At 32.8% G+C, this 45,349-nt stretch carries 30 protein-coding genes and 6 pseudogenes (1 of these 36 only partly in view); all 36 read right to left on the reverse strand.

Annotated elements, in window-relative coordinates; genetic code table 11:
• A protein-coding gene (gene flgC / locus IPJ23_17105; protein MBK7632388.1) for a flagellar basal body rod protein FlgC crosses the window boundary here: on the reverse strand, positions 1-256 show its 5' portion. 242 nt of this gene lie to the left of the window's left edge; only the first 256 of its 498 coding nucleotides appear in the window; it begins with the start codon at positions 254-256; the stop codon falls past the left edge of the window.
• Positions 253-639: a flagellar basal body rod protein FlgB gene (gene flgB / locus IPJ23_17110; protein ID MBK7632389.1), complete on the reverse strand. Its 387-nt coding sequence runs from the start codon at positions 637-639 to the stop codon at positions 253-255. Before flgB ends, flgC begins: the two co-directional genes overlap by 4 nt.
• A 119-nt stretch (positions 640-758) precedes the next feature.
• Positions 759-1,004 carry a hypothetical protein gene (locus IPJ23_17115; protein MBK7632390.1) on the reverse strand — a complete coding sequence of 82 codons (246 nt, stop codon included), beginning with the start codon at positions 1,002-1,004 and terminating at the stop codon, positions 759-761.
• Positions 1,001-2,089, reverse strand: a complete 1,089-nt coding sequence (locus tag IPJ23_17120; protein ID MBK7632391.1) for a chemotaxis response regulator protein-glutamate methylesterase — start codon at positions 2,087-2,089, stop codon at positions 1,001-1,003. The genes IPJ23_17115 and IPJ23_17120 overlap by 4 nt, the downstream gene beginning before the upstream one ends.
• A 1-nt stretch (position 2,090) precedes the next feature.
• On the reverse strand, positions 2,091-3,905 hold the full coding sequence (locus tag IPJ23_17125; protein MBK7632392.1) for a chemotaxis protein CheA: 1,815 nt from the start codon (positions 3,903-3,905) through the stop codon (positions 2,091-2,093).
• A gap of 25 nt (positions 3,906-3,930) precedes the next feature.
• Positions 3,931-4,680: a hypothetical protein gene (locus tag IPJ23_17130; GenBank protein MBK7632393.1), complete on the reverse strand. Its 750-nt coding sequence runs from the start codon at positions 4,678-4,680 to the stop codon at positions 3,931-3,933.
• A complete protein-coding gene (locus IPJ23_17135) occupies positions 4,680-5,069 on the reverse strand; it encodes a response regulator (GenBank protein ID MBK7632394.1) in 390 nt (129 codons plus the stop codon). The genes IPJ23_17130 and IPJ23_17135 overlap by 1 nt, the downstream gene beginning before the upstream one ends.
• Positions 5,070-5,079: 10 nt before the next feature.
• Positions 5,080-5,445 (reverse strand): response regulator, encoded by a 366-nt coding sequence (locus IPJ23_17140; GenBank protein MBK7632395.1) that lies wholly within the window; start codon positions 5,443-5,445, stop codon positions 5,080-5,082.
• A 7-nt stretch (positions 5,446-5,452) separates the two neighbouring features.
• Positions 5,453-6,306, reverse strand: a pseudogene (locus IPJ23_17145) (protein-glutamate O-methyltransferase CheR).
• 54 nt (positions 6,307-6,360) lie between these two features.
• Complete coding sequence (locus tag IPJ23_17150) at positions 6,361-7,749, reverse strand: HEAT repeat domain-containing protein (GenBank protein MBK7632396.1); 1,389 nt, start codon at positions 7,747-7,749, stop codon at positions 6,361-6,363.
• 159 nt (positions 7,750-7,908) lie between these two features.
• Positions 7,909-10,008 (reverse strand): methyl-accepting chemotaxis protein, encoded by a 2,100-nt coding sequence (locus IPJ23_17155; GenBank protein MBK7632397.1) that lies wholly within the window; start codon positions 10,006-10,008, stop codon positions 7,909-7,911.
• A 22-nt stretch (positions 10,009-10,030) separates the two neighbouring features.
• Positions 10,031-10,429, reverse strand: coding sequence for an energy transducer TonB (locus IPJ23_17160; protein ID MBK7632398.1), 399 nt, complete (start codon positions 10,427-10,429; stop codon positions 10,031-10,033).
• Between the two features lie 341 nt (positions 10,430-10,770).
• Entirely contained in the window at positions 10,771-16,332 is a 5,562-nt protein-coding gene (locus IPJ23_17165; GenBank protein ID MBK7632399.1) for a PAS domain S-box protein, read from the reverse strand.
• A gap of 209 nt (positions 16,333-16,541) precedes the next feature.
• Entirely contained in the window at positions 16,542-16,967 is a 426-nt protein-coding gene (locus IPJ23_17170; protein MBK7632400.1) for a response regulator, read from the reverse strand.
• Positions 16,957-19,089 (reverse strand): PAS domain S-box protein, encoded by a 2,133-nt coding sequence (locus tag IPJ23_17175; protein MBK7632401.1) that lies wholly within the window; start codon positions 19,087-19,089, stop codon positions 16,957-16,959. The genes IPJ23_17170 and IPJ23_17175 overlap by 11 nt, the downstream gene beginning before the upstream one ends.
• Before the next feature lie 422 nt (positions 19,090-19,511).
• Positions 19,512-21,599, reverse strand: coding sequence for a cache domain-containing protein (locus IPJ23_17180; protein MBK7632402.1), 2,088 nt, complete (start codon positions 21,597-21,599; stop codon positions 19,512-19,514).
• Positions 21,600-21,615: 16 nt separating this feature from the next.
• Positions 21,616-22,830: a hypothetical protein gene (locus tag IPJ23_17185; protein MBK7632403.1), complete on the reverse strand. Its 1,215-nt coding sequence runs from the start codon at positions 22,828-22,830 to the stop codon at positions 21,616-21,618.
• Between the two features lie 270 nt (positions 22,831-23,100).
• Positions 23,101-23,394 (reverse strand): hypothetical protein, encoded by a 294-nt coding sequence (locus tag IPJ23_17190; protein MBK7632404.1) that lies wholly within the window; start codon positions 23,392-23,394, stop codon positions 23,101-23,103.
• 285 nt (positions 23,395-23,679) lie between these two features.
• On the reverse strand, positions 23,680-27,690 hold the full coding sequence (locus IPJ23_17195; protein MBK7632405.1) for a PAS domain S-box protein: 4,011 nt from the start codon (positions 27,688-27,690) through the stop codon (positions 23,680-23,682).
• On the reverse strand, positions 27,683-28,420 hold the full coding sequence (locus IPJ23_17200) for a hypothetical protein (protein ID MBK7632406.1): 738 nt from the start codon (positions 28,418-28,420) through the stop codon (positions 27,683-27,685). The genes IPJ23_17195 and IPJ23_17200 overlap by 8 nt, the downstream gene beginning before the upstream one ends.
• 245 nt (positions 28,421-28,665) lie before the next feature.
• Positions 28,666-30,696, reverse strand: a complete 2,031-nt coding sequence (locus IPJ23_17205; protein MBK7632407.1) for a HAMP domain-containing protein — start codon at positions 30,694-30,696, stop codon at positions 28,666-28,668.
• Between the two features lie 95 nt (positions 30,697-30,791).
• Positions 30,792-31,275: pseudogene (locus tag IPJ23_17210) on the reverse strand (purine-binding chemotaxis protein CheW).
• A gap of 294 nt (positions 31,276-31,569) precedes the next feature.
• On the reverse strand, positions 31,570-32,775 hold the full coding sequence (locus IPJ23_17215) for a HAMP domain-containing protein (protein ID MBK7632408.1): 1,206 nt from the start codon (positions 32,773-32,775) through the stop codon (positions 31,570-31,572).
• On the reverse strand, positions 32,772-33,044 hold the full coding sequence (locus IPJ23_17220; GenBank protein MBK7632409.1) for a PAS domain-containing protein: 273 nt from the start codon (positions 33,042-33,044) through the stop codon (positions 32,772-32,774). The genes IPJ23_17215 and IPJ23_17220 overlap by 4 nt, the downstream gene beginning before the upstream one ends.
• Positions 33,045-33,145: 101 nt before the next feature.
• Complete coding sequence (locus IPJ23_17225; protein MBK7632410.1) at positions 33,146-33,346, reverse strand: hypothetical protein; 201 nt, start codon at positions 33,344-33,346, stop codon at positions 33,146-33,148.
• A 414-nt stretch (positions 33,347-33,760) separates the two neighbouring features.
• Positions 33,761-34,570: a transporter gene (locus tag IPJ23_17230; protein MBK7632411.1), complete on the reverse strand. Its 810-nt coding sequence runs from the start codon at positions 34,568-34,570 to the stop codon at positions 33,761-33,763.
• Positions 34,571-34,603: 33 nt separating this feature from the next.
• Positions 34,604-35,091, reverse strand: a pseudogene (locus IPJ23_17235) (chemotaxis protein CheW).
• 276 nt (positions 35,092-35,367) lie between these two features.
• Positions 35,368-36,772: pseudogene (locus IPJ23_17240) on the reverse strand (sigma-54-dependent Fis family transcriptional regulator).
• 291 nt (positions 36,773-37,063) lie between these two features.
• Entirely contained in the window at positions 37,064-37,471 is a 408-nt protein-coding gene (locus IPJ23_17245; protein MBK7632412.1) for a hypothetical protein, read from the reverse strand.
• Between the two features lie 676 nt (positions 37,472-38,147).
• Positions 38,148-39,928: pseudogene (gene fliD / locus IPJ23_17250) on the reverse strand (flagellar filament capping protein FliD).
• 8 nt (positions 39,929-39,936) lie between these two features.
• On the reverse strand, positions 39,937-40,269 hold the full coding sequence (locus tag IPJ23_17255; protein ID MBK7632413.1) for a flagellar protein FliS: 333 nt from the start codon (positions 40,267-40,269) through the stop codon (positions 39,937-39,939).
• 78 nt (positions 40,270-40,347) lie between these two features.
• Positions 40,348-40,581: a hypothetical protein gene (locus IPJ23_17260; GenBank protein MBK7632414.1), complete on the reverse strand. Its 234-nt coding sequence runs from the start codon at positions 40,579-40,581 to the stop codon at positions 40,348-40,350.
• Positions 40,582-40,664: 83 nt separating this feature from the next.
• A complete protein-coding gene (locus IPJ23_17265) occupies positions 40,665-40,997 on the reverse strand; it encodes a hypothetical protein (GenBank protein ID MBK7632415.1) in 333 nt (110 codons plus the stop codon).
• A gap of 1,342 nt (positions 40,998-42,339) precedes the next feature.
• Positions 42,340-42,811: pseudogene (locus tag IPJ23_17270) on the reverse strand (glycosyltransferase family 2 protein).
• A gap of 736 nt (positions 42,812-43,547) precedes the next feature.
• Positions 43,548-43,718 carry a hypothetical protein gene (locus tag IPJ23_17275; GenBank protein ID MBK7632416.1) on the reverse strand — a complete coding sequence of 57 codons (171 nt, stop codon included), beginning with the start codon at positions 43,716-43,718 and terminating at the stop codon, positions 43,548-43,550.
• A partial coding sequence (locus IPJ23_17280; GenBank protein MBK7632417.1) for a glycosyltransferase occupies positions 43,702-45,349 on the reverse strand: 1,648 nt, incomplete at its 5' end. The genes IPJ23_17275 and IPJ23_17280, both read right to left, overlap by 17 nt.

The raw sequence follows: 45,349 nt of genomic DNA on the forward strand, positions 1-45,349 counted from the left end.
ATGTTGATGGTGCGGTTATATGATTTGAGTTAGTTGAAGAAAGTTTTATCGTACTTTTCATATCATTAAAAGTATCGTTGAACGGTATATCATTCTGTTTAACAGTTAAAATTTTTCTATTGATTGGTTTACCGTCTTCAGTTCTAACAGTATTTCCATTAGCAAGATTTTCAGCGATAAGATTCATCTTCTTTCGCTGGATACTTAAGCCTTTGCCGCTTATTCCAAATCCTAAAAAGTTATCACCGATTTTCAAAATTTACCTCCGCCTTTAATTACGTTTTGTAATCCTCTGTAATAATCCCCAATTTTTCTGGATGCAAATCTGAACTGAATTGAGTTTGCAGCGAGTTCAGACATTTCTCGATCGATATCAACATTATTAATTCCAGACACATTATCTAAAGAATTATCTTTTGAAATTTCAAATTTAGGTTTGCTGTTTTGATTCAGCCTTAAGTGTTTTGGATTTGTAGCTCTCATTTGTCCCATATTTTCGGAAAGGATGGATTTAAAATCCACATCTTGTCTTTTGTAATTTTCAGTTCCGATGTTTGCAATGTTTTTACTGATTACTTTGTTCTTGGTTGAACAATAATCAATAAATTTCTCTAACGATTTTATACCCGATGATTGCATATTCTTTAGCTTTTTTGAAACCGAAAAGACAAGAATAGTACCAGTGAAAAACAAGCAGAATTGAGTTTATTTGAAGAAAATTGAAAGGTAATTGGCTAAAAGTAAACAGTTGTCAGTTATTACTCAGAGTAGTCTAATGTTAACGATTTTGTTTGTCCGCAAGAACAAATAAATTTTATTTCTTTGATATTGTCTTCAGCATCTTTAGTTAATACAATTTTAATTCCTTCGGCATGATCTTCTTCAAAACAAATTTTTGAACTGCCGGAAACTTGAACATCCTCAGCCTTTATTAAGCTGGATTTTCTTGAACCATTTTTACAAGTAACTGAGTTAAATATCGCTTCTTCCATTAAATCGTTCATATTGCACAAGCCTTATTTATTGCGTTTGCTATACTTTCAAGCGGTAAAATTAAATCAGCATAACCCGCATCCACAACAGCTTTGGGCATACCGTAAACCACACAAGAATCTTCATCCTGCGCGATTGAATAACCGCCTTTCATTTTTAATTCCTTAATTGCATCAGCGCCGTCTCTTCCCATTCCGGTCATTATAACCCCGAGCGCATATTTGCTATAAACTTTAATTACAGAGTTCATCATCACATCAACCGATGGGCGATGAAGCGTATCAGATGGTGTGTCTGAAATTGAAATCATTGAATGATTATTTCCTGTTTTATCAACTGTCATATGAAATCCACCTGGAGCAATGTAAACAACACCACCTCTAACTATTTCTCTGTCTTCGGCTTCTTTAACTTCAACTTCACTAAGTCCGTTTAATCTTTCTGCAAGCGATTTAGTAAATTTTGGCGGCATGTGCTGCACAACGAACATTGGTATCGATAGTTTTTTAGAAAGATTTGGAATAACTTTTTGAAGTGACATTGGTCCGCCAGTTGAAACACCAAGAGCAATTGCACGATAACCAATTTGCGGAATTGACTTGTTTGAGTGATCCTGCTTAGATGCTGCGGTTGCTGAAGCATTACGGTTAAAGTTAAGGTTTTGTATTCTCTGTAATCTTAAACTTAAAGATCTTTGACTTACAATAGCTTTTACTTTGGCTACAAGATCTTCTTTAATTTTTATAATGTTAACATTTACAAAAGAGAGTTCTTTCGGAATAAAATCAACGGCCCCATATTCTAAAGCTTTTAAAGTATCTTTAGCACCTTCAGTAGTAAGTGAACTTACCATAAGAACAGGTGTTGGATGTTCTTTCATTATTTTTTGAAGTGCGGTAAGTCCATCCATTCTCGGCATTTCAATATCCATCGTAACAATGTCAGGCATTTTGGATTTAACCATTTCAACACCCTCAATACCATCTCTTGCGGTTGCTACTACTTCAATTTCACCGGTGCTTTCAAGCATTATGGATAATGATTTTCTCATAAAAGCAGAATCATCAACTACAACAGCCTTTATTTTTCTTGCCATTTTATTTTTCAGCTATGTGAAGTAATTCGTTAACATCAACTATCATCACAACAGAACCATCGCCCATAATTGTGGAGCCCGCTATACCCTGTACTTTGCCAAAATAATTTCCGAGAGATTTGATAACAACTTCTTTCTGTCCGATTAAACTATCAACCTTAATGCCGTATCTTTTTTCTGCAATACCAACCACTACCACATACTGCCAAATTCTATTTTCATCTTTTTCTTCAAATCCAAAAAGTACTTCTTCAACCGAAACCAATGGGAGTATACTATCGCGCATTTTAATTACAGGTTTTTGATTTACAGAATAAATGTTTTCTCTATGTACTCTCAATACTTCTAACACAGTGTTTAATGGTATTACGATTGACTGATCTTTAACTTTTACAATCATTCCAGAAATTATAGCCAGTGTAAGTGGAAGCTTTATGATAATTTTAGTTCCAACTCCAACATTTGATTCTATATTGATTATTCCCCGCAGTTTTGTAACATTAGTTTTAACAACATCCATCCCAACACCGCGTCCAGAAATATTTGTAACAACTTCAGCCGTTGAAAATCCCGGAAGGAAAATTAGATTTAAAATTTCTTGTCTTGTTAATTCTTTTGCACGATCTGCAGAAATTAATCCTTTTTGAACAACTTTAGCTTTAATTACTTCAGGATCAATTCCTTTTCCATCATCTTCAATTGTAATGATAATGTTGTTGCCTTCGTGTTCAGCAGATAGTGTTAGTGTTCCTATTGGATTTTTACCATTTGCTTTTCGTGTTTCCGGGCTTTCAATTCCATGATCCACACTATTCCTTACAAGATGCACAAGTGGATCATTAATTTCTTCAATCAAAGTTTTATCTAATTCTGTTTCTTCACCTTTTATAACAATATCAATTTGCTTTTTTGCATCTCGGGAAAGATCACGTACAAGACGAGGAAACTTGTTAAACACTTTTCCAATTCTGATCATTCGTGTTTTCATTACAACCAGCTGTAGTTCGTTTGTCATCAAATCTATTTGTTTTGTTACATCAAAAAGATCACGTGAAAATTTTGTTCCTTCATTTTCAAGAGCAAACTCAGAGTTTACCTGTGCTAACCTGTTTCTGCCAAGCACTAATTCAGAAACAATATTTAACAGCTCATCCAATCGTTCAACATCAACACGAATTGAATTTTCAATTTTCTTAGACGTGTCTTGTTTTGATTTATCCGGACTAACAGATTTGATTTCAACTTGCTGTAACTCATGGTCATCATCATCATCAGACTCTTCAACATTTTTTTCAGTATTTAGTTCATCCAATACAACTTCGGTCGCAATTTCGTTAATTCCATTTTTTAATTCAGTTTTTGCTGATTTTTTTCTTGACTTTTTTGCTGATTTTTTCTTTACATCTGCAACACCGCCATTTTCAAGAACACTAATAAGATCAGTTAATTCTTTAATCGTATCATCAACGTCAATATCCTCATTCTGAAATTCTTCAATACTGTACAGAAGAGATTTCATTTTATCATAAGCCAAAAGTAATGCATCCATTATCGTTGCGTTTAAACTTACTTCAAGCTTACGCAGTTTGTTAAGAATATCTTCGCCTTTGTGTGTAACACCTGTAAGCTTATCAAGTCCAAGAAAACTTGATGTTCCTTTTATAGTATGAAAATGTCTGAATACACAGTTTAGCAATTCATTATCATCCGGTCTTTTTTCCATTTCAACCAGATCAACATCTAATTTTTCAAGAATCTCTTTTGTTTCAATTATAAAACTCTCAACGATTTCCTTCATATCCGGATCGATGAGCATCGGGTTTTGATTTGCTTTTGCCATATTAGTTAAACAATTTATCTATTTCTGCTTGAGATGCAGTTTCCATCTCTTTGTTAAAAATTGAATCAGCTTCTTGCTGCGGCAAAACTGATTTTGAATAACGCGCATTCGGATCAAATGATGCACCTTCGGGTATATTAAGAGAATCATGATCGTTGATCTTTGTATTATCAAAATCTTCAATCAATGAACCAAGTTTATCCTGCACAGATTCTATCAAATGATTAACTGTTGCCAATTGCTGTGATGTTATATCTTGAACTTGAAGTGATAGAGCAATACTGTTCGAATCATTTTTCATTTTTCCAACTTGAAGTAAAAGCTTACCGAGTTTCTCAGAACTGCTGTTTTTCTTAAGAAAATCCTTTATGAATAAATCAGCATCTTGCCTGTTTAGCATTGGAATCAAGCTTAAAAGAAAATCTTCTTTATCTGTTTCTTTTGCTAAAATATCCACCATAGTTTTTTCTATGTCAGTTAAATCATTATTAAGTGAATCAACAAGATCTAAAATTTCTGTTGTAGCCATCTCTGTGGCGCTTGTAACATTTTGAATTTGATTTTTTACTTTTGGAATTTTGGAAGTACTATCAGCAATAGATTTGTTTATGTTTTCTAATAGAGGAACTGTTTCCTTCATAAACTCGCCAAGACTCTGAATGATTGGGATGAGTTTTTCACCATATATAAATACTTTTTTTAAATCATTAAGTTTTGAAAAAAGCTGCGTCATATTTTCTGATTTAATCATTAGTTTGCTCCTACATTACTTGCAAGTATCTGATCAATTTTTTCTCTAAGTATCGCTGGTGTAAATGGTTTTACAACGTAGTTATTTACTTTTGCTTTTAGCGCTTCAATAATATCATCTTTAACACCTCTGGTGGTTACCATTAAAACCGGAATCTTTCCCATTTTTTCATCAGAGCGTATTGCTTTAATCAATTCAAGACCAGAAAGAACGGGCATGTTCCAATCTGTAATAACAAAATTTAGGGTATCATCGGCAGCAAGTTTTAGAAGTGCATCTTTGCCATCACAAGCCTCTGCAAAATCTTCATATCCAAGATTTTTTAAAGAGTTTGCGACTATTCGACGCATTGTTTGTGAATCATCTACAATTAAAAATTTTAAGCCCATGGTTTTCTTTCTAGTTTAAAAATTTTGATACTTCGTATAAAACTCTTTTTGAATCAAATGGTTTTAACAAATATGCATCTGCACCACATTGTATCCCTTTTTCAATATCCTCATTTGCAGATAGAGAAGAAAGTATGATAATGGGTATTTCCTGATAGTCCTCATTTGAACGAATAGCTCTAATTAATTCAAATCCGTCTATGTTAGGCATATTCAAATCTGTGATAACAAGATCAACCTGCTCGGATGGTAAAACCTCTAATGCCTGCATACCATCAGCAACTTGAATTATTTCATATCCTTTAACTTTTAAAGAGATCGATACAAATTTTCTTATTGTCGGTGAATCATCCGCAACAAGAATAACTTTCTTCATTTTCTAATTACTCCTTTTTATATCCAATGGTTTTAGGAAAACTTGTTAGCTTAAATGATTTTGATAAACCATGCAATGTTTCTGAATACCCGATAAACAAGTAACCACCTTTTAACAATGAATTATATAAATGGTTTATTACTTTTATTTTAGAAGTTTGATCAAAATAGATAAGAACATTTGCACAAAAGATTACATCAAAATTTATCATCGTTCTCATCTTAAGTCATCATAAAGATTAAGCAATTTAAAGTAAGCCATATCTTTTATTTTAGGATCAAGATCAAATGAAGCGTTGTTTGTTTTAAAATATTTCTTAAGATAATAAACTGGCGTGTTTCTAACTGAGTATTCTTTATACGATGCGCGTCTTGCAGTATCAACAACCGCGTTACTGATATCAGTACCAACAATTTCAAATTCTATATTTGGATATTTAGGCCGGATTAGATCATTAATCATCATAGCGATAGAATATGCTTCTTCTCCACTTGAAGATGCCGCACTCCAAATCTTTATTTTATTTTTTCCTAATTTTTCTTTTGATGTAATGATTTCGGGCAGAATAGTAGTAACAAGAGCATCAAGTTGCGGCTGGTTACGAAAGAAAAACGTTTCGTTAATTGTTATAGCTTCGTAAAGATATTTAACCTCAGCAGTGCCGGAAGGGTTAAACTTTACATAATCAAAATATTTTTCAAACGATTCAATTCCTAAATGAGTTATACGCTTCTGTAATCGGCTTTCGAGTAAATACTTTTTATTATCCTGGAAATAAATCCCTGTACTTTCGTAAATATACTTTCGCCAGGTTTCAAAAGATTTTATTGAAAGACTAACTTTTGTAGGAGTAAGTAACATCGCTGGCTGAGCTGTTGAAAATCCCCTTTGCGTATACTCTTGCATTTTTTTCTACTAGTTTGTTAAGTATTGTTTTCTCAATGACATTTCTTTAGCTTTTTCACTAACCATCTCTTCAGGATCATTAGTCAACTTATAAAGTGCTTCACTTATTATCGGATTATCCAGATCAGATAGCAAATCTAACAGACATATGCGATTCCAGAAATTTTCATCATTTATCATCGAATCAATAAATAAAAGTGCAGTTTGATAATCAATTATAAATAAAAGTTCTGCTGCTGATATGCGAACAACTTCATCAGAGTTTGTAAGACTCTTTGAAAGTGACTCTGTTAATCTTTGTTTTTCAATTTGGGATAGGTTGTGCATTTCATTAGGTTCTGAGTTGAGAATATTTTGTAACAAATCTAGAACAGCCGATAAATACTTATTCCCATTATCTATAACGGTATGAAGTTTTGGAAGAATGATTTTTTTATTTTCCATAAACTTTTCGTAAAGCACTTCATTTAAATCCAAATCCAAACCATAAATGTTCAGACAAGCATATAGAATCTCAGGATCATCAAAAATGGTAACTAAGTGTGCGGCTATTATTTGATAATTTGGTTCTGAATTAATTATTGTATCCAAAACACATTTTTTGATTTTTTCATCAAATGGAACTTCAAGATCGAATTTTACTTTAAGCTTATAGATAGCTTCTAAAAGCGGCCAAACTAATGCACCGCTTAACAGATCAACTTGCGAAAGTAGGAAATAAAAAGTGCTTTCATCTCCAATTTCACCCATGCTTTCAATCATATTAAACTTTAAAAAGTCATCTTCCGCTTCAAATTTTTCAGTAATAAATTTTAACGATTGTAGAGTTCTTATTTTTCCAACTGATTCAATCACAACAGGCTTTAAAACATCAGCTTTATCATAAAAATTAATAATATGTTCTACGCCTTTTTCGCTATAAATATTTCCTAAAGCTTCTATGCAAGCAACTATTACATTTTCATTCTGGTTAACAGTAAGAATGTGAATAATCAAATCTTCGGGGGATTTATCACCAATCAATCCAAGTATATCAACTAAAAATTTAATGTCGTCATCTACTTTAATTTCTGGTAAGCGTTTGCAAATAACATCAATAGAATCCGTACCTTTTTTTAATAGAATTTCACCAGCAAGATTTCTTACAGAAATTTCTGACGAACTGATAAAATCAAATATTTCATATGGTATAGATGGGTTATTATTTTGAATAAGAAAATTTGAAGCAGCATTTTTTACTGACTTATCATCTTCCAGGATAAGCCTGATTACTGCTTTAACAACATTCTTATCAACTTCTTCAAAAGTTAAATTAAAAAGTGCCTCAGTTTTTAAAGAAGGATCTTCAGAGTTGAGCATTTCTAAAACGTTTTGTTCGAAATTATTTTCTGTATTCATTTTGTTTTACGATTAGTTTGTTATTATCAAATTAACTTCTGCAATTTTTTCAATAATGATGCCGTTCAAATTCTATCGTTTTCTGCATTATATACAGATAATTGCAAAATTACTGTTGAATATTAGCCAACTGATATTGGCTGTGCAGAACAATCGCATTTAGTGAAATATCTCTTCACTATTAACATATTCATCCTCAAAGGTATTTTTATGTTCAATATTTTGATAGGAAGACTTATCAACCTTAAAATGAGATATTAATTTTTGAAGATTCTCTGTTAACTGATTCAGATCTTCTGCAGCGTGAGCAATTTGTCTAACTCCAGTAGCACTTTGCTGAGTAACATTTGTAATAAGTTCGATGTTTAGAGTAATCTGCTGAGATGCACTTGATTGTTCTTCACTTGCCGCAGCAACCTGTGTAACAATATCAACAACTTTTTCTGCACCAGTTATAATTTCGCTTAAAGAATTGCCGGCTTTTTCTGCAAGAAGTTTTCCGTTTTCAACCTCTTTTGTTCCCTGCTGCATCGATTTGACAGCGCCTTCAGTGTCTTTTTGGATATGTTTTATCATAATAGCAATTTCTTGTGTTGCTTTTGAAGTTCTTTCTGCAAGTTTTCTTACTTCATCAGCAACAACCGCAAAACCTCTGCCCTGTTCACCAGCACGAGCAGCTTCAATTGCCGCATTGAGTGCAAGTAGATTTGTTTGGTCTGCAATGTCATCTATCACCTGAACAATTTCACCAATTTCATTACTGCTCTTGCCAAGGTCCTGAACAGTAGCTGCACTTTTCTTTACAACATCCGAAATCCTTATCATACCTTCCATAGTTTCTCTAACCACTTTACCGCCTTCAACAGCAACGCTGCCAGCATTTTTACTTGCTTCTGCGGCGGATGTTGTGTTTTTAGTGGTTTCAAAAATTGTTTTTGTCATTTGTTCAATTGCACTTGCAACTTCAGAAGCTTGCGCACTTTGTTCATTTGCACCTGCTGCCATTTCTTCTGTACTGGAACTAATTTCTACAGCGGCTTTTGCAGCAGCTGAAACTGCGTTCGAAACTTCGTTTATAGTTTTTCCAAGTGAATTAGATACATAATTAATTGAATTCTTAATTCTTTCATGATCACCTGCATATTCTTTTGTAATTTTAACAGTAAAATCACCTGCTGCAACTTTTTCTAAAGTTTCAATCGCTTCTCCGATGGGTTCATAAACTGCATCAAGAGTATCATTCATTCCTTCAATGATTGTTTTATATCCGCCGCTAAAAACTTTTGTATTACCGCGAGCACCACTGTTGCCTTTTATGGATGCAGTAGTTAAAAATTTAATCTCTAATACAAGTTTGTTAAGATTATCAATCATTTTTTCAAAGCTTTTCGAAAGATGATCATTTTCGGATAATGTATTAATTTTCAGCTCAAGATCACCGGAGGCTATTTTTTCTGCTGCTTCTATTTTTTCTAATTGAGAATCTCTAAGTTTGTTTAACATTGCAGCCATCTGTCCAAATTCATCATTATTTTTGCAATGCATTTTTTCTTCAAAATTTCCTAATGAAAACTGTTGCAGCAATTTTTTAAACATTGCAATCGGTTTGGTAAGGGCAGGTATTAGTTTGAAGAAAGTAAATAAGAATGCTAATGACCCAATAATCATTCCAATTACAATCATTAAGATGGTTTTAGACATAATCGAGCTTACTTCAGATTCTAACCCGGCTTTGCGATTATTAATGGTTGACATTATATCAGACATCTCATTTTCAAACTTTTTTCTTAAATCTTCCCCAGATGTTGTAGCGATATAAGAAGCCATCTCAAAATCTTTCATAGCTGCAGCACTTAAAGTTCCATCAACAACGGATCCAAAATATTCATTAAATATTTTATTAAACTTTTCTGAATGTTCCTGGAAAATATCTGCTAAAGATGAATCTTTAATTGAAGCCATAACCTCAATAATTTTGGATTTGTGTTTATCAACGGCTTCAAAGTTTTTATCGAATTCATTCTCAAAACCAGGTATAGAAAATTTGAGCAGATAAAATTGTAAGCTTTGAAATTCACTTTGAACATCTGTTAAATGCTCTCTTGATACGATAATTTTTTTATTAAGCGTTTCATTTATTCTAGAAAATTGGAAAAAATGATAAAGATCATTTACAACCATTACTGTAGAAATAGCAGCAATTACAAAAAATGCTATTTGTATTTTAGTTTTAAATGAAAAGTTTTTTAGGTTCAACATAATTTACCCGACGTTTAATTATTTACTTTATCTTAAAAAGTACTGAAACCGTAGTTTTTACTTTTACTTGCTTTCCTTCGTGCTGACCAGGTTTGAATTTTGACGCATTTAGAACGCGAACAACTTCTTCATCGCAACCCGCACCAAGACCTTTAATAATCTTTACTTTATCTACATTGCCTTTTTCATCAACATAAGCCATTGCATAAACTTTACCTTCTATATTTGTTTGTTTGGCCATAGGCGGATATTTAATTTTTTTGGATAGTTCCGCCATTCCGCCGTCTAATTCGGGCATAGTGGTTGCAAACGCAAGATATTGTTCTTCATCTGATGGAGTGCTTTGTGAAAAACTAACTTTACTTAAAAGTAAAATCAATAATAAGGTGTACAAATAGCCAAGATATTTTTTAATTTTCATGATAATCCTATTTCAGTTAATCTTTTAATTTCCTCTACTATTATCGAAAATTGTTTGTATTTGTTAAGGAATAAGTGGGATATATCTGAGATTAATACTGATAGAATGGAATGAATTGATTCAAAAATGAACTACTGATGAAATTCACTATATTTTTAAGGTATTTTCTATCTAGTATAAGAACAAATAAACAACCCCATCGGGGGTTATAATTTTTAATAATATTAAGTTATTAATTTGACTAAAAGATTGAAGTCAGAAAAATTAAAGTGTTTCTAATATTCGCAACCTAATACTATAAATATTTTTCAATATCATGTGGGAACTAAGAATTAAAGTTTTTAACCTAAAACTTTATTAAGCAGGTCTTTCAGTTCTTTGGAAGTAAATGGTTTTGAAATGTAATGTGTAAATCCTTTGGCTAAAAACTCCTCTTTATCCGATTGAGCGGCATAGGCCGTGACAGCAACAATTGGAGTTGTTTTATAAATATCTATTTGTCTTATTTTTTGCATTAGTTCAACTCCATCCATTCCTTTGCCAAGATTTATATCCAGCATCAGAATATCATATTCTGTTGAGTTAATTTGTTCTAAAGCAGCTTTGGCACTAAATGCAGTTTTAACATCGTACAATGATTTTAATACAATAGAGATATAATTCAATGCAATAGTATCATCTTCAACATAAAGTATTTTGGATTTTTTGTTTTGGGGTTTCTTAGAGCTTGGTTTTATTGTATCAGAACTTATAATAATATGCTCATTTATTTTTAGATCAACTTCATTCATTGGAAGTTTGATAGTGAAAGAAGAACCAACATTTTCATCACTTTCAAGCGATATCTTTCCACCAAGCATTTCAACATATTTTTTTGTGATAGTTAGACCAAGTCCTGATCCTTCAAATGAGCGATTCAACCCTTCACTTGCCTGGCGGAACTCATACCACACAACACTTTGCTTATCTTTTGGAATTCCGATTCCTGTATCCTCAACTTTAATTATTAGATTTTTCTGATTGTCGATTAAATCTGTGTTTGCAATAAGTTTAATTGTTCCATTCTCTGTAAACTTAACAGCATTACTCACAAGATTATTCAAAATTTCTTCCAAGAGTCTTTGATCGGATTTAACAATAAGATTTTGATCTTCAGTTACGATGGTTATAATAGTGTTTTTAAGTTTTGCAGAACTAGAGTACAGTAACCCAGTGCTTTTAAGTAATTGGGTAACATTAAACTCTTTATAAATTAAATCAATTTTATCAAACTCTAATCTTGTAACATTTAATATTTTGTTTAACGTATCGGTTAATCTTTTAGAAGATTTAAGAATTTGCTCTGCCATTTCTCTTTCTTCGTCATTTTGAAGTGATCCTGCAAGTATTTCTGAAAAGCCCATAATTCCAACAAAAGGTGTACGTAGTTCGTGGCTCATATTAGCAAAGAAAAATGCTTTTAGCCTGTTCATTTCTTCAGCTTTTTCTTTGGCATCAGTTAATTCAGTAATTAAAACTTTTCTTTTTGTAATATCACGAATGATACTAAGTAACATAACAGCTTTATCTTCAAACTCGATAAATGAGTTTGTTAATTCTACCCAGATTACTTTTCCACTTTTTAATTGAATTTCTGTTTCAAACTTTTTAAGAATCGTTCTATTTTTAAACCGTTCTTTAAACCCGCTTATCCAATTTTCTGATTCAGTTATTATATAGGAAATGTTAAAAATACTACCAATCAAATTTTCTTTTTTTAAACCAAATAAATTGCAATAAGAATCATTCACATTTATTATCACACCATTTTCGTCTACCAATCTCATTGCATCAACAGAACTCTCCCAGATTGAACGGAATTTTTGTTCTGATCCGATTATTTCTGTAAGGAGTTTTTTTCTATCAGTAATATCGCGGTCTATACCCATAGTAACTTCTTTGCCGCTTAAAGAAATTAATGAGATAGAGCTTTCAATCGGGAAAACCGTACCGTCTTTACGTTTATGAACAGATTCAATAGTTACAGACTTATGCAGTCTTAAAATTTCAATTTGGTCCTTAGATAATTCTGAATTTGCAAGCTGAACAGAAACATTTTGTGGATGAAGAATATTAATGCTTTTACCAATTAATTCTTCACGTGTGTACCCGTTCATACTACAAGCGTTAGCATTACAATCAATAATTAATAATGTTTCAGGATCGGTAATAAAAATTGCATTAGGACTGTTTTCAAATAATGAATAAAATTTTGTTTCGCTATGCTGGACCGCTTCCTCCATTTTTCTGCGTTCAGTTATATCGCGAAAGTTTATAACTATAGCATCAACACTTGGTTCATTTAGTAAATTTGTGAACGTACTTTCTATCCAAAGCCAATTACCTTTAGTATTTTTAAATCTGTATTCAATTGTTGGAACTAAAGCTGGATTTTTTATGATGGCAGATAAAGTACCTAAGACAATGGGTAAATCATCCGGATGTGTGAGTTCAGCCGGAAGTTGCTCAACTCGTTTTTCTATAGAATAACCAAAAATTCTTTTTGCGGATGGACTAACGTATTTAAACTCACCATCTTCGCTAATTTGGACTATGCCATCCGGCGCATTTTCTATTAGTTTTTGATAATGTGTTTTAGTTTTTAATGATGCTTCTTCAGCTTCTTTAAGTCCGGTTACGTCAACACTTAATGCTGAAACACCTGTAATAAATCCTTCCGAAAAGATCGGGTTAAGAAATACTTGGAAGTAGTTAAACTTATTATTCGTTTCGATAGAAAATTCAAAATCTAATTTTTTACCAGATAAAGCAGTATCGTATTTTGGTTTCCAAAAAGATTTCAATTCCGGAGTTAAAATCTCTAAGGCATTTAAACCTTTTGTAAGTTTAATATTATAAGTACGAAAATAACTTTCACTGAAGAAGTTGTTAAAGACAATATAATTATAGTCCTTATCTATAGACCAAATAGACTCTTTTCTATTATTTATAAGGGCATTTAAATTTGCTTCAGAGTTTCTAATTTTTTCTTGGATAAGTTTTCTCTCCGTGATATCCCTTGTAATACTTAGAATATGTTTTTCACCATTTAATTCTAAAATGGCGGCCGACATTAGTCCGTTTCTGACCTCGCCATTTTTTAATCTAAATCGGGCTTCAAGATTTTCAACAATTCCATTTGCCTTTAAACCTGCAACAAGTTTTTCTCTATCTGATGAATCTGCCCAAATATTTATTTCGAAAGATGATTTACCGATAACTTCTTTTTCTGTGTATCCCGTCAATTTCAAAAAGCCCGTATTAACAGAGATATACATTCCATCAGAAAGTCTGTTAATATTTATAGAATCAGGACTTGTCAAGAAAGCTTTAGTAAACTTTTCTTCTGAGGCTTTTAATTCCTCTTCAGCACGTTTACGTTGTGTAATATCTGAAAATAAAGCAACCATAAAGTTGGGCTTGGTTTGATAAGCTTTTACTTCAAATGCTCCTTCAATTTTGTCATCATTGTAAGTGATCTGTTCAGTAGCCCATAATATGCCTTTGGACGCTGCATCACGATATCTTTGCGGTACCTCAGTATTGGCAAGCGGAGGGAATGCCTGCTCAATGTTTTTACCAAGGAATAAGGAGTGATTAATTCCTAATATTTTATCGGCGGCTGGATTACTATCAATCAAAATTAAATCATTATTATCATTCAGTTCATAAAAGTGCATTCCCATAGGTGAGTTTAATGTCATCTTTCTAAATTTCTCTTCTGAAGCAGCAAATTCTATTTGGGCTTTTTTCTGTTCTGTAATATCTCTCATGAATGATTGATAAGTTCCATCCGGCATTAGTTTAGAGGTCATCTCTATAAAAATTGACTTGCCATCTTTTTTAATAACCACCCTCTCTGCCTTAACAATTTCACCAGCCAATAATTTATCATATCGCAATGGAATGGTTTCAAGGTTTTCTTTTGAGAACAAATCTTTAATATTCATTCCAATCAATTCTTCTTTTGAATAACCTGTAAGTTCAACGGCTTTGTTATTAACTGTAATAAAATTCCCATCCTTATCCCCATGGAAAAAAGCATCTGAAGCAAAATCGAGGAGCATCCTGTACTTCTCCTCGTTTGATTTTAAAGATTCTTCAAATTTTTTACGCTCACTTATATCTTTTATTGAAAGCAGCAGGTACTGTTCGTCATAAAATTCCAATATCTCGCCGGATAAAAGTGCAGTTATCTGCTTTCCATTTTTTTGATTTCCTATAGCTTCAAAATTTTTAATGTATCCGTTTTGCTTAAGCAGTTCAATCATCCTAACTCTATCACTCGAATCTGCCCACAATTTTAACTCAAATGTGGTTTTTCCAATCACTTCAGAACGACTGTATCCAAATATCTTTTCAAAACCTCCGTTAATTTCAGTTAACTTTCCGGTTGATAAATGTGTAAGGCTAATTGAATCTGATGAATGAAGAAATATCTTTGAGAATTTTTCATTGCTCTCAAATAAAGCTTTCTCTTTTTCACGTTCTTTGGTTTGATCTCTAAAAACTAAAACAACCCCAATAATTTTATTCTCATCATTTCTAATTGGTGAGCCGCTATCAGCAATCGGAATTTTCTTTCCATTCTTTGAAATAAGTATAGTATGGTTTGCAAGACCTACCACTACTCCATCTTTTAAAACTCTATCCACAGGATTTTCAACATTTTTCCCTGTTTCTTCATTAACAATATTAAATACTCTGCTTAACAATAAACCTTTAGCTTCTTTTTCACTCCATCCGGTTAGTCTCTCTGCAACAAGATTCATTTGTTTAATTGCACCCAGCGTATCAGTGGTAATAACACCATCCCCTATACTGTATAAAGCAGTCCTATATTCTTCCTGAGTTTCTGCAAGCTCTTTCTGTTTTAAGAAAAGATTTTTGTAAATGCGACTTTGCTTTTGTTTATAAATGAAAAGCGCCGTTAATGCTATAAGTAAAATACTTATGAAAACAATGATCGAAATGACTCCAGCCCTATAAAATAATTCAGAGTATAGTTCTTCTTTATCAATTTTAGAAACCATATACCATTCAGTCCCGGGAATTGGTTGCAGTTCTGCAAGCACATCTACACCACGATAATCTTTACCTTCAATAATTCCACTTTGACCTGAAACACCTTTAACCGCTACAATATCTATCCGAGATAAAGAAATTTTTAAATTTAAAGCAGAATTTTTTTTGTGCCTTAATTCATTAATATAAATAATTGAATCATTTTCAATTTTAAATAAAAGTGTTTCGGCTGTTTTACTTGTAGAAGGAAATTTTTGAACAATTGGGATAAGTGATTTGTTGGGATTAATTATTTGAATAAATGCACCAATTGGTATCCCGCTATTATCTTTGATAATAGATATTATATTTAAGCGGACATCTTTACTGTCGTTATTAAAATAAAAATTTCCGTAAGTAACGCTGTCCTTATATAAACACTTTTTAATTTCGGCCAATCGCTGGACATCAAATTGTTTTAATTCATTATCAAGCGAGAATAATTTTTTACCCGAAGTATCAGTAATTACAATACTTTCATCATATCCCTCAGCTGTAAATTGACTTAATGTTTTTGAAAAATACTCTTTTGCTTCTGAAGTATTCTTGTTTGTTTTAAGATAATCTGTGTACTTAATAAACTTACCGATTGTAGCAAAAAATTTTGCATCAGCAGTTCGTCCTTTTTTCCAAGCGCTAAGTTGCTCTAGTTTTAGATCTGTAACCGCTTTTAGAAATTCGTGTTTATCTTTTATAATCCCTTTAGTTTCAGTTTTATAGTAAAAAAAAGCAACCAGAAGTATTACTATACTGGATAATAAAACTATTAAAAAGATATTTAGTTTACTTAGCTTATTCAAAAGTAACTTTGCTTTAAGAAATAATTAAAATTATGCCATACCGCCATTTTTTTTACAAGCACAAATAAGATATTTTTTAGATGAATGAAAGACTGTTGAAAAGAACTGTAAGAGAATATTCATTTTACATTTTTCCAAAGTAAAATATTATTGAGATACGACTTTACAATTGTATTGTTTTATTAGATAATTATCAACAACAGTAAGAACTATTTTCCGAACTCAGCATGAATTTTATTTAATACGTTTATTAATTCAGGCTTTATAAACGGTTTTGATAAATAATAATTACAACCTGCTCCTAAAAATTCTTCAGCATCACCATTAAGAGCAAAAGCAGTTTCTGCAATTACGGGTAAGTCTTTAAGTTCGGGTATTTTACGAATCTCTTTTAAAACATTAAGACCGTTGCCGCCTCTTCCAAGATTTATATCAAGCAAAACAGCAAAATAATTTTTACTTTTTATAAAACTTAATGCTTGCTGTTCGGTGACAGCAATATCCACTAAATAATCATTTTTAAGATAGAACTGAATAACTTCATTAGTTATTGGATCATCTTCTACTAGGAGTATTCGTAGCTTCTCGATGGTTTGTTCACTTTTTAAAATAGAATGTTCAGCATCAGTTTGCATAAATCTTTTCCTTCTGTTTGATCGGTAATGTAATAATAAATTCCGATCCATTATTAACGGCACTAGATAATTCTATTTTTCCGTTCAGCAAATCTATATAATTTTTTGTTATAGCTAAACCAAGTCCGGTTCCTTCAAAACTTCTTGAATAGCCTTCGCTGACCTGCCTAAATTCTTCAAAAATAATATCTACACTTTCTTGTGGAATACCGATTCCTGTGTCTTTAACTTTAATTGTATAAGTTTCATTGTCTGATTGAAGTGAAACGTGTACACTACCGTAAAACGTAAACTTAATTGCATTGTGTATAAGATTGTTCATCATATCTCTAATTACACTGCTATCCGTTTGGGTAATTATTTCGGATTTAGATTCTGTAAAAAATAGGTTTAAACCTTTTGCGGCGGCATCAACTTGAAACAAGTTTACTGTTTCAGCAATTAAACTGTTAATATTAACTTCTGATATTTTTATCTCGTATTTATCTGCTTTTAATTTAGAAAGACTTAATACTTTATTTAGTGTTTCAATTAATCTTTTTCCGCTTTTGTTTATCGTTGAAGCCATGTGCTTAACCTCTTCATTATAGTCACCAGATTCCATCATTTCTGAATAACCTAAAACACCAAAGAGTGGAGTTCTAAGTTCGTGACTCATATTTGCAAAAAAAGCGGCCTGCGCCTTATTAGCTTTTTCTGCTCTTTCAATGGCTTCAATTAAGTCGTTTTCTGTTTTTTTGATTGCAGTTATATCAATACCGGAAAATAGTATTGCTCTTTTTCCGTTTAATGGATTTTTTGTAACAATACTATTTATTAAAAGTTTGCGCTCTTCACCATTGCTTGTTAATAAACTAAAAGTATAATCTGCACAACTGTCATCAGTGCCAAGGATCAGAGCCCTAAACCTTATATTACAAGCGTTTACATTAGCTTCATCATAACAAAAACTCATCCAGTTTTTACCAATTAATGTACCCTCTTCGTAACCAAGAATATCGTATCCCATTTTATTAATAAGTAAAATATCTGCGTTTTCATCAATTAAACAAATTACAGCACCAGCCATTTCTAAGTATAATTTTGCCTGATCGCGTTCAACTTGCATAAGATTATTTGCATTTAGCAATTCTGCGGTACGAGCCTCAACCAGGTTTTCTAAATTTAGCTGAATTTCTTTTAATTCTTCTTCTGTTTCGGTTCTTATTTCAATCTCAGTTTCAAGATGTTTTTTTTGGATAAAAAATCGTTCCATCATTCTTGATAAAGCACCAAACTCATTCTGTTTTCTTAACAGTGGTATTAATTTTGTTTCATCTTCAGAAGATAAGCTTTGACTTAACACTGATAATGGTTTTACTATATAAATTAACAGTAGAGTAAAAATAGAACCAAAAAACAACAATGATATTATTGCTATGACAGGAATGGAGCTTTGTGCTGATATCAAGTATTTTTCTGTTGCTTTGTCTATATGAAAAGATGTTATATAAGCAATTGTGTTTTGATTTATATCTTTGATGGGCAATTGTGTGTAAACACCAACATCGTATTTCATCAATTTTTCTTTAAACGATTCGATTGAATCAGTAAAAACGACTTTAATGTTGGAGTTTGTTGTATGTGAGATTTCCTCGAGGAATTTATCTTTATAAATTTTGCCTGCTATGAACCAGCCTTTTGGTTCAGTCTCTCGTTTCAAATCCATAGAAGGTTGAACAGGTGCGATTTGAATTTCAAAAATCTCACCATCTTTGCTGATAAAAAGATTTGAAAACCAATTTTTCTTAACAACGTTTTTCAAGTCTGATTTACTAATGAATAAACTAGATAATTTATTATTGTTTATAGCCTGATATCCATATCTCTGATTAAAATCTGAATCAAGAACCCAAACAAATGATACATCATAATTAATTGATGAAGCAACGATATTTCTACTGGCCCATATTTCATCAGGATACTTTACAAATTTTACCATTTCATCCCAATAAGTGTAATCAAAACACCACTCACCCATGTTTTTGGTATAAGATTCAACTATCGTAGAAAGTAATTTAGTTTGTCTCTGTTTTGCCGAGCTTAACAGCATTTTGGTATTTTCGTTTGTATTGGAGTTCATAAAATACAGCGAAACCAATATGAAGATGGTCAATATCAAAAATATTAAAGCTATTTTATACTGGATTTTATTCATCTTTTATTAACTTAATCTAAAATTAAAACATTGTTAAAAAGCACATGTTATTTAATCAATTCACTTTTTGTGCAAAATTAGTTCCAAGTTTATTATCGTATGGTTTTGATTTCACTTAACGCCGAAAGTTGATTTTTGTGCAATTTCAAGCACTTAATATTGGTGTTATGCAAAGAAGTATTTATCAAAAAGTTAAATTTTATAATTGTGGTTGATGCTGACCATATCTATTTATAAAAAAAGGGCTGCCGTGGCAAACCCTTTTATGTGTGTGTTAAAATTGTCCCCCAATTTTTTAATGTTATTAGAATAAAGACAGCCTCCCCTTGGCAATCTTTATCTAATTTCTAAACGTGGATTAACTTTCCGTTTGTGCGCACTGCATATTTTTCTTCTTTACCTTCCAACTTAAACTGTGCAATTAATTCTTGCAAGTTTAATGTAAGTCTGTTTAAGTCCTCAGAAGCGTGTGCTATTTGCTGTATGCCGCTAGCACTTTCTTGAGTTACACTATTTATTGATTCAATATTTTTACTAATCTGCTCTGAAGCACTTGATTGTTCTTCGCTGGCTGCAGCTACCTGGGTTACAACATCAGCAACCTTATTGTTAACCTCCCTTATTTCATTCAGCACTATACCAACTTCTTCGGTAACTTTCATTCCGATCTCAACAGAATTTTTTGCTTCCATCATAGATTTATCAGCTTCTTTTGCTTCAACCTGTATCATCTTTATCATATCAGCAATTTCTTTAGTTGCTTTTGAAGTGCGCTCCGCAAGTTTACGAACTTCATCTGCTACAACGGCAAAACCTCTTCCCTGTTCACCAGCACGAGCTGCTTCGATAGCAGCATTTAATGCAAGCAAATTTGTTTGATCTGCTATATCATTAATAACCTGTGTTATCTCGCCTATTTGGTCAGTCTTTTGTGCTAATGATGAAATAATGTCACCAGCTTTTTGTGCTGACACAACAATATCATTTATTCCCTTTTTTGTTTCTTCAACTTTTAATGTTCCTTTTTTTGCAGTATCGTTAGCAAATTTTGAACTCTCTGCTGCGATAGATGCATTTTTAGAAGTTTCAAAAATTGTCTTTGTCATTTCTTCCACCGCACTTGCAACTTCACCAGCTTGTGCAGATTGCTCCTGCGCCCCTGCTGCCATTTCTTCCGTAGATGAAGAAATTTGATTTGCCGCACTTGCCGTTGCCTGGATAGCCTCAGAAACTTTTCTTAACGCATTACTAAGTGAGTTTGCAACTGTATTAATTTTATCTTTTATTATTTGATAGTCGCCCTTGCAATCAGCATCCATTCTTGCTGTCATATCTCCTTGCGCTAAAATATTTAAAACTTTAATTGTTTCATTAAATGGACTATTGATTGCATCTAATGTGTTATTGAAACCCGCAACAACTTTTCTATACTCACCGCCATGTTTATTTTCATCAGCACGTTCACTCAATCTTCCACTAACTGCAGCTTCTGATAATGAATTTACATCTGTAACTAGATTATTAACGTTTGATACAACCTTTTTTAAACTTAATGAAAGCACATCTTTAACAGATTTAGGAATTATATTAATATTTAGATCTCCTTCAGAAATTTTTTCAGCATTTAAAGCAGATTCTTTAATATTTTCAATCATAACTGAAAAGGAATGATTAAGTTCACCAATTTCATCCGTTGAATTTGTTGTTAAATCAATATCAACTTCACCTAATGAAACTCGGTTTGCTGCATCTTTTAATACAAGCAGAGGTTTAACAATATTTTTTGCAAAAAAGTAACCAACCAATAAAATGATCGGTAAAAGAATAGCGAGTGCAATTAATATTTTAGTTTTAAATCCTGCTATTTGATCATTCACATCATCTACATAAATACCACTTCCAATTATCCAATTCCATTTTTTATCTATTTGGACGTATGAAACTTTAGGCTGTGGTTCAGTACGGCCAGGTTTTTCCCACATATAATCAACATATCCGGAACCATCTTTTTTACATACATTTACCATCTCAACAAATAAATGCAAGCCGTTTGGATCTTTAAGATCAGAAAGATCTTTTCCATCCAATGCCGGTTTTATAGGATGCATTATCATCTTTGGTTGTGTATCATTAATCCAGAAGTAATCGTCTTTATTGTATCTAATTTCTTTTATTTCAGTTAATGCTTTCTGCTGTGCTTCTTGTTTTGATAGATTGCCAGATGATTCTAATTGTTGATACTTTGCAATTAAACCGGCAGCAACCTGTACAGTTTGTTTAGTCGCGATTCTTTTCTCATTAAATAAACTATTTTCAAATGAAGGAAGAATGTAAAAAAACAAGAATAGAAGTAGTGTAGTAATTGTAAATCCTAACAAACCGATCAGTTTATAAAACAATCCCCAATCACGAAATCTTTTTATTTTCATATTCATAATGATCTAATCCTAATTAAAAGAAATAATAAGTTGCAAATAATCCCCTTACATTTGTCTGTGATTTAGTATTGGAAACTTTTAGATTGTTATCAACTTGGCCATAAGCAGCTTGTGTTACGTCTAGTTCAAAAGCAAAACGTACTTTACTAAAATTAATAACCACTCTCGGTGATACCCTTAAAATTGCATCAATGTTTGATATTCTAGCATAAACACTTCCCGTAACCGGGTCTTCTGAACCAAGATTTTTTGTAAACCCTGCAAACAAACCAAATTGAGTTTCTTTACCGTACGAAACATCTACCCATGCGGCAACTACTTTGGATTGCGTGTAGTTCTCAATTCCTGTTGAAGTATCAACTGCGGTAACTGCATATCCACCAAGCATTAAAAGATCTGTTAAATTTTGTCCGTAAGTTCCTTCTGCTATAAAAGTAAACTGATCTTGTACAAATTTTGCATACAAGATTGCCGCATAGCTTGAAACGGTTTCATCGGTTTTTATGTTTTTAGCTGTTACAATTCTTGGAGTTAAGGTTTTATAATCTACACCTGCACCTGTTAAAAAATTCTCAGATTTATATTGAAGCTGAAGATGTGCAGATGGAATAACTGAGTTTCTTAAATAAGTCGAACTAAATCCTGCCGGACCATTGCTTGTAAAATCTCTTTGAGTGAGTAGTACTGCAATTAAATTTACATTACCAAACTTTTGAGTTAATCTAATCTGCGGATTTCTAGAAAAAGGTTGGAATGGTGATCCTGTGTTGAATGAGACTACTTGCGGAAAAGCTTCAGTAACAAACATTGGATGCCAGGTTTGACCAAGTAATAAAGATGTTTTTTCCCAGTTTAATGTTACAAAAGCATGGCGCAATCTAAATCCGTTTACATCCGCATCTGATGTTCCAAAAAATTCACCTTCTAACATTCCACCTGATTTAGCGCCAAGTACTTCTGGTCCTGTAAACTTAGCTGTTACTCTGGATTGAATTGATAATGCATTAAAACTTGAATGTGCATTTATATCTTCAGCATTCGCATCAAGAGATTCATTTAGTGGATAGAGTAGAAAGTGTCCTTCTCTAAATGTTGCAACTTGCCTGGAATCAAAAAAGAAATCGCTTTTTACAAAACCAGATATTTTTACATCAGAACTATTTTCATTTGAATTTTGAGATATACCTGTCGCACAAATGAAAATCCAAAGTAATAAATACTTTTTCATTTATAACCTTTCATTGAATTAAGAGAACGATTTACGCCAGACGAGTATTAACGGCTTGTGGAAAACTCATTAATGGCTAACTTTTGCTACTTAACAAATAATCGAAGATAATTGTTATTTGTTTATAGTGGATGGAATGATTTTTTTTTAATAATTGTCCTAAAAAAGGGCCGCCTTAGCAAACCCTTTTAGTGTGTGTAAAAATTGTCCCCCAATTTTTTTTATTTTTATTATAAAGGGAGCCTCCCCTTGGCTACCTTTATTAAATTATTAAATGTGAATCAATTTTCCGTTTGTACGTACTGCATATTTTTCTTCCAACTTAAATTGTGCAATTAACTCTTGCAGATTTAATGTTAACCTGTTCAAGTCCTCTGATGCGTGCGCTATTTGTTGTATACCGCCTGCCGTTTCCTGAGTTACCTGATTAATTAATTCGATATTTTTTCCAATCTGCTCAGAAGCACTTGATTGTTCTTCGCTTGCAGCGGCAACTAACAAAATAGGATAAACGAAAAGCGCTCTATCGTGGATTCCATTTTCAGTTATTATAACTGAAAGCAAAAAGCCTAATGCACTGTAAAATAAAACATTTATTGAGAAAGTTATTATGCTATTTTTAGGCAGATATATTGAAAACAAAATAGATACAATGAAAGAGTATAACCGGTAGTTCTCAAGTGTAAACCCAAATAATAAGTTATTGATTAGAGAAAGAATACCAAGAATAAAGATTGCAAATGATATAGTCCCGAGCAGAATTATTCTTCTGCTGGTATACTGATCAGCAGGTAATGGAGAAAGAATGATCTTTTATTGTGCTAAAAATTTCTTGCATTGATATCTTTTTCAAACAATTATTTCATTCAGAAGTTTTTTCAGTTCATTTGATGAAAATGGTTTTGAGATATAATGTGTAAATCCTTTAGCTAAAAATTCTTTTTTATCCGTTTCTGAGGCATATGCTGTTACTGCTATAAAAGGTTTATTCTTATATTCTGATCGCTGTCGGATTTTCTGCATAAGTTCAACACCATCCATTCCTTTACCTAAATTAATATCAAGCATCAGGATATCGTAAATGTTTTTTTCTGCAAATTCGATAGCTAAAGCTGCATTAACCGCGGTATCAATCTGGCCTTCTGATTTTAGCACAATATTAACATATTGAAGTGAAACTAAATCATCTTCAACGTAAAGGATCTTTGGTTTGTTCTTAGAACGATGGACTTTTATTTGAGATTTTGATTCCGTAGATTTCTCTAAAATTAATTCAGTTTCATTTTCAACTTTGTTAATAGGAATTGTTATCGTAAAGGTAGTGCCAATACCCTCTTCACTTTCAAGATAAATCTCGCCGCCAAGAGTTTTAATATATTTTTTAGATATTGTCAGACCAAGTCCTGTGCCTTCAAACGAGCGACTAAAACCTTCACTTGCCTGACGAAATTCGTGCCACACAATATCCTGCTTTTCTTTAGGTATACCGATCCCAGTATCTTTTACTTTAATAATCAAATGCTTGCTATCAGACTCAGTCGACACATCAATACTCAAAGTAATTGAGCCATTTTCAGTAAACTTAATTGCATTGCTAACAAGATTATTTAAAACGTCTTCCAATATTTTTGGATCGGTATTTACAATGATCGATTGAGCACTACAAATTGCATTAATGGTTGTACTTTTTAGCTGGGCAGAAGTTGAATATAGAACAATGATACCACTTATCAGTTTACAGATATCAAAATTCTGAGTTTTTATTTCAAGATTATCAAACTCTATTCTTGTAACATTTAAAATTTTATTTAAGGTATCAGTTAATCTTTTGGATGATCTAAGAATTTGATGAGCCATTTCTTTTTCTTCAGGATTTTGAAGTGATTCAGAAAGTAATTCAGAATATCCTAAAATTCCTACAAATGGAGTGCGCAGTTCATGGCTCATATTTGCAAAGAAGTACGATTTTATTTTATTCATCTCCTCTGCTTTTTGTTTAGCCTCAATCAGATCAGATAGTAATTTTTTACGTTCAGTAATATCTTCTTTAACTGCTAGATAATTTAAAATCTTACCTTCCTCATTAATAATTGGGCTTATAAATGCGTGCTCCCAGTAAACCTCACCATTTTTCTTTTTATTTAAAAATTCTCCTCGCCATTCACGGCCTGAATTGATTGTCTTCCATAAAGTTTTATATTGTTCATCTGATGTGTGCCCTGATTTCAATATTTTGGGGTTTACACCTCTAACCTCATCAAAAGTGTAGCCGGTAATTTCAGTAAACTTAGGATTAACGTATTCAATACTGCCTTTTGTATCAGTAATTAAGATTATAGCTGGACTTTGTTCGACTGCACGCGAAAGTTTCCTCACTTCAAGTTCAGCCATTTTTCTTTCTGTTACATCAACTACTTGAGAAATAAAGAACTGTGGCTTATTGTTTGCATCTCTGACTAAAGATATTGAAATGTATCCCCAAATAACTTTGTTTTCTTTAGTAATATAACGTTTTTCAAATGATAAATTCTTTATTTTATCATCAAGCAGTTGATCCCTAATAAAATTACTTTGTCTAATATCATCTGGATGAGTAATATCCTTAAAAGTTAATTTTTTAATTTCATTCTCAGAATATTTGACCATATTTAAAAACGCATTATTTGCTTTCTGAAATTTGCCATCACGTCCCAGGATTGTTATTCCAGCAGCAGAATAGTCAAAAGCATGTCTGAATTTTTCTTCGCTTTCTTTTAGATAATCTTCAGCTATTTTTCGGTCGGTTATATTGTGTTGCACGGTAAAAAGTAAAACCGGCTGCTCTGGAATCTTCAAGTATACCATAGCCGAGTCAGAATATATAACCTTGTTGTTCCAGAATTTTAAACGATATTCTTTTCTGCCAGCAGAAGATTTTAATCTAAAATTTTCTAGATATTTAATTCTGGCATTTTCTCTATCCTCTTCCGGGAATACAACTGTAAAATTATATCCTTCAAGTTCTTCGCGTTTTTTGTTTACCAGATTACAATAAGCATTATTTACAAACAAGACTTTTCCTCTTTCATCGGTAATCCTCATCGCATCAAGAGCATTTTCCCAGATATATTTAAATCTTTGTTCTGAATTAAATAAAACGTTTTGAGCAATTTTTCTATCAGTAATATCCTGGATAGTTCCAAACATTTTAACCGGATTATCGTTTAAATCCAACTCAAGATTTCCTAAACCATAAACCCATAAAACCTTTTTATCAGATTGCCTTACAATCCGATATTCTTTCTTAAAGCTATTCTTAGACTTAATAACATACTCACTAAAATATTGGATTATATTTGTACGATCATCAGGAAAAACCAGTCCGATCCAGCCTTGATAATCGTGCGGATAGTTCCCATCTATTCCAAATAATTCATCAAGCGCCTGAGAAGCATTCCACAAACCTGATTGAATATCAAAATCATAATGACCCAGTTTAGCAACCCTTTGGGATTCTCTTAACTTTGCTTCACTTTCTTGAAGCTTATTTTCATATTTGATTCTTTCTGTAACATCCCTGGCAATAATTACAACGCCTTTAACAAACTTATTGGATAACAAGTTTACGCCTATGGATTCTAGGTAAATATAATTGCCTGATTTCTGCCGCGTTCTGAAAAGAGTTGGCTTGCCCGTATTAATTAATTTAATAACCTTCTTAAACTCCCCTGTCATCTTGGGAACATCATCGGGATGAATAAAATCAAACGCTGATTTACCAAGCAATTCATTTTCACTATATCCAAGTATTTCTAACGAAGATGGACTTATGAAGGACATTCTTCCCTTTACATCCGCAATAAAAATCATATCTCTTAAACCCTGGATAATAGAACTGAATTTTTCCTCGCTCGCCTTAACAGACTCTTCCGCCAGCCTGAGATTTGATATATCAACCAGAATTCCTCTTAAGCCGCTTACTTTCCCATTCTCTTCAAAATAAGTTGTATAGATTATTGAGGAAAAGGAACTGCCATCCTTTTTGATTCCCCTATATTCATTTCCCTTAACTATTTCTCGATTAAAAATTTTCTTAATGTTTAGGCCTGCTTTTAATCTATCATCCGGATGAATAAACCCTAAAACATTTATCCCCCTCTCAATATCTTCTCTCGTATAACCAAACAGAGCATACCCATTCTGGTTTGCATAAGTTAACTTTCCTGTTAGATCGCATTCAAATAATGTCTGGGGCAAAAGTTCTGCCATTTCTCTAAACTTTTTTTCGCTCGCTATAATTTTATTTGCCATCGTATTTAAAGCGAAACCCAAATTTTTTATTTCATCTGTAAGAATATTTGTATCCACTCTAATATCATACTTGCCGGCTGAAATACTTTCAATTGTTCGTCTTATATTTGTTAATGGAGCTTTAATCAACAAATGAATTATTCCAATTAACCCGATAGAAATAATTGCTAATCCTATAAAAAGTTTTTTATGAAGTTCCTGTGTGAGGTTTTCTAACATACTTGTAACTTTAGCAGGATCTGAAATGGAAACTATAATCAATCTTTTACTCTGATACTCAATCGATAAATACGCAAAACTACTTTCGCTGTTAAAATCTATAAGCTTGCCGTTTTTTCTAGTCAATATTGTTTCAATAATACGCTTAGGAAAATCTTTTGCTGCTAAAGTGCCGATTTTAGTTGTATCTGAAATAAAAATATAGCTGCCATTATTATCAATAATAAATATTTCACCCTTTACATTCTGGTTAACACGGCTGATAAATTCATTAGCTTCATAGGGCTTGATATTCGGCAGATTACGTTTAATTTCACTGATAATAGATTCTCTTGTGTTTGCTTCATTCAACAAAAGTGAATTTGTAAAATCTTTTAACCGAAATACCAATCAGAAGTATCGGGAAAATTGCAAGCAGCAAAAACCAAATAAGCAATCTAACTGCAAGTGAGTTTTTAAAGTGGAGCTTTTCAAGTGATGCTGAGCCTATTATCTTAAATGGCTTTAATGATAATGCCTTACCCCATCTTGGTTTTCTAAAATTTTCCGGCAGCGCTATAAGTATTAGTGATGTAAATATCGAAGTGAATACAAATTCCGGAAACCAACCTTTAAACAATTCAATAGTATCTTTTAACCCAAAAGTTCCGTGCTGGTCTGGAACCAGATTGTTAAAAAACTCAGGATTAACGAAAAATGTGGTAATAAAAACCGGGAGGTAAAAAACATAGTAATAAAGAAATATCCCAAACACCCAGCCAGCAATCAGGTAAGGCATTTTAAGTTTTTCATAAACAAATTTTTTATAGTAAATGGATAGAAGCACAGCAGATACGATGTGTTGAACTATAATATATACTAGAATTTCCGAGTTAGGGTCATAAAGGCAAGTGATAATTCCAGTTAATGCTCCACCTACGGGACCAAAAAGCGCAGCCGAAATAGTTACAAAAATTTCACGTAAATCAGTTAGTAGATTTGTTCCGGGTAAAACAAAAAAAACCTCGTTATATACGAGAAAAAATCCGAGCAATCCAAGAAGAATTGAAATAGTTAGATTTCTTAGACTTACAAGATTCATGTTAAAAATATCTTCAGATCAAAAGAATATTAATGGAATCAACTAGTTAAATATCTAACAATACTAGCACACAGACCGGCATATATTTTTAGATTCAAATTGAATTGCCGGGTCTTTATACTTTATCAAAGATAAATCAAGTAACTATTCAATGCAAGAACACATATGAAGTATTTTGATTATTTGCTGAACCAAAGTCATATTTAATTGTACCCAAATTTAACTGAATCCGATTACTTTATTAATTAAGCTTCCGTGTGTATCAGTTTACCATTTTGTCTTACTGAATATTTGCTTCCACTTTGATCTACCTTAAATTGTGCAATTAACTCTTGCAGATTCAATGTTAATCTGTTTAAATCCTCAGATGCGTGTGCTATTTGCTGTATTCCGCTTGCACTTTCCTGCGTTACACTGCTTATCGATTCTATGTTCTTGCTTATTTGCTCTGATGCACTGGATTGTTCTTCACTTGCTGCTGCTACCTGGGTTACGATATCTACTACCTGCTCTGCTCCGTGAATAATCTCTTGTAACGATTTTCCAGCTTTTTCTGCCAATGCTTTTCCTGCTTCTACTTCTTCGGTTCCCTGCTGCATTGATTCTACTGCTCCGCTAGTATCCTTCTGGATCTGCTTTATCATTGTTGCAATTTCTTTGGTCGCTTTGGTTGTGCGTTCTGCTAGTTTTCTTACTTCATCTGCTACTACTGCAAATCCTCTGCCCTGTTCACCTGCTCTTGCTGCTTCTATTGCCGCATTTAAGGCTAACAGATTTGTCTGATCTGCGATGTCATCAATAACCTGAACAATTTCACCAATCTGATCGCTGCTCTTGCCAAGTTCTTGAACTGTTTCTGCCGATTTTCTTACTACTTCAGCTATTCTATTCATTCCGTGGATTGTTTCTTCAACTACGCGTCCGCCTTCTTTTGCTGATTTACCTGCATTCTTACTTGCTTCTGTTGCCTGACCGGTATTCTTTGTGGTTTCATAGATCGTCTTTGTCATCTGTTCTACTGCACCGGCTACTTCCATTGCTTGTGAGCTTTGTTCCTGTGCACCTGCCGCCATTTCTTCAGTACTTGAACTTATCTGATTTGCTGCACTGGCTGTGGCTTGTACGGCTTCCGTTATTTGGCCGATTAAATTTGAAAGTGATTGACCAACTTTATTTATATCATTTTTAAGTAGTTGATGTTCACCTTTGTAATCACTAACAACTCTGGTTGTAAAATCTCCTTTGGCATAATTTGCCAGAACTTGAGAACCTTCTCTTATAGGTTCTGTTAGATAATCAAAAGTGGAACTAAATCCCTGTATTATTTTCCCAAAGATTCCAGGATGTTTTGATTTATCAGTTCTATCAGAAAGATTACCTTCTTCTGCTGCAACTGAAAGTTTTTTAGAATCTTCCGATAGTAGTGTAAGTGAATCTTTTATTTGTTGAATAGATTTACCAAGTACATCTTCATCTGATAGAATTGTTACATTCGTTTCAATATTTCCTTTTGCAAATTCATTTACCGTATTTGCTTGTGAAGAAAGATTTTTCTTCAAAGACTGAAGAGAGAATGCCATTTCACCAAATTCATCTTTGCGGAAACACGAAATTTCTGTATTTAAATTTCCATTTGATAAATCTCTTATCGAATCAATAAACTTAAACAGATCATTAAGAATATTTTTCTTAATTAAATAAACAATTAACCCCGAAACAAAGACTACTAAAAATATTATTATTAAAGCTCCATAAATTCTTTCTCCAACAATCGCAGAACGTGTTTGATCCAACGAATATCTAATACTCATTACAGCAAATACATCCCCTTCTTTTCCATCATGGCAATCTATACAAGAAGCATCAGCAGTTATTGGACTTATCGATCGAAAGACAGGGGAATTTTGAAAATCTTCTTCGCCATTAATTTCTTCATTGGATTTTGAAACCGCTTTTTCTTGTTCATCCAGCTTCTTTGCTTTATCAGAATCAATCAACTCTGTTGGTATAATCCTTAACTCTTTAATGTTCTTTATTGATTTCATTCTATCTATAAAAGGTTTAACATCAGTTACACCCTGAGACATTGAAAAATAAATTGCTTCCCTCATAGATTTATTCAACTCGTGAATACTATCATTTGCTGAAGCCATTTTTGATTTTTCTGAAACGATTAGAAAAACAAATAATCCAATACTTAATAGGCTAGTTATCCCGATAGCAACTGCAGTTGATATCCTCTTCGAAATAGATTTTTTTGTTGAAATAAATTTCATATTAATTTCCCATAATTAATAATTGATTTTAAGAACTCATTATTTTTTTATTCAGATTGCCAGAACAATAAATATTACTGCTCATATTTTTTTCTTTAAGCCGCTGTTTCTAAAACATTAAACTCAGATGTAGAAAGTATTTTTTCTAAATCAAGTAGTATTAATAATCTATCTTCAAGTTTGCCGATTGACGTGATGTAATCGGTATTCATTCCGCCAACCATTTCCGGTGGTGCTTCTGTAATGTTTTTAGGTATGCGTAAAACCTCACTTACTTCATCAACTATAAATCCTATTGTTTGTCCTTTAAGTTCTACTACAACTATACGTGTTTTTTCCGTGATCTTTTCTTGTCATCCCAAGTTTTACTCGAAGATCTATAACAGGAATAATTCTACCTCTAAGATTTATAACACCTTCTATAAAATCCGGAGTGTTTGGCACCTTGGTAATTTGAGACATTCTATTTATTTCCTGTACACTTAGAATATCCACACCAAATTCTTCGTCCCCAATCTTAAAACTTACAAGCTGTAGTAATTCTTCCTGGTCTCGTTTTGTTTCTTCACTACTTGCCAATTCTATCCTCTTATTTTTCTAATTAAACGTATTTATCCAACCCAAAATGTGTTCCAACTAAATTATCGAAGGTTTTTTAATTTTATTAAGTAGAAAAGTCATCTATTGCTTAAAATGATAGAAAATGGTGAAACCAAAAACTATTTGCGTTGAGACAAGTATATCAATATTAAGCGTTTGGTTAAAATTGTGCAGTCTGGATTTTGGGGACAATTATGAAGGTTAAATTTTTTTTGGGTTCAAAAAATCGTTCTCAATGAAAGGCAGCCTCCCCTGGCTGCCTTTATCTAATTACTAAACGTGTATCAATTTGCCGTTTGTGCGCACTGCATATTTTTCTTCTTTGCCATCCAGCTTAAACTGTGCAATTAATTCTTGCAAGTTTAATGTAAGTCTGTTTAAATCCTCAGATGCGTGTGCTATTTGCTGTATTCCGCTTGCACTTTCCTGCGTTACACTGCTTATCGATTCTATGTTCTTGCTTATTTGCTCTGATGCACTGGATTGTTCTTCACTTGCTGCTGCTACCTGGGTTACGATATCTACTACCTTCTCTGCTCCGTGATTAATCTCTTGCAGTGATTTTCCAGCTTTTTCTGCCAATGCTTTTCCTGCTTCTACTTCTTCGGTTCCCTGCTGCATTGATTCTACTGCTCCGCTAGTATCCTTCTGGATCTGCTTTATCATTGTTGCAATTTCTTTGGTCGCTTTGGTTGTGCGTTCTGCTAGTTTTCTTACTTCATCTGCTACTACTGCAAATCCTCTGCCCTGTTCACCTGCTCTTGCTGCTTCTATTGCCGCATTTAAGGCTAACAGATTTGTCTGATCTGCGATGTCATCAATAACCTGAACAATTTCACCAATCTGATCGCTGCTCTTGCCAAGTTCTTGAACTGTTTCTGCCGATTTTCTTACTACTTCAGCTATTCTATTCATTCCGTGGATTGTTTCTTCAACTACGCGTCCGCCTTCTTTTGCTGATTTACCTGCATTCTTACTTGCTTCTGTTGCCTGACCGGTATTCTTTGTGGTTTCATAGATCGTCTTTGTCATCTGTTCTACTGCACCGGCTACTTCTGTTGCTTGTGAGCTTTGTTCCTGTGCACCTGCTGCCATCTGTTCAGTTGAAGATGAGATTTCATTTGCTGCACTTGCTGTGGCTTGTACGGCTTCCGTTACTTTATAGATAATATTTCTTATGTTGCTTACAACTTGATTGAATCCTGTGAAAAGTTTTCCAATTTGATCGTTTTTTTCACTATGAAGTTCTACTGTTAAGTCTCCTGTTGCAAATTTATTCATTTCATTCAGCATTTCATCAACTTTATTTGATAAATAATTTTGAGCATTTTTAATTTCAGTTGTATCGGTAACAAACTCTAGTGCGCCAATAATATTTCCTGCTTTATCTTTAATTGGCGCACCGGTATACATAATTGGGAAAGTTTTACCATTAGGGTTTGCAATTGTTTCTTCAGTTTTGCTTATACCTTTACTCATTGCCTGGGCGCAGGAACATTTATCAGTCCCGCAATCTTTTGTTTAAAATTATCGTAACATTTTTGACCAATAAGTTGCTGTTGATCTTTACCTAATACACTTGCACCTGATTTATTCATGTACTTAATGCTGAAATCTTTGTTGATTATCATAACCGGAGTCGGCAGATTATCTAAGTATTGAATTTGCTCGGATATTTTCTCAATCATTTTGTTAAATGATTTTGCTAAAGACCCCAATTCATCATTGGCATCTAAAATTACTTCCACATTAACATCGCCGGCAGCAAATTTATCTGCAGCAGAAGTTATTTTAGTTAATGATTTACTAAGCCATTGTGAAATAAAAAGTGATATGGCTACGGATATAATTAATCCAAAAGTACAAAAACTATAGTAGTACTGACGCTAGAGGAAACCATATCTGCCATCTCCGTATTTGAAGTCGTGGTTTTCTCTTCGGTTATTTTTAATAATTCATCAATGTCCTTTATTAAAACTGAACAAGCATTATCAAATTCACCCATTTTCGAATCGCCTTCATCAGAACTAATCTTATAACCATCAAACATACTACGCCCCTTGTTAAACAATACTTCCATTTCATCAGATATGGAGCTTAATTTTGATACTATTTCAGGGTTTTCCTTTTTGTAGTTCTTTTAATTCTGATAAGTTATCCTTGGCTTTTTGAAATGATCGTTTGCCTCAGATATCGATGCATCATCTTTTACAAGACTAGCGTCTGTTAGATACTGCCAGATATTTAATACTTCTGTCTGCAAATCTTTAGCTAGATTTGATTTTTCTGAAGGGTTTGCATAGTAATTAAATCGGAACCAAACTCGTTCATTTTAAGAATTACGAAACCCGCAAACAAAGCAGTAATAAAAGTAATTGAAACAAAACTTAATAACATTTTGCCCCGGACTGAGAGATTTTTTAAGAATTGCATGAAAGTATTTTTCCTTTATATTAATAATTATTTAGTCAAATGTGATTGTAAAAGCCCCAAAGTAACCGAAACCATCTTCTTCATTTTTTCCGATTAGATCGTGCTGAAATCCGAAGGCAAACGAAAAATTCTGAGTTATATCATAAGTAACGCCCGGATAAAGGGAAAGTTTACTAGAACAAATTTCATTATCTATACAAGCATAACCGGCTACCTCAAAAACAAGTTGAAGGTTTTCTATTACTGAGTATCCCCATCCTAACCCTGCATAAATTTGATCAGTAAAATTACTTTTACCGAGAGCAGTGGTATAAACAAAAGCAATATCAAATGAATTGTTTTCATCTATATTATATGATAGCACCGGACCAAAAGAGGCTGTATAAAAATTTTCATTTTGAATAGATGAGTCTGCTATAAATTTATTTCCTGCCGGCAAAGAAGTTCCTCCGCTTAAAGCAAGACTAATATCATCACCAGCAATTATTAAGTATTTAGCTCCAAAATTAATTTCCTCGATACTTGATGAAATTGAAGTTCCAATTTCTAATTTATCGGTTAAACCGGAAGTCATACGAAAATCCAAAGACGAGGATGTATTATATCCATCTTGAGTAGCTGTTTTCCAACTTTCATTAAAAACATGGTTAGAATTCATAACAGAAAAGGCCGGCTCAAACTCAAATGTTCCTTCAGGTAGTATAGAGGCACTAAGTAGTGTAAGTTTATTTGCCGATACGCCTACTAATTGTGCAAACAAATCAGGGTACATTGGAGTTAGAAGGAATAATATAATTAATCTAACTCCAAATTGATTAAAACTTAAAAGTTTTTTAGACATTCGCTTCTTTCAAAAGTACGTATGTATTTTTCATTAAGCTGCAGTTTCCAGCACATTGAATTCTGATGTAGAAAGTATTTTCTCTAAATCAAGCAGTATTAAAAGTCTGTCTTCCAATTTTCCGATTGACGTGATGTAATCGGTATTCATTCCGCCAACCATTTCCGGTGGTGCTTCTGTAATGTTTTTAGGTATGCGTAAAACCTCACTTACTTCATCAACTATAAATCCTATTGTTTGTCCTTTAAGTTCTACTACAACTATACGTGTGTTTTTTTCCGTGATCTTTTCTTGTCATCCCAAGTTTTACTCGAAGATCTATAACAGGAATAATTCTACCTCTAAGATTTATAACACCTTCTATAAAATCCGGAGTGTTTGGCACCTTTGGTAATTTGAGACATTCTATTTATTTCCTGTACACTTAGAATATCCACACCAAATTCTTCGTCCCCAATCTTAAAACTTACAAGCTGTAGTAATTCTTCCTGATCTCGTTTTGTTTCTCCATTACTTGCCATTTTTTATCCTCTTATTTTTCTAATTAAACGTATTTATCCAACCCAAAATGTGTTCCAATTAGATTATCGAAAGTTTTAAGGATTTATTAAGTAAGAATGCGGGATTTTAAGCTGATTACAACTATAAGAGATATTAGAAACTATTATATAGAATATAGCAAGTCGCTATTATTAGGCTTTTGGCTAAAACTGTGCAGTGTTTAATTTGTATTGGGTTAACTAGAGATAGATGACACCTATGGAAAGATGCCATCTAAAGTAGTAAAAGTTAGGTAATCAACCAGATGGCGTTACTTTTCTCGTAACTTCAATTCCAAGTTGTTCCATTCTGTAGCGGAGTTTCGATCTCGAAAGACCAAGAACTTCTGCAGCTTTTACCTGGTTGCCGTTTGTAATATGTAATGTGTCTTCAATTAATTTTCTAAGTACGTGTTCGATTTTAATTCCTTTAGATGGAACTTTAAAACGAATTCATCTTTACCGGATTTAACACCCATTTGTCCTTGTGGAACCAAAAATTGGAAATGTCTGTCTTTGAGTTCATCATCCTCCAAAAAGAAGAGTAACACGCTCCATTACATTTCTCAGCTCTCGGATGTTTCCTTTCCAATAATAATCCTGTAAAATTTCTAAAGCAGTTGGCTCGATGCGTTTTATTTTTTATCAAACTTTTGCGAAAACTCATTTAGAAAAGCATAAGCAAGAACCGGAATATCTTCTTTTCGCTCCCGCAATGGTGGGATATTTATGTTGCCAACATTCAATCTATAGAAAAGATCTTCTCTAAAATTTCCTTTTTTAACTTCATCTTCAAGATTTTTGTTAGTTGCGGCAAGAACTCTAACATCAACGTTTACTTCTCTTTCACCGCCAACGCGATAAAATTTCTTTTCCTGTAAGACACGAAGTAATTTTACCTGTAAATCCTGTGAAAGTTCACCAATCTCATCCAATAAAATTGTTCCGCCGGATGCAAGCTCAAATTTTCCAAGTTTTGTCTTTTGCTGTGCGCCAGTAAATGCGCCTTTTTTCATGTCCAAATAATTCACTCTCTGCAAGCTCTCTAGGAATGGCCGACACGTTAATTTGTATAAAGGGTCCATTGGCACGCGGACTATTTTGATGTATGAATTTTGCAATCATTTCTTTACCGGTTCCGCTTTCACCATCAATAAGAATTGTGGTATCCACACTCTTTGCTAATTTTTCAACAGCGGAAAGTATTTTTTTGATTTTACTGCTCTTGCCAAAAAAATCTTTTGTAAGGATATCATCTTTAACCATTGCCTGAAGTTTATCTACCTCAGATTTAAGATTAATGTTCGAGAAAGCCTTTTCCACAATCATTTTAAGCTGATCTATATCAACAGGTTTAAGTAGAAAATCATACGCACCAATTTTCATCGCTTTTACAGCAATACTTACATCACTGTAACCAGTAATCATAATAACAGGGATATTAAAAAAACTGTTTTTGAAAATCTTTAAGTAGATCTAAACCGTTTACAGTTGTAAGATAAATATCCAATAAAATTAAATCCGGTTCAAAATCCTTAACCTTCTCAACAGCAGCTTCTCCATCAAGGCAGTATTCAACCTGGTATTCAAACTTTACTAAAACCCGGTGCAGTGTTCTGCAAACGAGCTCATCATCATCAATAATTAGTATTCTGTTGCTCATATTATTTTATCTTTTAAGTTAAATTTTATAAAGAACTTTGATCCCTGTTCGTAAGTACTCTTAAAATCAATTTCTGCATCAAACTCATTTAAAAGTTTTTACAAACACTAAGACCAAGTCCTGTTCCCTGTTTTTACTTGTATAAAAATCTTCAAATATTTTTTCTTTATGATCGTCTTTAATGCCGATACCATTATCCTCCACTTCCCAATAGACTACTTTTCACCATTACTATCATCCATATAAGATCTTACAAAAATAGTATTTCTGGAGTTTTCAGCTTCAATAGCATTAGTAATAAGATTTAAAACACCTGTAATAATTTATCTTTTGAAAATAAATAAATGGCAGATTGGGCTCCAGTTCAGTTTCAATATACATATTAATTCTGCAAGCATTACTTTGCATAATATTTACAGCTATTTGGGTTACATCATTAATAGAACATAATTCTGTTTCAAGATTATGTTTTTTAGAAAAGTCAGAAAAATTCTGAATAAGAAACATCATTCTATCTGTTGCTTCTGAACATGATTGAATACTTTCTGCAGCGTCATCAGAAATTTGTGAACGCATTGTTGAGAGATAATCTAAATTAAGTTTTAGTGCAAAGAGTGGATTTCTAATTTCGTGAACAAGACTTGCTGAAAGTTTACCAAGCAATTGAAGTTTATTATTGAGTATGTCTGTATTACTCATCTCATCCGCAAAATGAAACTGATAAACGAAAATTATTTGTTAGTAATATAAAATATTATATCTAATAAAAGAAGTATTACGAGAGGAAAATAGCAGATCGGTAGTAGCCCTTACTTACCGATCTCCTTCAAAATAGAGTCTGCAACTTTGCTAAGCACTTCATCAGAGTTATAAAAACCGCTGTCTATCTTCTTCTGGATTTCCGCTAAGTTTTTTGTTTCACTTGTACTTTGCATTGCTATTGCTTGTTTAGAAATTTCAATTTTGTCTTTTTAGTTACATCAGGTTTTTACCCGATGGTTTTTTAAACTTGTCATCACTTTGATAAATAGATGATAATACTTTTCTGATTTCCATAACCTTACCTATTGTAGATCGTTATTTTTTTTCTGGTTCTGATTAAGTTCTATTTCTTTCTGAACCACTTTGAGCTTATTAGCCCATTCTTTAGTTACATTATCGTACTTATCAGAAATATGTTTAGCCATTTGTACAATTTTTTTGATGGCCTGAAATTATTGATTTTTGAACCGTTTTGCAACTTTATTTCAGTTGCAGCTTTCATTTTTTGTTTCGCTGATGCAAATTTTTCATCAAAATTTTCTTCAGTTAAAGCGCTAAGATCCTCAAAACTTCGCCTAAAAGTTTTTCAACTTTCTCTATTTGATTGTATTGATTAATTACTGCTCCCATCTTTTTTGGAAAAAAGATCAGATCCAAATGAACCTGTTGAGGACAATAGCGAGCTAAGTTGAATTTGCAATTGGATATATCTATTTCTAAGCACTTCGGCATCTTTATCAATCTTTGTTCTGATTTTAGTTATCGAATCACCAAGGGTTTCCACGTTAGTATCAATTGTGTTTTTTCTATTTGTAAGATACCCTTTGTAACCTGTGTAGGGTGATAATTTATTATAAAGATTTGCAGCTATTCCTGAATCTGAAACAAAAGTTTGTTCAACTTCTTCCATATTATTTTCTAATGCATTGTTCAATTGATCTGAATCAGTAATCGAAAGACCAGTGGTGCTGTTAAATGTAATACCCATTTCTGTAAGTGAATTAATTGTTCCAGAACCCAATCCGCCGATAGGTGAATATGCGGTTGAACTTAGCAAACTTAGCAATGAGCTGCCCGAGGCATCACCCAAAAGCGCTCCTCTAATTCCGTCGCTTGAAGTAGTGTTTGTTTTTATATAATTGTAAACATCATTAAAAGAAGTTATAAACTCATCAATTTTTGTTTTTACAGAACTTACATCATTTGCAATATCAACGGTTACTTCATTTTCATCGATAGCCATTACAGATTTTAAATTTAAAGTTACTCCTGCAACAACATCAGTAATACTATTTGAGTTTCGTTCAATGTTTAAACCGTTAAAAGTTATTTTAGAATTTAGTAAAGATAAATTGTGAACATATCCGGCTGTATCCAATCCGTTTTCATTTTGTACGAATGCGGTTCTATTGCTTCCAAGATTTAAACCAAATTCACCAAGGATGCCACCAGATAAATCTGAAAGATCTTCAATCTTAAAACCGGCTCCGGAGTTTTTTGCAGTTAATGAAATTTGTGCTAAACCGTTTGAGGGAGAAAAAGAAGTTGCCGAAACAATTCCGGAAGCGCCTTTTCTTTATCAACAGCAATTCCAAGTTCAGAAAGCAGTGTGCCTGTATCACCATTAATAGAAACATATTTTGTTGAATCAGTTACAGTTAATTTTAATTGAACATTTGAACCATCAACAACTTTTTCTGCAGCTAATCCGGAAACATTATCTAACTGTGTTATAATGCTGTCAATTATCTCATCATAAGTCCCGGCGGAATAATCTATTGTTGTTTCAGTTCCATTCATATTAAAGTAAACGATCCTGCAGATAAAGTACTGCTGGAAACAGAATTGGATGTAACAACTGCTTTATCATTATTTATAGCTTTGGTAACAATGCTAGAAAGATCTTCAAAGGATATATTTCCATCAGTAAAATCACTTGCTTCAAGCGAGACTGAAACATTGCTTGTGAACTGCCCACCTTCACCATCACCACCTTTTATTGCAAAAGTATAAGTCCCTGGTGTTGTGATTGAGGAAAAATCTGCAGAGTTTTTATCTAAGGAAACAACTAAATCATTTTTGCAAGTTGATTTACGCGAAGAGCAAAAGCTCCTTTTTGAGCAGCAGTACTTGCACTTACCGTAACGGCTGTTGTGTTGCTTGAGGTTGCTTTTTTTTACTGCAAACGCAGATGAAGTTCCAGTTGCTTTTAATATAGACATTTTACTCTTGGAGTGCATCAACTTTTGTTAATAAGCCCGAGTAAATATTGGAGATACTTGTGTACTTTGTTTTACGTGTTTCAAGAGGTAAAATACGTTTTTGAGATTCATTGCTTGTGTAGCTATACACTAATGAATTTATCCCCGAAGTTGTTAAAAGATCATAAGCCATTGCAAAACCTATTTGTTTTCAATTGCTTTTATCCAGCTATCTCTTAGTTCGGATAATATTGTTGTAACTATTTCAAAATTTCCTTTTCGTGCCTGATCCTGGCAGAACTGATAAAGTTTTATCAAGTTTATTGCAAGATCTTTATAGCTTTCATCATCAAATCTTAGAAATCCTATTAACTCTTGAATTGCATTATTTGTTTTAATCATATCTTTCTTTTCGGCGTGAACAACGGCAAAATCAAAAACTTTAATTAAGAGTTGTTCAGGTGGAGCATTAAGAATCTGATTTGTTAGATAAGGATTAAGTTTACTTTTATTTAGCACAGCAGCTTGATACATTTTTTATTTTTCCCAGTTCTTTTAAAAATACCCCCGAAGAAATTTCCTCAGGGGAACACCCAGTTACTTATTTAAAGATTATCTAAATAAAGATAGAAGACTTTGTGGAGCTGCGTTAAGTGTACCTAACATTGCTGTCCCAATTTGTGTTCCTATCTGACCTTTAGTTGCATTCAATTGTTCCATTGCCATATCTGCATCGAACAGACTTGAAATCAATGCCGTGTTATTAGCAATTGAAGCTGTAAGATATTCTTCTCTTGACGCAAAAGTTTGACTGTAGTTACCAATGTAACCTAAAGCTGTTTTAATATCAGCTTGGAAATCAGTTACTGCTTGAGTTAATGATCCAGCATCACCAGCTTTTACCGCATCTAAGGCAGCTTGATTACTGGTTAGTCAACCTGTGCTCCGATGTTAATTACAGAAGATGAGGAACCGCCAGAACCAAATGATTGTGCAACACTTGCAAGAACATCTGTACCGTTAATCTTTGTGTTAGAAAGAATACTCTGAATTTCATCAGCGATAGCTTTAACGTCTTTTTGAAGACTTTCTTGACTCTTTAATGGGTCTTTTGCGTCTTCTTGTTTAGCAATGATCTGATTTAATTTGTCGTCAACAAGTATTAAAGCAGATTCAGCGGTTGATAACCAGTTCTTACCTGAAGAAATGTTATTCAACTGAGCTTTCATTTTCAAGTTACCTGCTTCTAATTCTTTTTCCAACTTTAAAACCAGAAGTATCGTCGCCTACACTGTTGATCTTTTCATTGTAGCAAGACGTAACTGTGCTTTGTTTGTTTGAGCACCTAACTTTTGAAAGTGCGTTGTATGCATTAAATGCATCAAGGTTGGTGTTAATTTGAAAAGTTTATGAGAGAACCTCCGTGTTATTTTAATCAAGCATCCTTGCTTGATTGTTTGTTAATGTTGTTTATTAAAAGAACCTTTTGTGTTCTGTTAGATTATCGTAGTCGGTAATAATTTGTTTAGAGGTTTTATAAATAATTTTTTATGCAGGTTGATATGATTCTGAGTTTTTTAGGATTGGATTGAGTTTTTCTTTCAATAAATCGATTTTTTGCTTGATTTGAGGCTTGTCTGAACAATTAGCTTGCAGGCTGTAAAAGCATTGGCTTACGCTCTCATAATCATTTTGTGTAATGTAAATAGAAATTAAATTGATGTAAACTGCAGGATCATTTTCAAATTGTAAAGATTTATTAAACAACTCAAGAGCTTTAAATGATCTGAATCGGTATAAATCTGTGCAAGGTTTTATAAAGAGTTGATGATTCTGGGAATACTTTTAGTAATACGTCAATCACATTAATAGTTGAGATTTCATCTTTACAATTTTTAATTATCTCAATTACAGTGCTTAAATGTTTTGGCTGAATAATTTTTTTAATAATTCGGAATCAAAATCTTTAACAGAATTTTTTATTAAAAGATTTTCAATCAACGATTGTACAATTTCCTTGTTGATGTTCTTATTGTTTGAAATAAAATCAGTTAAATCGATTAATAATTTTTCAGCATCATCTTTACAATTTAATTTTAGATGTAAATTTAATTGCCCGCAGATACAGATCAATTTGATCTAAAACATTTTCGCTTTCAAATTTTGATTTACATTAATAAACTTTTATTTGCATCTACTTCAAATTAAAATAAATTTAACGCTTCTCAAATATTATTGGCTCTTAAAAGATGAAATAAATAAGATAGCTAAGTTCTGGTTTTCTTTAGTTTTGTATAGGATTTTAATGCGAGTTCTAAGTGCGGTTTGCAATTCATTCCTTTCAAACTTAATCTGAGCTTTATAAAACAATGCTAAACTTCGATAATTAGTTGAAAGTGGGTTTACTTTTGATTAACCTGTTTAATCTAAGTTCAGCTTCATCAAATTTTTCTAATGAAATAAGTGTTTGATTAATTTAAACTATCATAGATATTTAATTTTATTTTTTCGTTAGATAAAAGCAGAGAAAGGTTTCGTTCTTTTTCTTTGTCAAACCATCATCATCAATTGCATAGCCGTGATGAGATGATTTCTATTTCAGAATCAATCAATGGAATTTATTTTTTTCAGAGAGTCAACTACTTGTTCGTGAACTTTACCCACAAACTCAACTCCCGGAAAATTTGCAAACAATCGCGGATATCTCATAACACTTCCATTTACATCGGAAGTGCCAATACTTTTAACGATGCAGTAAACTCCAGCAGGTGTGTGTGATTTATAACTTAGTAATTCATCTATACTATTTGGATCTAATTCTTCATCAGCATCAAGATATAGTATCCAGTTACCGATACATTTAGTTAAAGCAAAATTTCTCGCAGGGGAAAAAATCATTTACCCAATCAAAATGAAAAATCTTTGCATTAAAGGATTCAGCAATCTCTATTGTTTTATCGGATGAACCGGTATCAACGACAACAATCTCATCAACAACATTTTTAACTGAAGAAAGACATCTTGCAAGATGTTTTTCTTCATTCTTAACAATCATACTTAAACTAAGCCTTGACATCGGTTATTTTTCAGCTTCAATTGTTTCGACTTCAAGCTTCAAAAAAGAATTATGGTCTGATGGAAATGCCAAAATTTCGTTAACTGATTTTAATGCTTCTAATGCATTAACATTTTGGAGTTATTTTTATTGCCCACTCAAACATCGCCTTAGATTGCTCATACATTTCTGCGTGATAAAAACTTGCCCCAACCCAAAACATAGCTTTGAAGATGATGGATTAAGTTTTAAAGCTTCTTCAAAAAACGTATTTGCTTTTTCAAGATCTTTATGATCAAAGAAACATTTAGCACTAAGGAGTAGTAAATCTTCTTTGATATTATTGAATAAGCTTTATCTGATGAGTCATAATTTTCAATTGCCAATCCTAGTTCAGTTATAGCTAAATCAAATTCTTTATCCTTAATCATTTTTTTGAGCACGTTCAAATGATTTCTTAAATTCATCTTTATCTATAGAGAAAAATAAACTTCTGGAATGATTAAATGATTTTTGTTTGATCCAGATCTCATCAGGATCAGCATTCCATTTATTAACAAATATTTCCTGATTTGTTTTCAGTCTTTCGTTATATTGTTTTTCACCATCAGCCTTAAAACTTTTGAACCATAATGATGAATAAAAACATCCTGAGCAATAACGGTTTTATATCCTGCTAACTGAGCCCGCAAACAAAAATCATCATCCTCATAATTTCCCGGAGAAAATCGTTCATCAAGTCCACCTATTTTTTCTATTACTTCTGTTTAATCAGTGTACACAAAAATGCAACGCGTGGGAATTGCATTACTTTGTTTTTATTTTTTTCCTTTGCAGCTGATGCATAAAGATGCATCTCATCAATCGTTTTGTAATTAGCTTCTTTGTCTTTTTGAACTCCACTAACCTCATTACTGATTGGACCCACGATTCCAAATTTTAGGATCAGATTCAGCAACCTCAATCAATCTTTCAAGCCATCCTTCAGTTACCTGGGTGTCGTTGTTTAAAAGAATTATTGTTTCACCAATCACAGCATTTAATCCCTGGTTTACAGCTTCGGGAAATCCTGAATTTTTGTTGTTCGCGATCAATAGTATTTCAGGATAGTACTTGAATAGTTGTTGAGTCGTATCATCTGTAGAAGCATTATCAACTATAATTATTTCATGATTTACATTAGTAAACCTGCGAATGCTATCTAAACAGAGTTTTGTATAATGCCACTGATTATGAGTTACTACAATAATGCTTACCTCTGGAGGCTCAGGGAAATTTAAAGCCTTATCACTCTTAAATGCTGCTTTCGTATTGAAGTCCATCATGTACTGAATACGTTTTCTTAAAAGTTTACTTGAAAATTGTAAATCAATCAGTTGCTGTCCGTTCTTTGAATAATTTTCCCATTTTACTTTATCATTGTATAGTTCAATAACATGTTGAGCAAATGTTTCAGGGTCGTCAGCTATCAAAGCGTGTTCTGCGTGGTTGATTCCCATGCCTTCTACAGAGATTGATGTTGCAACCATTGGTAAACAATGTGATAAAGTTTCACAGACTTTACCTTTATAACCAGCCCCATATCTTAATGGAACAATTGATAATCTGCACTTAGCTAAATATGGTTTTATTTCAGGAACCCATCCGGTAACTATAATATCTTCTGCAGCATAATTTTTTATTTTTTCAGTAGGATTATTTCCGACTATATAGAATTTAATTTCGGGGAGTTGTTTTTTTATTATTGGGAAAATACTTTCAATAAAATATTTTACCGCATCTTCATTAGGGTTATGATTAAAATTTCCAACAAATAATAGATCACGCCTGTCTTCAAAAGGAATATTTAAATTAACAGCGTCGTGAACACCTGGCATAACCAAAACCGCTTTATCTTTTAAATATTTTTTTAGCTCTGTTCTATCCTGAAGAGTTACTGTTTTAACACAGTCCGCTTTTGCATAAACAGCCAGCTCACTTTTTTTAATTTTCTCTGCCTCTCTCATCAGGGAAGAATCTTTCAATAACCCAGCTCTTCTTTTTTCTCTTAAGAAGTGTATATCGACTGAATCAACAACAATTGGGACTGCAGGAATTTCTTTTTGTATCAGATCAATAAAATATCCTGCTATATTCCAGAATGCCAGATAAACTAAATCAAAACCTCTTTTCTTTAATTCAAGACTATCAATTAATGAAGTGAGTATAGGTTTTACCTGTGGTTCGTTTCGAAAACTCCACCACGATTCATAGTTGAACCAGATAAACTCCACACCTTTAGTTTTCATCTGATAGAAATACTCTTTGGCACTAGCATCCTTATAAGCTGTCCCTGAAAGAAATACATAGGTTACGTTATACCCAAGTTCAACCATTTGCATTAACATCTGGTAATGATCTTTTGCACCAGAAGCTCTATCGGGTAATGGCGGGATATCATCAATTATTAATATGCGTTTACCTTTATTTCTATTTGAAAAATGATAAATCATTTCCAGGTTGTTAGGATACTGTAATTTTAATTCTTCTTCCCATTTAGCTTTGAATTTTTCTGCATTA

The organism is Ignavibacteriales bacterium (assembly GCA_016709765.1).
Taxonomy (GTDB): Bacteria; Bacteroidota; Ignavibacteria; order Ignavibacteriales; family Ignavibacteriaceae; genus IGN3.

Excerpts from the sequence above, each read along its gene's own strand:
- IPJ23_17160 (MBK7632398.1), bottom strand. The coding sequence starts at position 10,429 with ATGAAAATTAAAAAATATCTTGGCTATTTGTACACCTTATTATTGATT.
- IPJ23_17255 (MBK7632413.1), bottom strand. The coding sequence starts at position 40,269 with ATGTATCAAGCTGCTGTGCTAAATAAAAGTAAACTTAATCCTTATCTA.
- IPJ23_17135 (MBK7632394.1), bottom strand. The coding sequence starts at position 5,069 with ATGGGCTTAAAATTTTTAATTGTAGATGATTCACAAACAATGCGTCGA.
- IPJ23_17230 (MBK7632411.1), bottom strand. The coding sequence starts at position 34,570 with ATGTCTAAAAAACTTTTAAGTTTTAATCAATTTGGAGTTAGATTAATT.
- IPJ23_17130 (MBK7632393.1), bottom strand. The coding sequence starts at position 4,680 with ATGATTAAATCAGAAAATATGACGCAGCTTTTTTCAAAACTTAATGAT.
- IPJ23_17115 (MBK7632390.1), bottom strand. The coding sequence starts at position 1,004 with ATGAACGATTTAATGGAAGAAGCGATATTTAACTCAGTTACTTGTAAA.
- IPJ23_17200 (MBK7632406.1), bottom strand. The coding sequence starts at position 28,420 with ATGAATCTTGTAAGTCTAAGAAATCTAACTATTTCAATTCTTCTTGGA.
- IPJ23_17125 (MBK7632392.1), bottom strand. The coding sequence starts at position 3,905 with ATGCTCATCGATCCGGATATGAAGGAAATCGTTGAGAGTTTTATAATT.
- IPJ23_17170 (MBK7632400.1), bottom strand. The coding sequence starts at position 16,967 with ATGCAAACTGATGCTGAACATTCTATTTTAAAAAGTGAACAAACCATC.
- IPJ23_17180 (MBK7632402.1), bottom strand. The coding sequence starts at position 21,599 with ATGAATATGAAAATAAAAAGATTTCGTGATTGGGGATTGTTTTATAAA.
- IPJ23_17215 (MBK7632408.1), bottom strand. The coding sequence starts at position 32,775 with ATGAGTAAAGGTATAAGCAAAACTGAAGAAACAATTGCAAACCCTAAT.
- IPJ23_17155 (MBK7632397.1), bottom strand. The coding sequence starts at position 10,008 with ATGTTGAACCTAAAAAACTTTTCATTTAAAACTAAAATACAAATAGCA.
- IPJ23_17140 (MBK7632395.1), bottom strand. The coding sequence starts at position 5,445 with ATGAAGAAAGTTATTCTTGTTGCGGATGATTCACCGACAATAAGAAAA.
- IPJ23_17205 (MBK7632407.1), bottom strand. The coding sequence starts at position 30,696 with ATGAAATTTATTTCAACAAAAAAATCTATTTCGAAGAGGATATCAACT.
- IPJ23_17225 (MBK7632410.1), bottom strand. The coding sequence starts at position 33,346 with ATGTTTGATGGTTATAAGATTAGTTCTGATGAAGGCGATTCGAAAATG.
- IPJ23_17245 (MBK7632412.1), bottom strand. The coding sequence starts at position 37,471 with ATGAGTAATACAGACATACTCAATAATAAACTTCAATTGCTTGGTAAA.
- flgB (MBK7632389.1), bottom strand. The coding sequence starts at position 639 with ATGCAATCATCGGGTATAAAATCGTTAGAGAAATTTATTGATTATTGT.
- IPJ23_17185 (MBK7632403.1), bottom strand. The coding sequence starts at position 22,830 with ATGAAAAAGTATTTATTACTTTGGATTTTCATTTGTGCGACAGGTATA.
- IPJ23_17175 (MBK7632401.1), bottom strand. The coding sequence starts at position 19,089 with ATGAACTCCAATACAAACGAAAATACCAAAATGCTGTTAAGCTCGGCA.
- IPJ23_17120 (MBK7632391.1), bottom strand. The coding sequence starts at position 2,089 with ATGGCAAGAAAAATAAAGGCTGTTGTAGTTGATGATTCTGCTTTTATG.
- IPJ23_17150 (MBK7632396.1), bottom strand. The coding sequence starts at position 7,749 with ATGAATACAGAAAATAATTTCGAACAAAACGTTTTAGAAATGCTCAAC.